General features: G+C 62.8%; 55 protein-coding genes and 2 tRNA genes (1 of these 57 cut by a window edge). 31 read left to right on the forward strand and 26 right to left on the reverse strand.

The genetic code is table 11. The annotated features are described in order from the left end of the window. The 3 genes from AQ12_RS18010 to AQ12_RS18020 all read right to left on the reverse strand — a co-directional run. Positions 1–1,486 (reverse strand): hypothetical protein (locus AQ12_RS18010; protein ID WP_202967515.1); only part of this gene is annotated, 1,486 nt, incomplete at its 3' end. A gap of 304 nt (positions 1,487–1,790) precedes the next feature. Then, positions 1,791–3,167: an HlyD family type I secretion periplasmic adaptor subunit gene (locus AQ12_RS18015; protein ID WP_048441348.1), complete on the reverse strand. Its 1,377-nt coding sequence runs from the start codon at positions 3,165–3,167 to the stop codon at positions 1,791–1,793. Beyond that, positions 3,164–5,356: a type I secretion system permease/ATPase gene (locus tag AQ12_RS18020; RefSeq protein ID WP_082151676.1), complete on the reverse strand. Its 2,193-nt coding sequence runs from the start codon at positions 5,354–5,356 to the stop codon at positions 3,164–3,166. Before AQ12_RS18020 ends, AQ12_RS18015 begins: the two co-directional genes overlap by 4 nt. Positions 5,357–5,643: 287 nt before the next feature. Between AQ12_RS18020 and AQ12_RS18025 the strand changes: the two genes are divergently transcribed. Further along, complete coding sequence (locus AQ12_RS18025; RefSeq protein WP_238587760.1) at positions 5,644–6,552, forward strand: NAD(P)-dependent oxidoreductase; 909 nt, start codon at positions 5,644–5,646, stop codon at positions 6,550–6,552. A gap of 10 nt (positions 6,553–6,562) precedes the next feature. Here AQ12_RS18025 and AQ12_RS18030 read toward each other — a convergent pair whose 3' ends face one another. Next, the gene (locus AQ12_RS18030; protein WP_048441350.1) at positions 6,563–7,468 is read right to left on the reverse strand and encodes a LysR substrate-binding domain-containing protein; all 906 of its coding nucleotides are present in this window, start codon (positions 7,466–7,468) and stop codon (positions 6,563–6,565) included. A 138-nt stretch (positions 7,469–7,606) separates the two neighbouring features. Here AQ12_RS18030 and AQ12_RS18035 point away from each other — a divergent pair, with 138 nt between their 5' ends. From AQ12_RS18035 to AQ12_RS18070, 8 genes are all read left to right on the forward strand, one after another. Then, positions 7,607–8,266, forward strand: a complete 660-nt coding sequence (locus AQ12_RS18035; RefSeq protein WP_048441351.1) for a substrate-binding domain-containing protein — start codon at positions 7,607–7,609, stop codon at positions 8,264–8,266. 25 nt (positions 8,267–8,291) lie between these two features. Then, the gene (locus tag AQ12_RS18040; protein ID WP_048441352.1) at positions 8,292–9,320 is read left to right on the forward strand and encodes an amidohydrolase family protein; all 1,029 of its coding nucleotides are present in this window, start codon (positions 8,292–8,294) and stop codon (positions 9,318–9,320) included. 11 nt (positions 9,321–9,331) lie between these two features. After that, positions 9,332–10,015, forward strand: coding sequence for a 4-carboxy-4-hydroxy-2-oxoadipate aldolase/oxaloacetate decarboxylase (ligK, locus tag AQ12_RS18045; protein ID WP_048441353.1), 684 nt, complete (start codon positions 9,332–9,334; stop codon positions 10,013–10,015). A gap of 161 nt (positions 10,016–10,176) precedes the next feature. Next, positions 10,177–11,082: an amidohydrolase family protein gene (locus AQ12_RS18050; RefSeq protein ID WP_048441354.1), complete on the forward strand. Its 906-nt coding sequence runs from the start codon at positions 10,177–10,179 to the stop codon at positions 11,080–11,082. An 18-nt stretch (positions 11,083–11,100) separates the two neighbouring features. Beyond that, entirely contained in the window at positions 11,101–11,541 is a 441-nt protein-coding gene (ligA, locus tag AQ12_RS18055) for a protocatechuate 4,5-dioxygenase subunit alpha (protein WP_048441355.1), read from the forward strand. A gap of 2 nt (positions 11,542–11,543) precedes the next feature. Next, positions 11,544–12,401, forward strand: coding sequence for a class III extradiol dioxygenase subunit beta (locus AQ12_RS18060; protein ID WP_048441356.1), 858 nt, complete (start codon positions 11,544–11,546; stop codon positions 12,399–12,401). Then, positions 12,398–13,360 (forward strand): Gfo/Idh/MocA family oxidoreductase, encoded by a 963-nt coding sequence (locus tag AQ12_RS18065; RefSeq protein WP_048441357.1) that lies wholly within the window; start codon positions 12,398–12,400, stop codon positions 13,358–13,360. Before AQ12_RS18060 ends, AQ12_RS18065 begins: the two co-directional genes overlap by 4 nt. A 39-nt stretch (positions 13,361–13,399) precedes the next feature. Next, the gene (locus AQ12_RS18070; RefSeq protein ID WP_048441358.1) at positions 13,400–14,416 is read left to right on the forward strand and encodes an aldo/keto reductase; all 1,017 of its coding nucleotides are present in this window, start codon (positions 13,400–13,402) and stop codon (positions 14,414–14,416) included. Here AQ12_RS18070 and AQ12_RS18075 read toward each other — a convergent pair whose 3' ends face one another. The 3 genes from AQ12_RS18075 to AQ12_RS18085 form a co-directional block, all read right to left on the reverse strand. Beyond that, positions 14,417–16,210: a hypothetical protein gene (locus AQ12_RS18075; RefSeq protein WP_048441359.1), complete on the reverse strand. Its 1,794-nt coding sequence runs from the start codon at positions 16,208–16,210 to the stop codon at positions 14,417–14,419. A 33-nt stretch (positions 16,211–16,243) separates the two neighbouring features. After that, positions 16,244–16,873: a hypothetical protein gene (locus AQ12_RS18080; protein ID WP_048441360.1), complete on the reverse strand. Its 630-nt coding sequence runs from the start codon at positions 16,871–16,873 to the stop codon at positions 16,244–16,246. A gap of 139 nt (positions 16,874–17,012) precedes the next feature. After that, positions 17,013–18,284: a D-amino acid dehydrogenase gene (locus tag AQ12_RS18085; protein WP_048441361.1), complete on the reverse strand. Its 1,272-nt coding sequence runs from the start codon at positions 18,282–18,284 to the stop codon at positions 17,013–17,015. Positions 18,285–18,455: 171 nt separating this feature from the next. Here AQ12_RS18085 and AQ12_RS18090 point away from each other — a divergent pair, with 171 nt between their 5' ends. Continuing rightward, a complete protein-coding gene (locus AQ12_RS18090; RefSeq protein ID WP_053076792.1) occupies positions 18,456–18,980 on the forward strand; it encodes a hypothetical protein in 525 nt (174 codons plus the stop codon). Positions 18,981–18,992: 12 nt separating this feature from the next. On the opposite strand, the gene AQ12_RS18095 is transcribed toward AQ12_RS18090, so the two are convergent. Genes AQ12_RS18095 through AQ12_RS18110 form a run of 4 tightly spaced genes read right to left on the reverse strand, consistent with a single transcriptional unit; the run spans position 18,993 to position 22,129 of the window. Further along, complete coding sequence (locus AQ12_RS18095; protein WP_053076793.1) at positions 18,993–20,258, reverse strand: type II toxin-antitoxin system HipA family toxin; 1,266 nt, start codon at positions 20,256–20,258, stop codon at positions 18,993–18,995. Then, positions 20,258–20,536, reverse strand: coding sequence for a helix-turn-helix domain-containing protein (locus AQ12_RS18100; RefSeq protein WP_048441362.1), 279 nt, complete (start codon positions 20,534–20,536; stop codon positions 20,258–20,260). Before AQ12_RS18100 ends, AQ12_RS18095 begins: the two co-directional genes overlap by 1 nt. A 45-nt stretch (positions 20,537–20,581) precedes the next feature. Next, positions 20,582–21,418 (reverse strand): class III extradiol ring-cleavage dioxygenase, encoded by an 837-nt coding sequence (locus AQ12_RS18105; RefSeq protein ID WP_048441363.1) that lies wholly within the window; start codon positions 21,416–21,418, stop codon positions 20,582–20,584. 12 nt (positions 21,419–21,430) lie between these two features. Then, positions 21,431–22,129 carry an NADPH-dependent F420 reductase gene (locus tag AQ12_RS18110; protein ID WP_152682849.1) on the reverse strand — a complete coding sequence of 233 codons (699 nt, stop codon included), beginning with the start codon at positions 22,127–22,129 and terminating at the stop codon, positions 21,431–21,433. A 67-nt stretch (positions 22,130–22,196) separates the two neighbouring features. On the opposite strand from AQ12_RS18110, the gene AQ12_RS18115 reads away from it, so the two are divergent. Next, on the forward strand, positions 22,197–23,102 hold the full coding sequence (locus AQ12_RS18115; RefSeq protein ID WP_048441365.1) for a LysR family transcriptional regulator: 906 nt from the start codon (positions 22,197–22,199) through the stop codon (positions 23,100–23,102). Positions 23,103–23,169: 67 nt separating this feature from the next. Further along, the gene (locus AQ12_RS18120) at positions 23,170–23,622 is read left to right on the forward strand and encodes a hypothetical protein (RefSeq protein WP_048441366.1); all 453 of its coding nucleotides are present in this window, start codon (positions 23,170–23,172) and stop codon (positions 23,620–23,622) included. A gap of 6 nt (positions 23,623–23,628) precedes the next feature. Here the strand turns inward: AQ12_RS18120 and pcaF are convergent, their stop codons facing one another. From pcaF to AQ12_RS18160, 8 genes are all read right to left on the reverse strand, one after another. Beyond that, positions 23,629–24,834, reverse strand: coding sequence for a 3-oxoadipyl-CoA thiolase (gene pcaF / locus AQ12_RS18125; RefSeq protein ID WP_048441367.1), 1,206 nt, complete (start codon positions 24,832–24,834; stop codon positions 23,629–23,631). Further along, a complete protein-coding gene (locus AQ12_RS18130; protein ID WP_082151677.1) occupies positions 24,824–26,134 on the reverse strand; it encodes a 3-hydroxyacyl-CoA dehydrogenase in 1,311 nt (436 codons plus the stop codon). The genes pcaF and AQ12_RS18130 overlap by 11 nt, the downstream gene beginning before the upstream one ends. Before the next feature lie 5 nt (positions 26,135–26,139). After that, positions 26,140–26,454 carry an antibiotic biosynthesis monooxygenase gene (locus AQ12_RS18135; protein ID WP_048441368.1) on the reverse strand — a complete coding sequence of 105 codons (315 nt, stop codon included), beginning with the start codon at positions 26,452–26,454 and terminating at the stop codon, positions 26,140–26,142. Next, the gene (locus AQ12_RS18140; protein ID WP_048441369.1) at positions 26,451–27,371 is read right to left on the reverse strand and encodes an NAD-dependent epimerase/dehydratase family protein; all 921 of its coding nucleotides are present in this window, start codon (positions 27,369–27,371) and stop codon (positions 26,451–26,453) included. Before AQ12_RS18140 ends, AQ12_RS18135 begins: the two co-directional genes overlap by 4 nt. A gap of 10 nt (positions 27,372–27,381) precedes the next feature. Further along, entirely contained in the window at positions 27,382–29,256 is a 1,875-nt protein-coding gene (locus tag AQ12_RS18145) for a TRAP transporter large permease subunit (RefSeq protein ID WP_048441370.1), read from the reverse strand. 17 nt (positions 29,257–29,273) lie between these two features. After that, positions 29,274–30,281, reverse strand: coding sequence for a TRAP transporter substrate-binding protein (locus AQ12_RS18150; protein ID WP_048441371.1), 1,008 nt, complete (start codon positions 30,279–30,281; stop codon positions 29,274–29,276). A gap of 69 nt (positions 30,282–30,350) precedes the next feature. After that, the gene (locus tag AQ12_RS18155) at positions 30,351–31,121 is read right to left on the reverse strand and encodes an SDR family NAD(P)-dependent oxidoreductase (protein ID WP_048441372.1); all 771 of its coding nucleotides are present in this window, start codon (positions 31,119–31,121) and stop codon (positions 30,351–30,353) included. A 4-nt stretch (positions 31,122–31,125) separates the two neighbouring features. Continuing rightward, positions 31,126–31,545, reverse strand: coding sequence for a VOC family protein (locus AQ12_RS18160; protein ID WP_048441373.1), 420 nt, complete (start codon positions 31,543–31,545; stop codon positions 31,126–31,128). Between the two features lie 168 nt (positions 31,546–31,713). On the opposite strand from AQ12_RS18160, the gene AQ12_RS18165 reads away from it, so the two are divergent. Both AQ12_RS18165 and AQ12_RS18170 read left to right on the forward strand, forming a co-directional pair. Further along, entirely contained in the window at positions 31,714–32,571 is an 858-nt protein-coding gene (locus AQ12_RS18165) for a hypothetical protein (protein WP_202967516.1), read from the forward strand. After that, complete coding sequence (locus AQ12_RS18170; RefSeq protein ID WP_048441374.1) at positions 32,568–33,767, forward strand: CaiB/BaiF CoA-transferase family protein; 1,200 nt, start codon at positions 32,568–32,570, stop codon at positions 33,765–33,767. Before AQ12_RS18165 ends, AQ12_RS18170 begins: the two co-directional genes overlap by 4 nt. Here AQ12_RS18170 and AQ12_RS18175 read toward each other — a convergent pair. From AQ12_RS18175 to hrcA, 3 genes are all read right to left on the reverse strand, one after another. Further along, positions 33,764–34,582, reverse strand: coding sequence for an IclR family transcriptional regulator (locus AQ12_RS18175; protein ID WP_048441375.1), 819 nt, complete (start codon positions 34,580–34,582; stop codon positions 33,764–33,766). The genes AQ12_RS18170 and AQ12_RS18175 overlap by 4 nt on opposite strands. Positions 34,583–34,664: 82 nt before the next feature. After that, positions 34,665–34,741 (reverse strand) — tRNA-Ile (locus tag AQ12_RS18180). A gap of 23 nt (positions 34,742–34,764) precedes the next feature. Then, complete coding sequence (gene hrcA / locus AQ12_RS18185; protein ID WP_048441376.1) at positions 34,765–35,766, reverse strand: heat-inducible transcriptional repressor HrcA; 1,002 nt, start codon at positions 35,764–35,766, stop codon at positions 34,765–34,767. Between the two features lie 70 nt (positions 35,767–35,836). On the opposite strand from hrcA, the gene AQ12_RS18190 reads away from it, so the two are divergent. Genes AQ12_RS18190 through rapZ form a run of 3 tightly spaced genes read left to right on the forward strand, consistent with a single transcriptional unit; the run spans position 35,837 to position 39,279 of the window. Continuing rightward, complete coding sequence (locus AQ12_RS18190; RefSeq protein ID WP_048441377.1) at positions 35,837–36,730, forward strand: NAD kinase; 894 nt, start codon at positions 35,837–35,839, stop codon at positions 36,728–36,730. Position 36,731: 1 nt separating this feature from the next. Then, positions 36,732–38,381 (forward strand): DNA repair protein RecN, encoded by a 1,650-nt coding sequence (recN, locus tag AQ12_RS18195; RefSeq protein ID WP_048441378.1) that lies wholly within the window; start codon positions 36,732–36,734, stop codon positions 38,379–38,381. 13 nt (positions 38,382–38,394) lie between these two features. Further along, the gene (gene rapZ / locus AQ12_RS18200) at positions 38,395–39,279 is read left to right on the forward strand and encodes an RNase adapter RapZ (RefSeq protein ID WP_048441379.1); all 885 of its coding nucleotides are present in this window, start codon (positions 38,395–38,397) and stop codon (positions 39,277–39,279) included. Between the two features lie 14 nt (positions 39,280–39,293). On the opposite strand, the gene mutY is transcribed toward rapZ, so the two are convergent. The 3 genes from mutY to mutM are packed head-to-tail and all read right to left on the reverse strand — an operon-like array spanning position 39,294 to position 43,162. Then, positions 39,294–40,331, reverse strand: a complete 1,038-nt coding sequence (gene mutY / locus AQ12_RS18205) for an A/G-specific adenine glycosylase (RefSeq protein ID WP_048441380.1) — start codon at positions 40,329–40,331, stop codon at positions 39,294–39,296. After that, a complete protein-coding gene (locus tag AQ12_RS18210; RefSeq protein WP_048441381.1) occupies positions 40,328–42,292 on the reverse strand; it encodes a dynamin family protein in 1,965 nt (654 codons plus the stop codon). Before AQ12_RS18210 ends, mutY begins: the two co-directional genes overlap by 4 nt. Positions 42,293–42,346: 54 nt before the next feature. Then, a complete protein-coding gene (gene mutM, locus AQ12_RS18215; RefSeq protein WP_048441382.1) occupies positions 42,347–43,162 on the reverse strand; it encodes a bifunctional DNA-formamidopyrimidine glycosylase/DNA-(apurinic or apyrimidinic site) lyase in 816 nt (271 codons plus the stop codon). 56 nt (positions 43,163–43,218) lie between these two features. Between mutM and AQ12_RS18220 the strand changes: the two genes are divergently transcribed. From AQ12_RS18220 to AQ12_RS18255, 8 genes are all read left to right on the forward strand, one after another. After that, positions 43,219–44,967: a tetratricopeptide repeat protein gene (locus tag AQ12_RS18220; RefSeq protein WP_048441383.1), complete on the forward strand. Its 1,749-nt coding sequence runs from the start codon at positions 43,219–43,221 to the stop codon at positions 44,965–44,967. After that, the gene (locus AQ12_RS18225) at positions 44,964–45,464 is read left to right on the forward strand and encodes a lipoprotein insertase outer membrane protein LolB (RefSeq protein WP_048441384.1); all 501 of its coding nucleotides are present in this window, start codon (positions 44,964–44,966) and stop codon (positions 45,462–45,464) included. Before AQ12_RS18220 ends, AQ12_RS18225 begins: the two co-directional genes overlap by 4 nt. 7 nt (positions 45,465–45,471) lie before the next feature. After that, a complete protein-coding gene (gene ispE, locus AQ12_RS18230; protein ID WP_048441385.1) occupies positions 45,472–46,317 on the forward strand; it encodes a 4-(cytidine 5'-diphospho)-2-C-methyl-D-erythritol kinase in 846 nt (281 codons plus the stop codon). Positions 46,318–46,352: 35 nt separating this feature from the next. After that, positions 46,353–46,429, forward strand: a tRNA-Gln gene (locus AQ12_RS18235). A gap of 101 nt (positions 46,430–46,530) precedes the next feature. Then, the gene (locus AQ12_RS18240; protein WP_048441386.1) at positions 46,531–47,508 is read left to right on the forward strand and encodes a ribose-phosphate pyrophosphokinase; all 978 of its coding nucleotides are present in this window, start codon (positions 46,531–46,533) and stop codon (positions 47,506–47,508) included. A 95-nt stretch (positions 47,509–47,603) separates the two neighbouring features. After that, positions 47,604–48,308: a 50S ribosomal protein L25/general stress protein Ctc gene (locus tag AQ12_RS18245; RefSeq protein ID WP_048441387.1), complete on the forward strand. Its 705-nt coding sequence runs from the start codon at positions 47,604–47,606 to the stop codon at positions 48,306–48,308. 81 nt (positions 48,309–48,389) lie between these two features. Then, a complete protein-coding gene (pth, locus tag AQ12_RS18250) occupies positions 48,390–48,998 on the forward strand; it encodes an aminoacyl-tRNA hydrolase (RefSeq protein ID WP_048441388.1) in 609 nt (202 codons plus the stop codon). 32 nt (positions 48,999–49,030) lie between these two features. Next, on the forward strand, positions 49,031–49,423 hold the full coding sequence (locus tag AQ12_RS18255) for a hypothetical protein (protein WP_152682850.1): 393 nt from the start codon (positions 49,031–49,033) through the stop codon (positions 49,421–49,423). A gap of 4 nt (positions 49,424–49,427) precedes the next feature. Here the strand turns inward: AQ12_RS18255 and AQ12_RS18260 are convergent, their stop codons facing one another. Beyond that, positions 49,428–49,691 carry a YfhL family 4Fe-4S dicluster ferredoxin gene (locus AQ12_RS18260; protein WP_048441390.1) on the reverse strand — a complete coding sequence of 88 codons (264 nt, stop codon included), beginning with the start codon at positions 49,689–49,691 and terminating at the stop codon, positions 49,428–49,430. A gap of 59 nt (positions 49,692–49,750) precedes the next feature. On the opposite strand from AQ12_RS18260, the gene AQ12_RS18265 reads away from it, so the two are divergent. The 6 genes from AQ12_RS18265 to AQ12_RS18290 all read left to right on the forward strand — a co-directional run. Continuing rightward, complete coding sequence (locus AQ12_RS18265; protein ID WP_048441391.1) at positions 49,751–50,701, forward strand: ABC transporter permease; 951 nt, start codon at positions 49,751–49,753, stop codon at positions 50,699–50,701. After that, positions 50,698–51,573 (forward strand): ABC transporter permease, encoded by an 876-nt coding sequence (locus AQ12_RS18270; RefSeq protein ID WP_048441392.1) that lies wholly within the window; start codon positions 50,698–50,700, stop codon positions 51,571–51,573. The genes AQ12_RS18265 and AQ12_RS18270 overlap by 4 nt, the downstream gene beginning before the upstream one ends. Next, positions 51,574–52,566 (forward strand): ABC transporter ATP-binding protein, encoded by a 993-nt coding sequence (locus AQ12_RS18275; protein ID WP_048441393.1) that lies wholly within the window; start codon positions 51,574–51,576, stop codon positions 52,564–52,566. Further along, a complete protein-coding gene (locus AQ12_RS18280; RefSeq protein WP_048441394.1) occupies positions 52,563–53,381 on the forward strand; it encodes an ATP-binding cassette domain-containing protein in 819 nt (272 codons plus the stop codon). Before AQ12_RS18275 ends, AQ12_RS18280 begins: the two co-directional genes overlap by 4 nt. A 79-nt stretch (positions 53,382–53,460) precedes the next feature. Next, entirely contained in the window at positions 53,461–54,954 is a 1,494-nt protein-coding gene (locus tag AQ12_RS18285) for an ABC transporter substrate-binding protein (RefSeq protein WP_048441395.1), read from the forward strand. A gap of 24 nt (positions 54,955–54,978) precedes the next feature. Further along, positions 54,979–56,305 carry the 5' portion of an amidase gene (locus tag AQ12_RS18290; protein ID WP_048441396.1) on the forward strand. 110 nt of this gene lie beyond the right edge of the window, so only the first 1,327 of its 1,437 coding nucleotides appear in the window; its start codon is at positions 54,979–54,981; the stop codon falls past the right edge of the window.

Genomic DNA, 56,305 nt, shown 5'->3' on the forward strand with positions numbered 1-56,305 from the left:
TCGTCAGCGTCACCGAGTGCACCAACGTGCCGCCTTCGGTCACCTGGTCGCTCGTGATGGATGCGATTGCGGGGGTCCCATCGTTCTCGACGATGGTTCCAACAGCCGACACGCCGCCGACCGAAACGTCGACCGTTTCGTTGCCTTCGAACACGGTGTCGTTCGAGGTCGGATAGCTGACCGTGAAACTGGTGACGCCGGCAGGCACCACAACCACGCCGCCCGCAAGCGTGACCCCGTTGCTGAACACCGGGGCGCCGAAGTCGTTGGCCTGCGCGGTGTTGCCGCCCAGCGTAAACGCGTAGGTTCCAGCCGAAGTGGACGCGTTGGTCAGCGTCACCGTGTGAACCAGAGTGCCACCTTCGACCACCTGGTCGCTGGTGATCGCCGCGATGCGTGAGACATCGTCTTCGACGATGGTGCCGACTGCCGAAACCCCGCCGACAGTCAAGCCAACCGTTTCGTCGCCTTCTGCGATGCTGTCGTTAGTGGTCGGATAGCTGACAGTGAAACTGGTGACGCCTGCAGGCACGGTGAGCACACCGCCCAGAAGCACCACGCCGTTGCTGAAGACCGGTGTGCCGAAGTCATCGCTTCCGGCCGTATCGCCAGCCAGGCCAAAAGCAAAGGTCGTTGCGGTCGCCGACGCACCGGACAGCGTGACCGTGTGGACAAGACTGCCGCCTTCGGGTATCTGGGCATCGGTGATGCCCTGCACCGTCGGCGCCGGTGGGGGGGAAGGAGGAGGCGGCGGCGGTGGCGCCGGATCGTTGTCGACAATCGTTCCGATGCTCGTCTTGCCATCCAGGCTAATGACGATCGTCTCGTCGCCCTCGTATGCCGTGTCGTCGGTCGTAGGAACGGTGATGGTGAAACTGGTGACGCCGACTGGAACAGTCAGGATGCCGTTGTCCAGCGTCACGCCATCGCTGAAGGTGGGCGTGCCGAAGTCGGTGCTCGTTGCCGAATCGCCGGTCAACGTGAACGGAAACAGCGCCGAAAGCGTCGGTGCCCGATCAAGCGTCACCGTATGAATCAGGTTGCCGCCTTCGGTTGTGCTGGAGCCTGTCAGCGTCGCGACATGGGGTGGCACCGGCACCGGATCGCCCGGCCCGCCCGACGGTGGCGAGGTCGGGACCGGCGGCGCCGTCGGAATCGGAGCTGCCGTCGGCAGGGGCATCATGATCGGCGGCGCAAACGGCAAGTCGATGCGGGGCACCAGCTGGTCAAAGCCCAGGTTCTGGTTCAGCGGCTCCAGCAGTTCGTCGATGCGCTGGAGCAGCACGAAACTGTTGCCGTCGTCGAATCCTTCGTTCTCTAGCGGCCTGCGCTCTTCGCCGCCGCCGTTGCCGTTGCCACCGGCGTTGTCCACCCGCGCCGGGTCGGTGCTCTCGGATACACGCCCAAGAAGTCCTGAACGCCTGCCGTCTTCAAAGAGGTTGTCGAAAAGCGCCGAATCCAGGCGCACTTCTTCCCTCGATCGCATCAACAATTTGGAGCCGTGATCAAACGAAAGTTCGACCCTCGCGCCCTCCATTGTTACAAGTAGCTCACCTTCAAAGACCGGGTCGCCGAATTTCAGGCGACGCCTCGCGCCGTTTGCGCCTTGCGCAAACGCCACGCCTTGTACAAGGACGACAGTTCCAACAATGTTGCCAGCAGTGGCCATAAAAAATAGGGGATGCCCGCCAAACGGCGACCGGCCCAGTGTATCTATCTGTAACTAATTGTGAAATACGACTTTTGTTTTAGTTCAAGGTAACAAAAGCCGCGCGCGTTAATTACTGCCTTCAGCGCTCCGTAAATGCCTCATGCCGGGCTTTTAGCACCGGCTTGAGCAGGTACGAAAGAATGCTTTTCTTGCCTGTCAGGATGCTGACCTCGGCCACCATTCCTGAAATGATGGGCATGTTCAGCCCCAGTTGCGACTTCTCGGTCCGCAACCGCACCATGTAGAACACATTGCCGCGTTCGTCCGCCACCGAGTCGGCTCCGATCAGCTCGACCTTGGCATCCAGCCCGCCATAAACAGAAAAATCGTAGGCGGTGAATTTCACGATTGCCTTGTCGCCTGGCCTCAGAAACGCAATGTCCTTGGCCATGACCCTGGCGTCCAGGAGCAATGCCTCTTCATAGGGGACGATTTCGACAACGTCCTTGCCCGGTTGCACCACGCCGCCGACAGTCTTGACGAGCAGGCGTTTCACGGTCCCCTTCACCGGCGCCTTCATCGACGACTTGGCCACCTTGTCGGCAAGGCCCGCGCTGCCGGCAGAACTCACGTTGAGCTTGGCGGTCGTCTCGGAAAGCTCCTTGCGCGCTTCACTGCGAAAGCTGAGCGTGACTTCCTGGATCTTGCGGCTGGCTTCGCCTATGGCCGACTGCGCCTTGAAGATCTGCGCACCGGCCACGTCGCGCTCACCCTTGTAGCGGCTCGCATCACGCTCCAGCCGCAGGATGTCCACCTCCGACACGGCCCCCGACGCGATCAGGGGTCGGGTGTACGCAAGCTCTTTGGCCGTCAGGTCGTAGGCCTGCGAAGCCTGGGCCTGCCGGACTTTGGCCTCGGCCAGTTCCTGCTGCTTTTGCGCCAGCTGCTGCTCGGCAATCGAGGTCTGGCTGCGAACCGCCGAGCGCGCCGCCTCGAACGAATTGCGCTCGCCTTCCGCGGTGCGCGGCGACTCGGCAACCACTTCGGGAGGCGGCACGAAATCAGTCCCTTCGGCCAGCGCTTTCAGGCGGGCTGCACGGGCCAGCAGCGCGAGGTACTGCGCGCGGTTTTCCTGAAGGGACGAATCGAATCGCGTGGGGTCGATGTTGAGCAGGACCTGGCCCGCCTCCACCAGCTGTCCCTCTTTGACCAGGATCTCCGAGACGACGCCACCGTCCAGGCTTTGCAACACCTGCAGCTGGGTGGACGAAACCACCCGGCCGTCACCCTTGGTGACTTCATCCACGCGTGTCAGCGCGGCCCATAGCAATGCCACGACCAGGATGACCCAGAACGCCTTGAGCACCAGCCGCGCGCGCGCCGGCTCCTGCTCGATCATGAGGGTGTGGGCATCGGCGACGAACGCGCCGGAGCCCGGCGCTGGCGCAGGCGTGCCGCGACCGGCCATGCGCGAAATCGAGTCGCGCAGGATCGCGACAAAGCCCTCTGGCTTCATGACGCTTTCCCCACGCGGCCGGCTTTGAGGTCGTCCAGCACTTTCTCGCGCGGGCCGTCTGCCACGATCCGGCCTTCATCGAGCACGATGATCCGGTCTGCAATCTCGAGCAGGCTGTTGCGGTGGGTCACCACCAGCACGGTGCGATGCTGCGCAAAGTGGCGCAGGCGCTCCTTGAACTGGGCTTCGGAGCTGAAATCCATCGAACCTGTCGGCTCGTCAAGCAGCAGGACGGGCGGGTCGAGCAAGGCGGCCCGCGCAATCGCAACGCCCTGGCGCTGCCCGCCGGACAGCGATTCACCCCGCTCACCCACCACCATGTCGAAGCCCTGCGGATGCTTGTCCGCGAGCGCCGTGAGTCCGCCAACGTCGGCCGCCGCGACGATCGCCGCGTCTTCGGCAAGCGGCACCGAGATGCGGATGTTGTCGCGCAATGTGCCGTAAAAAAGCATGGCGTCCTGCTCGACATAGCCGATGCTGCGGCGAAGCTCCATCGGGTCGAGTTGCCGCAGGTCGACGCCGTCGATGGTCACCGCGCCTTTGGTGGGTGTGTACAGGCCCAGGATCAGGCGCTGCAGCGTTGTCTTGCCCGAGCCGACGCGGCCGATGACCACGACCTTCTCGCCGGCCCCGATGCGAAACGACACATCCCGCAGCGCCTCTTCGGTGCGGCCCGGATAACTGAAATGCACGTTCTGGAAAACGATGTCGCCCTTGAGGTCGGTGCGATGCAGGAACGAACTCCCCTCGGGCCGCTCACCCTCCTTGGCCATCGTCGTTTCAAGGTGCTCCAGCGCCGTGCGGGCGTTCTCGTACTGCATCATCAGCGCCACGAGCTGCCCGAGCGGCTGCATCGCGCGACCGCTGAGCATGGTGCAGGCAATCAGGCCGCCCATCGTGAGGTGCCCCTCGTGAATCAGATAGACGCCGGCCACGATGGTCGAAACGTTCACAAGCTGGATCAGCGTGCTCACACCATTGACCACGCTCGAAGACAGCAGCCGCAGCCGCGATGTGACCTCGGCCAGGAAAGCGGCCGTGCTCTCCAGCTTGGTCTGCATCACGCGCTCGGCGCCGTGTGCCTTGATGGTCTCCATGGCGGTGAGCGACTCCACCAGCGTCGAATTGCGCATCGCCGACGCCCGGAAGGTCGACTCCGACAGCGCCTTCATGCGCTTTTGGACGCTGTAGCTGTACATCAGCACCAGCGCCAGGCCGATCAGCGGAATGAACACCAGCGGCCACGAAATCCATGCGATGACGACCAGGAACAAGATGGCGAACGGCAGGTCGATGACGGCCGTGACAGTGGCCGAGGCCACGAAGTCGCGCAGCGATTCAAACGAGCGAAGCGTGGCAGCGTAAGCACCCACCGAAGGCGGGCGGTCGGACAGCTTCATGCCCAGCACACGCTCCATGATCAGGGCCGACAGCCGCAGGTCGATGCGGGCGCCCGCCAGATCAACAAAGTAGCCGCGCATCAGGCGCATCGTGTAGTCGATACCGAGCACGACAGCCAGCCCCAGGGCGAGCATCCAGAGCGTCTCGACAGCGAAGTTGGGCACAACGCGGTCATAGATGTTCATCGAAAACAGCGGGAATGCCAGGGCGAAGATATTGATGAGAAGCGCCGCAGCCAGCACGTCGCGATACAGCGGCAGCTGGTCCTGGAACGCGCCCCAGAACCAGTGGCGCTTGGCGTGTGCGAGGGCAGGCGTGCGCGCGTCGAAGCGGAATTTCGGGTGTACAAAGATTGCGATTCCGACGTAACGGGCGTCAAGCTCGGTGCGAGGCAGCGTCACCGTGCCCTGCCCGGTCTCTGGCAGCAGCACTTGCGCAGAGCCGTCTTCGAGCCACCCCAGCAGCACGCAGGCCGTGTCGCCCTGCAGCAGCAGGACTGCGGGCAACAATGTCTTTTCGATCTTGTCCAGGGGACGGCGCGCAACCTTGGCCGCAAGACCGACCCGCGTGGCGGCGCGAACAAACAGGCTGGGCGTCATGCCTGCATCGGTCAGCGGCAACCCGGCGGACAATCCTGCACGGGTCTCAGGTCGTCCGTGAATACGCGAAAGCTCGACCAGGCAGTCGAGCAAGGGGTCGATCTGCAGGTTCTCGTCGCTCATGCCGGTGGCAAGCCGGCCCCAGCTGCGAGCCGGGGTGATCTGGAACGGAACTTTGATGTCACCCATTTACGTTTGCTGTTCAGCGAAGCTGCCGACGGCCTATCCTTGTAACAAAATGATACGCGAAGGGGAAAGATTGCTGCCTGGGTTCGGGGTAGCCCGTCGGCCCATCCGCTCTTACGCACAATCGCAGAGTCTGGATTCAATCCGCGCAAACTGGTCAGGCGCCAAGCTGTAAAAGATTGTGCAGGCGGATTCCTACGGAGGGCTTAGAAGTTTACCTACACGCTCATAACGGATTTTGAGCGTGTGTTAATTCACATGCTTTTGATGGGAGAGATGCGATGCAAGTAGTGCAAAGACCACAAATTGGACGGATCGGCCTGGTCGGTTATGGCGAAGTCGGCAAGATTTTCGGAGCCGGCCTCAAGGGCAAGCCGGGCGTGGACGGGGTTGCTGCCTGGGATCTCAAGTTTGTTGCCGCGGCTACCCGCGATGCGGAAACGGCACATGCGGCCGCAACCGGAATCGAAGCGATGGACTCGATGCAGGCCCTGTGCGAGCGCAGCGATCTGGTGATTTCGGCGGTCACTGCGTCCAACACATTCTCGGTAGCAGAACAAGCAGCCCGGTACATGCGACCCGGCGCCGTCTTCCTGGACTTGAACTCAGCCTCGCCGGGCACCAAGCAAAGGGCCGCCGGGCAGATCGATTCACGGGGCGCGCACTATGTAGAGGCGGGTGTCATGACCTCGATCCCGCCGTATGGCATCAAGGTTCCGATGCTCCTGGGCGGCGCCCGCGCCGCGGGACTCGCCGACCAGTTGCGCGACTGGGGCATGGACGCCAAGGCCGTCTCGGACCAGTTGGGCGTGGCATCGGCGATCAAGATGTGCCGCAGCATCATGATCAAGGGACTGGAGGCACTGGTGATCGAGAGCTACTCGACAGCCCGGCAATACGGCGTCGAAGACCATGTACTGCCGACGCTGGCCGAAACCTTTCCGTCCATCGACTGGCAAAAGCAGGGCGCGTACTTTTTCAGCCGCGTCGTTCAGCACGGCAAACGGCGTGCCGAGGAAATGCGCGAAGCGGCCAACACCGTCCAGGAGGCGGGCTTCGAGCCTTTCATGGGCCGCGCCATCGCAGACAAGCAGCAATGGGTCGCCGACCAGGCTGCGGCGGGTGTGTTCGAGGGGCTGGCTAAAGACGCGCGCTGGCAGGACTACGCCGATCTGTTGCTGGCCGCGCGCAAGGACTGACCCGGCACGCTCAGGCGGGAGACAGCAGTTTGACGGCCAGCGCCTGGATCAACTCCAGCATGGCCTTTTGCGTCAACGTCGCGGGGCGCTGGGAACTCATGGCCATCACCAGCTTGCTATGCAGCGCCGGTGCGGTGATGGGTCGGCAGACAAAGGCCTCTGGCCGCCCGGACGTCGCGACCGCATTGCGCGACAGCACGGCCGAACCTGCGCCGTCCTCGACCAGGTCCAGGATGGCGGGCACGCCGTCGATTTCAAGTGCCACCTGCGGACGACATCCCAGCGCCGCCATCTCGCCTTCCACCTGCATACGGATCGCATTGGGCCTGCTGGGAATGATGAGCGGAATCTGGGCGACATCCCGCAAGGCGACTGGCCTGGCTTTTTGCGCAGCGCCGAGGGTGCTGCGCTGCACGAGAAACAGCGGTTCTTCCAGCAATGGCGTGAGCTCGATGCCCGGCGCGGCGGTGGCGTTGTACAGCAAGGCGATGTCCAGGCGCCCGGTCATCAGCGCTTCCAGGCTCGCGGTGGACAGCGCTTCCGAAATCGAGATCGACGCCTCGGGCATGCGCTTGCTGAACTCGCGAACCAGCGGCACGGCCATCAACTTGGCCACACTGGGCGGCAGCCCGATCGCGACGCGGCCGGCGAGCGCGCCGCGCACCCGGCCGAGCTCTTCGCGCGCACGCTCGACCTGGTGAAGAATGCCGCGCCCGTGCTCCAGCAGGAGCTTGCCCGCCTCCGTCGGCGTGGCGCCACGCCCGTTACGGGTCAGCAGGCTCTGGCGCAACTCGACTTCGAGCAGGCGCACCTGCCGGCTCAGCGCGGGCTGCGCGATGTCCAGCGCGATGGCCGCACGGGTGAAGCTGCCCAGCTCGGCGACGCGCACGAAATACTCGAGTTGGCGTAAATCCATCGCCCTAGTCTAATGACATACCAACCGCGCGGATATACCCGTCTGATCTAACTGATAGCGGCAGCTTCGGGTTGCGTTGCGCGATGGGCCACGCAAAATCGCCCTATGCCAAAACCGCCGCTCCAGGGAATTTCATCTATGGCCACGCGAGGCGTGCTCGCGCAATTGCTCGCCGCGTGGCAGGACCAGTCCGGCCAGCCCGTCATGATGGAATCGGTCGGCGGCGTCGATGCGGCCAAACGGGTGCAGGCTGGCGAGGCGATGGACCTTGTCGTCCTGGCATCCGATGCCATCGACAAGCTGGTGAATGCTGGCAGCGTTGTCGCGGGGAGTCGGGTTGACCTGGTGCATTCCGGCGTCGCCGTTGCCGTCCGCGCTGGGCAGCCGCATCCCGATATCTCCAGCGAACAGGGCGTGCGGGACGCGGTGTTGAAGGCCACGTCCATTGGTTACTCCACCGGCCCCAGCGGCACCGCGCTCTTGAAGCTGTTTGACGGCTGGGGCATTGCCGCCGATATCGCGCCGCGACTCGTGCAGGCACCTGCGGGCGTGCCGGTGGGCGCCCTCGTTGCCAAAGGCGAGGTCGAACTGGGCTTTCAACAGCTCAGCGAGCTGATGCACCGGCCGGGCATTGATGTGGTCGGCCCGCTGCCGCCCGAGATACAGATCACCACCACTTTTTCTGCTGGCGTCTGCGCGGCTTCGACGCGCGCAGGCGAAGTGCGCGCGCTGCTCGCCTTCCTGGCATCGCCTCAATCGGCGCAAGCCAAGCAAAGCCACGGCATGGACCCGGCCTGAATTTTTTTCCGAGGAGACAAACCCAATGATCATCGACTGCCACGGCCACTACACGACCGCGCCCAAAGCGCTGGAGGACTGGCGCAACCGGCAAATCGCCGGCATCAAGGACCCGTCGGTCGCGCCGAAAGTGTCCGAGCTGAAAATCAGCGACGACGAACTGCGTGAGTCGATCCAGAGCAACCAGCTGCGCCTCATGAAAGAGCGCGGCAGCGACCTCACGCTGTTTTCGCCGCGCGCGAGTTTCATGGCGCACCACATCGGCGACTTCAATGTGTCGTCCACCTGGGCTGCGATCTGCAACGAGCTTTGCTATCGCGTGAGCCAGCTCTTTCCCGAACACTTCGTGCCGGTGGCGATGCTGCCGCAGTCGCCCGGCGTCGATCCGAAGACCTGCATTCCCGAACTGGAAAAGTGCGTGAAGGAATACGGCAATGTCGGCATCAACCTGAACCCCGATCCGGCCGGCGGCCACTGGACATCGCCACCGCTGACCGACCGCCACTGGTACCCCATCTACGAAAAGATGGTGGAGTACGACCTGCCCGCCATGATCCACGTGAGCACGAGCTGCAACCCGGCTTTCCACACGACCGGCGCGCACTACCTCAACGCGGACACGACCGCGTTCATGCAGTGCATACAGGGCGACCTGTTCAAGGACTTCCCGACCCTGCGCTTTTTGATTCCGCATGGCGGCGGCGCAGTGCCTTATCACTGGGGGCGCTTCCGTGGTCTCGCGCAAGAGATGAAGAAACCTCTGCTGTCCGAACACCTGCTCAACAACATCTTCTTTGACACCTGCGTGTATCACCAGCCCGGCATCGACCTGCTCAACACGGTGATCCCGGTCAAGAACGTGTTGTTCGCCTCCGAGATGATTGGCGCGGTGCGCGGCATCGACCCGGAGACCGGCAACTACTACGACGACACCAAGCGCTACATCGAGGCTTCGACGATTCTGAGCGCGCAAGAAAAGCAGCAGATCTATGAAGCGAACGCGCGGCGAGTGTTCTCGCGCCTGGATACACAACTCAAGGCCCGGGGCCTTTAAGGAGACGCGACATGTACGAACTCGGCGTGGTTTACAGAAACATCCAGCGTGCGGACCGCGAAGCGGCCGATGCACTGGCGAAACTCGGCTCGGCAACCGTCCACGAAGCGATGGGGCGCGTGGGCCTGATGAAGCCGTACATGCGGCCTATCTATGCCGGCGCGCAAGTGTCGGGAACGGCCGTCACGGTGCTGCTGCAACCGGGCGACAACTGGATGCTGCATGTGGCAGCCGAACAGATCCAGCCGGGTGACATCGTGGTTGCTGCCTGCACCACCGACAACACCGATGGCTTCTTTGGTGACCTGCTGGCCACCAGCTTCCAGGCGCGCGGTGCTCGCGCATTGGTCATCGAAGCAGGTTGCCGTGACGTGAAGACGCTGACCGAGATGAACTTTCCGGTGTGGACCAAGGCGATCAGCTCCAAGGGCACGGTGAAGGCCACGCTAGGCTCGGTAAACATTCCGCTCGTGTGCGCGGGTGCGCTGGTGCATCCCGGGGATGTGATCGTTGCGGATGATGACGGCGTGGTGGTGGTGCCGGCGAAGCTCGCGCGCAAGACGCTGGACGCCGCGAATGCGCGCGAAGCCAATGAAGGCGAGAAGCGGGCGAAGCTGGCGTCGGGTGTGCTGGGGCTGGACATGTACAGCATGCGCGGGCCGCTGGAGAAGGCGGGATTGAAATACATCGACTGAGAGACTGTTGTCATTGCGGACTTGATCCGCAATCCACCGCGAAGCGGCGACTGCGCCTGATCAAGCATGGATTGCGGATCAAGTCCGCAATGACAGCCAAGGCAAGTCCGCGCTGACAGCCGCAAGTTCCACATGACAGCCCATACAGATCCACAAAACAAATGACCTTCGAAAAAACCCCCGGCTGGCTCGACTGGTACAGCGGCCCCAGCAAACCGCAGTTCAAGCTACCCCCCGGCAGCGTGGACGCCCACTGCCACGTCTTCGGCCCCGGCGCGCAATTCCCCTTTGCCCCCGAGCGCAAGTACACGCCGTGCGATGCGAGCAAGGACCAACTCTTCGCCCTGCGCGACCACCTGGGCTTCGAGCGCAACGTGATCGTGCAGGCGACCTGCCACGGCGCGGACAACAGCGCCTTGCTCGACGCCCTCGCGCACTCCAACGACAAGGCCAGAGGCGTTGTCACCGTCAAGCGCAGCGTCACCGACGAGCAACTCCAGTCCATGCACGCAGCCGGCGTGCGAGGCGTCCGCTTCAACTTCGTCAAACGCCTGGTGGACTTCACACCCAAGGACGAACTGATGGAGATCGCGTCGCGCATCGCCCCGCTGGGCTGGCATGTGGTGATCTATTTCGAAGCGGTCGACCTGCCCGAGCTGTGGGACTTTTTCACTGCCCTGCCCACCACCATCGTCGTCGATCACATGGGCCGCCCCGATGTGACCCAGCCCGTCGATGGCCCCGAGTTCGAACTCTTTGTGCGGTTCATGCGCGAGTACCCCAACGTGTGGTCCAAGGTGAGCTGCCCCGAGCGCCTGAGCGTCTCGGGCCCGCCTGCGCTGAACGGCGAGCGCAATGCCTATCAGGACGTGATTCCATTCGCGCGGCGCATCGTCGATACCTTCCCCGATCGCGTGCTGTGGGGCACCGACTGGCCGCACCCCAACCTGAAGAACCACATGCCCGATGACGGCCTGCTGGTGGACTTCATTCCCCACATCGCCACCACAGCCGAAAAGCAGCGCAAGATGCTCGTGGACAACCCGATGCGCCTGTACTGGGCCTGACTTGCAGGAGAACACACCATGCCTTTGGACAAACCCTATCTCGACGTGCCCGGCACGACGATCTTCGATGCCGAGCAATCCAGGCGCGGCTACCACCTCAACCAGTTCTGCATGTCGCTGATGAAGGCAGACAACCGCGAACGCTTCAAGGCGAACGAGCGCGCCTACCTCGACGAGTGGGCGATGACCGAAGCGCAAAAGAAGGCCGTGCTCGCGCGAGACCTGAACGCCTGCATCGGCCTGGGCGGCAACATCTACTTCCTGGCCAAGATCGGCGCGACAGACGGCAAGAGCTTCCAGCAGATGGCGGGCAGCATGACCGGCATGACCGAAGAGGAATACCGCAACATGATGGTCGCCGGCGGCCGAAGCGCCGAGGGCAATCGCCGCATCGGCGAAGACGGCTCCGCACAAGCCCATCGCCAGCCGCAGGGCAGCTCAAAATCGAAGGGAGCCTAGAAATGGCAAGAATCACCGCCAGCGTTTACACGTCGCACGTCCCCGCCATCGGCGCGGCGCTCGACACGGGCAAGTCCGGCGAGCCGTACTGGCAAAAGGTGTTTGGGGGTTACGACTTCTCCAAGCAGTGGGCCAAAGACAACAAGCCTGACGTCATCTTCCTCGTCTACAACGACCATGCCACCGCATTCAGCCTGGACATGATCCCGACTTTTGCCATCGGTACGGCCGCGCAATACCAGCCTGCCGATGAAGGCTGGGGACCGCGACCCGTGCCGACGGTGATCGGCCACCCGGAGCTGTCGGCGCATATTGCGCAGTCGGTGATCCAGCAGGACTTCGACCTGACCATCATCAACAAGATGGATGTGGATCACGGACTCACCGTGCCGCTTTCGCTGATGTACGGACAGCCCGCCGCATGGCCCTGCCCGGTCATCCCGTTTGCAGTGAACGTGGTGCAGTACCCGGTGCCATCGGGCAGGCGCTGCCTGAACCTGGGCAAGGCGATCCGAAAGGCCGTGGAGAGCTACGACGAAGACCTCAACGTCCACATCTGGGGCACGGGCGGCATGAGTCATCAGCTGCAGGGTCCGCGTGCGGGTCTCATCAACAAGGAATTCGACAACGCCTTTCTCGACCGCCTGATCGCGGACCCCGAAGGCCAGGCCGCCGTGCCGCATATCGACTATGTGCGCGAAGCCGGCAGTGAAGGCATCGAGCTGGTGATGTGGCTCATTGCGCGTGGCGCGATGAGCGACCTTGCGGGCGGTCCACCACCCAGGGTCGCGCATCGGTTCTATCATGTGCCCGCCTCCAACACGGCAGTCGGCCACCTCATCCTGGAAGAACAGCAATGACGATCAAAGTAGCACTCGCCGGCGCAGGCGCGTTCGGCATCAAGCACATCGAAGGCATCCGGAATATCGAAGGCGTTGAAGTCGTCTCAGTCATTGGCCGTGAGCTGGACAAGACACGCGAGGTCGCGCAGAAGTTCGGCATCGGGCATGTGACGACCGAGCTTTCGCAGAGCCTGGCGCTCAAGGAAGTCGATGCGGTGATTCTCTGCACGCCCACGCAGATGCACGCCGCGCAAGCGATCGAGTGCATGAAGGCAGGCAAGCATGTGCAGGTGGAGATTCCGCTGGCCGACAGCTTGAAAGACGCGCAGGAAGTGGTTGCGCTGCAAAAACAGACCGGGCTGGTTGCGATGTGCGGCCATACGCGGCGCTTCAATCCGAGCCACCAGTTCGTGCACAAGAAGATTGCAGCCGGTGAGTTCAACATCCAGCAGATGGATGTGCAAACCTACTTCTTTCGACGCACCAACATGAACGCGCTGGGCCAACCGCGCAGCTGGACCGACCACCTGCTGTGGCACCACGCCGCGCACACGGTTGATCTCTTTGCCTACCAGTGCGGCAGTCCCATCGTCAAAGCCAACGCGGTGCAGGGACCGATACATCCGGTGCTCGGCATCGCGATGGACATGAGCATCCAGCTGCAGGCGGCCAATGGCGCGATCTGCACACTGTCGCTCAGCTTCAACAACGAAGGGCCCCTGGGCACATTCTTCCGCTACATCGGCGACACCGCGACCTACATCGCGCGCTACGACGACCTGACGCAATCGACCAAGGACGGCAAGGAAGACAAGATCGACGTGTCCAGGGTCGATGTGTCGATGAACGGCATCGAACTGCAGGACCGCGAATTCTTCGCTGCGATCAAGGACAAGCGCGAGCCCAATTCGAGCGTGGCGCAGGTGCTGCCGTGCTACGAAGTGCTGCACAAGCTCGAACAGCAACTTGCGCAGTAGTCTCCGCAGTCATCCCCGCAACAACGCAGCATCAATCCCATGCAAACACGCAAGCTCGGCCCCTTCGAAGTCACGGCCATCGGCCTGGGCTGCATGAACCTCAGTCACGCGTACGGCACAGCGCCGCCGCCGGAGCAAGGCGAGCGTGTGTTGCTGGCCGCGCTCGATGCGGGCGTGACCTTGTTCGACACGGCAGCGCTCTATGGATTCGGCGCGAACGAAACGCTGGTGGGCCGGGTGATGAAACCGCATCGCCGCAAATTCACGCTTGCGAGCAAAGGCGGCATGGCCGGTGTGACGGGCGATGACGGCGTGGTTCGCCGCGTGATCGACGGCAGGCCGCAGACGATCCGCACCAATTGCGAAGACAGCCTGCGCCGCCTGCAGACCGATGTGATCGACCTGTACTACCTGCACCGCTGGGACAAGCAGGTGCCGATCGAGGACAGCGTCGGTGCGATGAGCGACCTGGTGCGCGCGGGCAAGGTGCAGGCGATCGGCTTGTCTGAAGTTTCGGCCGCGACCTTGCGCAAGGCGCATGCGGTGCATCCGATCGCTGCCGTGCAAACCGAGTATTCACTGTGGACGCGCAACCCCGAAATCGCCGTGCTCGATGCGTGCCGTGAACTGGGGGCTGCGTTCGTGGCGTTCAGCCCCGTGGCACGCGGCTTCCTGGCCGATGCGCTGCACGACGTGGCGACGCTGGAAGCCAGGGACATTCGCAAGGGCATGCCTCGATTTGCGCCTGAGACCTATGCTGCGAATCTCAAGCTGCTACCTGCGTTCAAGGCGCTGGCACAAGAGGCTTCCTGCACACCGGCACAGCTCGCGATTGCCTGGCTGCTGCACAAGGCGCCGCACATCATCCCGATTCCAGGGACGACGAGCGTGGCGCATTTGCACGAAGACCTGGGAGCCGCGCAAATAAAAATCGACGCGAGCCTGATGGCGCGCGTCGATTCGCTGATCAATGAAAAGACCGTCACCGGCCCGCGCTACAACGCGCAGTCGGCCGGGGAGGTGGATACCGAGGAGTTTGCGAACTCCCGCGGTTGATCAGCCGATCGGCAGGTAGTCGAAGATGTCGAGGTCTTGCCCGGCACCGACGATATTCACCATTTCGACGATGACGGGCACCATGATGTACTGCGCCAGCATGGCGTCGCTCACCAGCGGCGGCGCAGGATCAGCCATCACGTCAAGGATCAGGTCCACATACAGCTCGTACGTTCCTGCATCACCCGATTCAAGCCCCACCTGATTGGCCAGGACGAAGTTGGAAAGTTGCACCGCTTCACCCTGGTCGATAGACGTGAAGATGTGCAGATAGGTACCGTAGAACAGCGATTCAACCGTAGCAACCGTTGCCGGCAAAGTGCCCAGATGCGAGAAGCCGAGTTCATCGGGGGTCCAGACGCCATCGCCGCCGCCATCCACGCTGTCCGGCGTGAACGTTGCCAGATAGGCGGCCTCCCCGGTCACCTTGATAACCTCGGCCTTGAGCGATGCGTTGGACAGCACACCGGTGCGATTGTTCAGCTGCAACAGCTGAACCAGTTCCATCATGTTGTCCGAGAAGATGCCGTCGTCTGCGGGCGGCGGGGTGTCGTCGTTATCCAGCACCGTACCCGTTGCAGACAGTGTTCCCAGGTTGAAGGTGAAGGTTTCGGCAGTGTCTTCATCGGTGCTGTCATCCACAGTCGCCACGCGAACATGGAACGACTGAACGCCAGCCGGCACAACCACATTCCCGCCCTGGATGGTGACGCCGTTGGTAGCAGTCAAAGCGCCCAGGTCGCCCTGAGCAGCGGTTCCCATTGCGAGACTGAACGGCAGGCTGGTGGGAATGGTCCCTGCGGCACTGAGGAACACCGGAAACTCCAGCAATGCACCTTCCGTCGCGCTGGCGGCACCCAGCGTCTGTACCGTCGGAGGAACGACAACCGGTTCATCATCGTCCAGAACCGTGCCGGTTGCCGACATCGTTCCCAGGTTGAGGGTGAACGTCTCGGAAGGCGCTTCATCGGCGGTGTCATTGACGGTCGCCACGCGAACATGGAACGACTGCACGCCTGCCGGCACCACCACGTTGGCACCCTGGATCGTCACGCCGTTGGTCGCGGTCACAGCGCCCAGGTCGGCTTCAGCAGCCGTCCCCATCACCAGGGTGAATGGCAGACTGGTAGGCGTGTCCGACGTCTTGCTCAGGAACACCGGAAACTCCACAAGCCCGCCTTCGGTCGCGCTCGCATTGCCCAGCTCCTGCACGACAGGCGGCAGGACAACCGGCTCGTCGTTGTCGGTGATGATGCCGCTGGCAAAGACACCGCCGATGTACATGCTGTAGCCCTCGTTGGGCTCATCGGACGAGTCGTTGGCAGAGTTGAGCGTGAAGGTGAACGAGTTCACGCCGGCAGGAACCAGGATGCTCGTGAAGCTCGCGAGCTGAACGCCGTTGGACAGCGAGAAACCGGAGAAATCCGAAATCGCAGCCGAGCCCAGCATGATGTTGAGCGAATACTCGGTTTGCTCGGTGGTCGCGCCAGACAGCGTGACGGTGTGCTGCAGGGCGGTGCCTTCCATGACGTTGGCGTCGCTGACCGACACCACGATGGGAGCAGGGTCGAGCACAGTGCTGTCAACGCCATAAAGGCCGAAGAACGCGCGTACCTGCAGTGGCGTGTAAGGCGCACCCGGATAGCCGGCGATCTCGCCGATCATCTCGTTGGTGATCCCGCCCATCGCAAAGACGGAGACGATGAATGCAGGGTCGGTCTGGGCGAGCAGCCAGGCGTTGGCCTGCTCCATGGTGATTCCGAATTCAGCTAGCTTTTGTGCGGCAGAGGCCATTTCGTTTCTCCGGTGTTGAAGGGTGACTGAGGGTTAGTTGAGCAAGGACCAGAAGTGGTCGTCCTGGGAATCTGCGGACGGACGGGCCGCCAGAGCGTCGTTGTCGATGATGGTCGAAATGCCGACGTAGCCGCCCACCGAGACATTCAAAGTCTCATCCGGCTCGTCTATCGCGTCGTTGACCGTGATCAAACTGATCGTGAATGTGGACACGCCCACTGGCACATCGATGGCGCCGTCGCCAAGGCTGACGCCATTGCTGAACATCACGTCGATCCAGTCCGCATCCCCTGCCGTTACAGCGTCGATCGAAAACGGGATCGACACTGAATCGCTGGCGCCGTCAGGCGAGACAACCGGGCCCGACAAGGTCACGGTGTGAACGATGTTGAATCCCTCAGTGGCCGACGCACTGGTGACTGATTGCACGAGGGAATCGAGGATGCTGCTGTCAACACCATGAAGCGCAAAAAACGCCTGCACCTGGGCACCTCCATAGGGCGTTTGCGGATACGCGGCGATCTCGCCAATCATCGCGTTGGTGAAGCCCCCGAGCTGGAATATCGAGACCACATAAGCCGGATCAGTCTGCGCCCACAGCCACTCGCGCGCGTCGGCAATCTGGATGCCGAAATCAAGAAGCCTCTGGGCTGCGGTAGCCATGAGCGAAGTCCTTCAAGGGGGTTTGCGGGTTGAAACTGCAACTGCCACGCGCAGCATTTCGTTACAGTCTAACGAAGGAAAGCGAAATTGGAATCCCCTTTATGCGGGGGTCAACTATCTGGCCCACGTCGCAACAATTTCACGCAGGCCTGTATCTTTCGGCCGACAAACCCTCGGTGTCGATTTCGGGTTTTCCCCCAGGCATTCCCTCATCCATCCAGTCCGCGAGCAGCTTGCCGCTGCCGGCAGCCATGGTCCATCCAAGCGTTCCGTGACCCGTGGATAGCCAGAGCCTGTCCAGGTGCGTCGGGCCGATCACCGGTGTGCCATCGGGCGTCATGGGACGCAGCCCGCACCAGAAACTGGCTTTACCCACATCGCCTGCACGAGGAAACAGGTCGGTGACGACATGGTTCAGCGTATCGCGGCGCGGCTCGCGCAGGTTGAGGCTGTAGCCGGCCAGCTCAGCAGTACCGCCCACCCGGATGCGGTCGCCCAGGCGCGTGACAGCGACTTTATGCGTCTCGTCCATGATGGTGGACTCGGGTGCACAGGCCGCGTCGTCGACCGGCAAGGTGATGGAGTAGCCCTTGACGGGATAGACCGGAATATCCACGCCCACCGGACGCAGCAGCAGCGGCGAATAGCTGCCAAGCGCCACAACGTACCGATCGGCCTGCAACAAACCGGTGTCGGTTTCAACGCCGGTGATTGCCGAGCCCTCCTTGCGAAGCGAGCTGATCGTCACGCCCCACTTGAATTGAACCCCGAGGGCCTCGGCCATCTTCGCGAGCTTCTGGGTGAAGATGAAGCAGTCGCCCGTTTCATCGCCCGGCAGCCGCAGTGCGCCGACGAACTTCTCCTTGACCAGTGCGAGCGCCGGCTCGTATTGCAGGTAACCGCCCTGGTCCAGCAGTTGCCACGGCACGCCGTACTGCTGCAGGATTTCGATGTCCTTGGCGGTGCCGTCAAGCTGCTTTTGGGTGCGAAACAGTTGCAGCGTGCCCTGGCTGCGCTCGTCATACGCAATGCCGGTCTCAGCGCGCAGGTTGCGCAGGCAGTCGCGGCTGTATTCGGCGAGCCGGACCATGCGCGCCTTGTTGACCTTGTATCGCGCCTCGGTGCAGTTGCGCAGCATCGCCAGGCCCCAACGCCACATCGCCCAATCGAGCATTGGCCAGATCACCAGCGGGCTGTGATGCATCAGCATCCACTTGATGGCCTTGGCCGGCACACCCGGCCCGGCCCACGGCGCCGAATAGCCCGGCGACACCTCGCCCGCGTTGGCGAAGCTGGTTTCGAGCGCGGGGCCGGATTGACGGTCAATCACCGTCACCTCGTGGCCGGCACGTGCGAGGTAATACGCGGCTGTCGTGCCGATGACGCCGCTGCCCAGAACCAGAATCTTCATTCGCGCGAGGCTACCAGCGAACCCGCACGACGAAAAGCCAGTGCGCACGTCGTAGGACAACGCGAAGCCGGCCGGGACGGGCTGCCGCCATAAGACGTAGGTACTTGACCCCGGTCATTCAAAGAGGGGGTCGATGTGACCGAAAATCTGGTGGTACGACTGCCATAGCCCATGTCCATCCTGAAATCACTTTTTGCCCGCAAGTCCGAGGCAACCAACAGCGCGTCCGATCTGGACGATTCGGGCCGGACGCGTCCGCAGAAGATGAATCTGGACGAGCGCATGGCCTACCGCCGCGAGATGCTTTTCGAGGCGATCCGACACGGCATGGACAGCTTCGACATCGCGCCGCACTGCTACCGGTTTCGCGTCACGCCCATCGACAAGCGCGGGCACGCCTACGCGGTCATGATCACCCTGGCTCGGGAGTTTCTGGATGACCCGCGTGCAGCAACCGCCAACCTGCAGCAAATCGGCAAGGCCATTGCCAAACTGGCTGGATCGGGCGGGCTGATCGAGGTCAGTGGCGTGTACTGGAACGTGCACGAACGGGCCGATGGATTCGGCGCGCGCCACGGTGGTTCGTCGCTGAGCGAGCCGGGCAGCACGCGCCCGCCGGTCGGCGTCCAGGAGCGCACGGTTGAAAAGCGCACTTACGCAACCGACATTGCGCCATTGCCGCGGGACGATCGGTAGGGTCGCTGCGTGCTACGGGTTCTGGAGGACTGAGCCAGAGACCCAGTCGCCCATCGCGTACACGCGCTGATCACGAAGTCCTTGCACGCCCTGCGACCAGGCCACCAGCATGCGCTTGCCAATGTCGTCAAAGCCAGCGTGATCGACCATCGCGCGGCGCACGAGCGGGGCGACATCTGCCACCGCATCACAGATGGCTTGCACCATCAGCAACTGCTCCCTGGGCTGGATGCCCAGGTGAGAGGTCATGAATGTCAGCAAGGTCTTGCCCGGCGTCCATGTCTTCTTGCCCATGAAGCCGATTGCAGGCGGGTTGTGTTGCAGGCCTTCGTACACATTGGTTGTGAGCATGTCGTAGACCGGCGACAGGTGCACATCGGCGCGGCTGGTGTAGAGCAATGCCAGATTCTTGGCGTGGCAGTCGGCATTGCGTAGCGCGTAGCCAAGCAACAGTGTCATTGCGAGTTGCCGCTGTGTCTCCAGGCGTCGCGCGCCCGGCACGTGATCACGAACGGCTTTGGCTATCCGCTCCCATGTCGTGTCGTATTTCGCAGCCGGCCGCAAACCCAGAAGGCTGCAAAAATCTTCCATGCCCCAATGGGCCTGGCCGTTATCGTCAACGTCAAAACGATGGACTACCAGTGCCTGCCCATCATCCGAAACCTCGGTGCGTGCCGTGGGCAACACGCGGCTTGCGACCTTCATGCACAGGTGCTCGTTCAAGGCAATGAATGGAAGTCGCGCGCTGGAGCCTTTGATGATGTGGCGGCGCGTGATGATGCTGGCCTTTTTGTGGGTAGCCAATTGCATCACCGCTTCCGCCTGCGCATCCAGGAACTTGGGCACCACGCCCGAGACACCACTGGCGGCGTGCTCACGCACCAGAGCCGCAAAAGCGGCTTCGGAGTTGTCGCCTTTGATGAGGGACGCGATTTCAAACAACTGGGGGGGCTCGTTCAACTCGGCGCCCGGGGCCGCCACTTGGACGCGGCCCACCATGTTGCGCCCGATCACCGAAAGCAAGGCGATCGGACTGGCGCCGACGTGCGGGCCGAACTGCTCCTGCAGTACCTGAAGCAGGTAGCCTTCCGGCAGGTTCATCTGCAACACCGGCGGCAGCTGGTCGTCCCACACATAGCTTTCGCTGCGCACGGGCATGGTGAGCGACACGAAGTCGTCAGCAGCGACGCGGGGGTGATAGGTGAGCACGCTCTTGAAGTCGCCCGATTGCTCCAGCGTTGCCACTTCGCGGCCCAGGACGTAGACAGCCAGTTGCATCAGGACTTGTCCTGTGGTGCTGCACCCGATTGCGCGCGCTCGCGGCGCAGTTCATCGAGATTGCCGCTTTGCCCCTGCGCGACCACCTCAAGTTCAGAATCGAGCACCGCCAGCACGGCGAGCAATTTCCGCGAGCCGAATTCAGCCGCCCGTCCACGCTCGAATCGCGAGAGGGATTCCGCCGTGATGCCTGCGCGCGCGGCCACATCGCCTTGCTTCAAATGGAGCAATTTGCGGCGTGCGGCGACGGCTTCGCCAAGTTCCCGAATGGTTTGCAATTGATATTTACGTCAAAATATTGGACATAAGTTCAAATTATTGATTTAAATATCAATTTTTGCAACTGCGGCCGGCGCGTTCTCCTCAAGTTGCAACTCCACGCTTTGGCCGAACACATACGACTCCATCGCAAGCACGCCATGACGGATTCCGCCATCGAGCACTGAAGCCGGTGTGGGCCGGGTAGCCGCACCCGCCGCTACCAGCAACGGCAGGAAGTGCTCCGTCGTCGGATGGGCGCGTGCTGCATGCGGTGCGCGCTGCATTGTCTGCACGAGCTGCCCGGTGTCACCTGCGAGCACGGCTTGCCGAACCCACTTCGAGAACTCGCGCGCATACGCGGCTTCGTGCGCGTCGCCCATCCGGAACTCGTACAGGTTATGCGTGAGGCTGCCTGAACCGATGATCAGCACCCCCTCTTGAGCAAGCGGCGCGAGCGCGCGTCCAAGCTCGAACGCCGCGCCTTCGTCGGTGTCGGAAGGGATGGAGACCTGCAGCACCGGAACATCCGCTTGCGGATACATATGCACGAGTGGAACCCACGCCCCGTGGTCCAGGCCCCGATGCAAATCCAGTTCGGCGGGGATGCCGCTTGACTGCAGCAATTCAACCGCGCGCACCGCAACTTCAGGCGCACCTGGCGCGGGGTAATCGATGGCGTACAGCTCGCGCGGGAAGCCGCCAAAGTCGTGGATGGTTTCCGGGCGCTCGCTCGCTGTGACCTGCACGCGGCGAGTCATCCAGTGAGGAGAGACAACCAGAACTGCCCTGGGCTTTTCCAGGCTGCGACCCAGGGCGCGCAGTTGCGCCCCGGCCAGCCCCGGCTCGATGGCAAACGTCGGCGCCCCATGCGAGACAAAGATTGACGGCAGCGCGGTCATTGGTGATTCCTTTCAGTTCTGATGAACCCACGTCGGCGCGATGCTTGTTCCCTGGCCGGCGCCGTAACCGAAATACACGTTCAGACCGCCCAGCGGCTCGAGATAGCGCGCGTTCTTCAGGGCGCCCGCATCCACCACCACGAAGCCCATGCTGTCGGCCAGCACGCGCGCCGTCTGCTTGGCGCGCTCGCTGTCACTCGCAAGGAAGACCGTGACTTTCTGGCCGCCAAGATCCGAACCTGCGCCGAGCACTTGCGCGAAGACCGTGTTGAAACCTTTCACGACTTCTGCGCCGGGAACTGCCTTGGCGATTTCTTCTGCGGCGGAGGTGGTGTGACCCAGGGTCAAGCCCATGTAATCGGGTGTCAGCGGATTGCTGATGTCGATCACCACCTTGCCTGCGAGGTCACCAACGCCCAGTAGCGCGTTGGCAGATTCGCCGTAGGGCGTCGCCACAACGATTGCGTCGACGTCTTTGGCGGCACCGGCAGCGGGAGCCGCTTTTGCTCCGAATTGCTGCGCGACCGCCTGAGCCTTTTCCTGCTCGCGTGCTGTGACCGTGACCTGGTGGCCTGCTGCCGTGAGTTGCTTGACGAAGCCGGAGCCCATGTTGCCGGCGCCAATAACGAGAACCTTCATTTGCCTGTCCTTTCGGGAGTGTTGACCCCACGTCTGCAGGGCATGAAGGTACTTTATTGCGCCGTATTCCATAGATAAATAGCCATATCAGAGACGCATTGTTCCTAAAATCAGTCCAATTGATAAAAGGACAGCGGTCATGGACAAATTCCAGGAAATGCGGGTGTTCACAGCGGTGGCTGATTCGGGCAGCTTCGTCTCAGCCGCCGACAGCCTGGCCATGTCGAAAGCCGCCGTATCGCGCTTTGTTTCCGAACTTGAACAGCGTCTGGGCGTGCGCCTCATGCACCGCACGACGCGCAAGCTCTCGCTGACGCCGGAAGGCGAGGTTTTCCTCGCACGATGCCGCGAGATCCTCGCCAGCATCGAAGCGTCGGAGGCAGAAATCACGACACACAGTGACAGGGCCAGCGGCCTTCTCAAAGTCAGTGTGCCTGTCAGTTTTGGCGTCAAGCATCTGGCTCCCCTGTGGAGCGAATTTCTCGAACTGCACCCGCGGGTCTCCCTGGATGTGCAACTGGCGGACCGGGTCATCGATCTCGTCGACGAAGGCTTCGACCTGGCAGTGCGAATCGCGCGCCTGCCCGATTCGTCGCTGGTGTCGCGCCAGCTTGCCTCGACGCGGCTGGTGCTGTGCGCGTCTCCTGCCTATCTTGCGCGCCGAGGCTCGCCACTTCACCCTTCAGAGCTGGCCCAACACGAGGTGGTCGCGTACAGCCTGCTGGCCATCGGAGATCAATGGCAGTTCGCAGGGCCTGACGGCCCCGTGACGGTCAAGGTCAAACCTCGCGTGTGGACGAACAACGGCGACACCTGTATCGGCGCCGCCGTGGGCGGCACGGGGCTCGTGCTTCAACCGACGTTCCTGCTTGCGCAAGAGCTCGCGACCGGGCAGCTCGTCGAGGTGCTGCCCGAGTACAGGTCCATAGAGCTGGGCATCTACGCGATCTACCCGACACGCAAGTTCGTGCTTCCGAAGGTGCGCGCGCTACTGGATTTTTTGTCCGCGAAACTTGCCGACGCGCACTGGCAAAGGCTGGGGTAGTGTGCAGCGAGAATGGCGCTTTGAAAGGAATCCCCATGCCCACAGTCGTGCTGGAGAGGTGACCCGCATGCAGGCCCGGCTCATCATCGATGGCTCATACCGACTGGCGCGCTTGCACGAGGGCGCCTGGGTTGACCTTGCTGTTCTTGCTGGCGGCGCGCGCGCCGTCTTGCCGGGAGGTCGTCCGGTCGATCAGGCGGCGCTGGAAGCTGCCATCGAACATGCCGAAGACTGGTTGATGCCGCACGCCGGTGAACTTCGCGGCGCCGATCTGGAAGTGATCGATGCGGCTGGTGACCTCGACGCCGGTTTGCAGGACGTGTTCTCGAGCGACAGTCGGCAGTGGGACTCCGCGCAGCTGGAAACGCTATTTCTACAGCTGGATTTCATGACCGCAAGACCGCATCTGGCAGCGCGCCTGGAAGCCCACAGGGACACGGTGGCCGCCCTCGTGCTGCTGCGTGAGCTTGCGCACCACGCGAAGCTGGAGCGAGTCTGGCTGCGCGACAAGCTCACTTAGAGACGCTCACACACGTTCGAGAATGACAGCGATGCCCTGTCCCACCCCGATGCACATGGTGCAAAGCGCATAACGACCACCAGTGCGTTGAAGCTGATTCACTGCAGTGATTGCCAATCGCGCACCCGAGGCGCCCAACGGGTGGCCCAATGCAATTGCCCCACCGTTTGGATTAACTCGCGGGTCATCGTCCATCAGCCCCAGTGCCCGAAGCACGGCGAGCCCCTGTGCAGCGAATGCTTCGTTGAGCTCTATCACCTCGAGGTCTTCAAGACGCAAGCCCGTGAGCGCGAGGACCTTCTGCGTAGCCGGTGCCGGCCCCATACCCATGATCCGGGGAGGCACCCCAGCGGTAGCCATTCCAACCACTCGGGCCCGGGGGTTCAGGCCATTCCTCGCGGCCGTGGCTTCGTCGGCGAGGATCAGCGCGCACGCGCCGTCGTTCACGCCGCTCGCATTACCCGCGGTGACGGTCCCCTCGGGCCGGACGACGCCTTTGAGTTTCGCAAGCGCTTCCAGTGACGTCTCACGCGGGTGCTCATCTTTGGTGACGACAATCGCATCGCCCTTTTTCTGCGGAATGAAGACAGGCGTGATCTCGCCATCGAAGAACCCGGCTTTCTGCGCCGCGACCGCCTTCAGCTGTGAGGCGAGCGCCATGCGGTCTTGTGCCTCGCGCTCGATGCCGTGGTCGGTGGCAACGTTCTCCGCCGTCTCCGGCATGGAGTCAACACCATGCATCTGTCGCATCAGCTGGTTGACGAAGCGCCAACCGATGGTGGTGTCGTACACAGCGCTGTTGCGTGAGAAAGCATTCTCTGCCTTGGGCATCACGAACGGTGCGCGGCTCATGCTCTCGACACCGCCAGCAATCATCAGCGAGGCCTCGCCTGCCTTGATTGCACGGGCCGCGGTGCCCAGGGCGTCAAGCCCCGATCCGCAAAGCCGATTGACTGTCGAACCGGGCACTGCGACTGGCAAGCCGGCAAGCAGCGCAGACATGCGCGCGACATTGCGATTGTCTTCACCGCTCTGGTTCGCACATCCGTAGATCACGTCGGTGATCGATTCCCAGTCCACTGACTGATTGCGCGCCATCAGGGCCCTCAATGGCACCGCGCCGAGATCGTCCGCTCGAACAGACGACAAGGCCCCACCGTATCGACCGAATGGGGTCCTCAGCGCATCGCAGATAAAGGCTTCACGAGTCATTTCTGTCTTTCAATAGGAGCGCAATGTCGCCGCTGACAAAGCCGTGCCCGACATGCCGCGCCAGTCCGGCAAGACCTTGCGAAATCTGGTCTGCCGACAGTTGGCGCGCCCAGTACACAGGGCCGCCGCGTCCGCGCGGAAAGCCATAGCCCTGCGTCATCACGACATCGATGTCACCAGGACGGGCTGCGACGCCCTCAGCCATCAGGAGCGCGGCTTCATTGACCATGGCGAACAGCGCGCGATCACAAATCTCAGCCGGCGTTAGATGGCGGCGCGTGATCCCCCTGGCGGCGCTGCTACGCGCAATCACTTCACGAACAATCGGATCAGTGGACTGCTCGCGCTTGCCATCGGGGTACGCGTAATAGCCGGCTGCGCTCTTGCGGCCCAGCCGACCGAGTTCACACAGTTCATCGAGGATGCCAACATAACGCTCGCGGGCGTCACGTGTCGCCGCTTGTGCCTTGCGCATTCGCCATGCAATGTCCAGGCCGGACAAGTCAGCCACGGCAAACGGTCCCATCGCGAAGCCGAAGTCTGTCAGCGCTGAATCGACGTCTTCTGGCCACGCGCCATCCTCCAGCATGAACTCGCACTGACGTCGGTACGCGTTGTATATCCGATTGCCGATGAATCCGAATGCATTGCCAGTCAGCACCGGTGACTTTCCTATGGCGACACCGAAGGCCATTCCCGTCGCCAGGACGTCTGCCGATGTCGCCTTGCCCTGCACGACCTCCAGCAACTTCATGACGTGTGCCGGACTGAAGAAGTGCAAGCCCAACACATCCTGCGGTCGTGACGTTGCCGAGGCGATCGCATCGACGTCGAGATAGGACGTGTTGGTCGCGAGAACGGCATGGGCACGCGCGTGTTCGTCGATGCGCCGGAAGACCTGCTGCTTGACCGCCAGGTCTTCAAAGACCGCTTCGATGACCAGGTCGGCGCGTGCAAGTTCGGCCCAGTCGGTGGTGAAAGACAGTCGCGCGATTGCCTTGCCCGCCGAGGTTGCGTCGAGTTTGCCCGCAGCGACCCGGCCCCGAAAATGATCGGTGATCCGCGCCACGCCTTTGGCAAGCGCTGCCTCGTCCTGCTCCAGCAAGATCAAGTCAAATTCCGCAGTGAGTGCAGCAATGGCGATGCCCGACCCCATGGTCCCTGCACCGATGATCGCCACCGTGCCGACCGCGCGTGGCGCGACACGCAGCCGCAAGGGCGGCACGACGGCTTCACGCTGGGCCTGCGCCAGATACTCAAGGACATCAGGTACCTGACCGATGTGCGAGGGTTCTGTCATGGCTCTCAACTGCCCGACCGGCTCATCGCGGCCATCTGCTCGAAGTGCTCGACGAACGGCGGCTTCTCAAAGAACGGGCCGACGATCGCACGCCACTGCGCATGGGCAGCGGACTCGCGGAACCCAACCGTATGAGCCTCCAGCGTCTCCCACTCGATCAGCAATACATAACGCCCCGGCGACTCCACGCACCTCTGGACTGTGTAGCTCCTGAAGCCCGGAGCTTTCGCGAGCACGGTGTCCAATCCACGGCGGACGGCCTCTTCGAACGCTGCTTCGCTGCCTGGTTTGATGCGAATGTCGGCAATCTCAAGAATCATCTCTCTTGTTCCTCGGGTGCAAGTTTCATTTCGTCGCGGATCCACGCGACTGCGGACTCGTGACGGGGGTTCCATTCCAGTTCGCGTCTGGCGCGCACTGCCCGCACGCGACTGTTGCTGCCAAACGTGTAGTACGCCTTGGCCTCGCCCCACTGCGCCGCCGCGTCTTCTGCCGGCCACGATTGGACCGGACCCAGACCCAGCCGGAACGCAATGGCCTGGCCGATCTCAGCGAAGGATGACTCCCCGTTCTCCGCAAAAAAGAAAGCTCCTGCGGGCGCCCGATCAAGGGCGGCCAAATACAGTTGCGCCAGATCCGCGATGTGAACGGTTGACCATCGGTTCGAGCCGTTGCCGACCACACGCGCGACGCCCGACGCACGCGCCTGCCGCACGAGAAACGGGATCTGGATGCTGTCGCGCTGCAGTCCATCGCCCTCGCCATAGATCAGCGAAGGGCAGATCACGACCGAACGCACGTTCTGATCGGCAGCGGCCAGGATCGAGAGGTTGAGTCGATGCCGCGCAGCCTTCAGGGGCTCCACGGCGAACGGCGTTTCTTCGTCGAATACCTGGTCCGAGACGCGCAGTCCTCTCGCATCGTCGCCAATCACGCTCGAGCCGCTTGTGTGGATGAATGCCTTGCCGCTACCGGCAAGCGCTTGAATCATTGCAAGCGCAGAAGTTGCGTGGTCGGCACTCGCGGTGTTCATCGTGGCATCCGCTTCACGCACGTGGCGCGCGAGAAGCTCGAGATCGTCCAGGTCACCCAGCACGGGAACGATGCCCTGGCCTTGCACGAGCCTGGCCTTCACCGGGTCCCGCACCAGACCGCTGACGCGATGCCCCTGCGCAATCAGGCGCGCGGCCACTGTCCCGCCGATGTATCCGCCTGCGCCAGTCAAGAACACGTGCATAGGAAACCCATCAAAGTGCGAAAGTCGAGATAGCGGGAACGGCTGCAATGATGACCACCCCGATGAGCAGTGCCGCGATGTACGGCCATATTGCGCGCATCACTTCATCCGGCTTGCCTTCTCCTATTCGACAGGCCACATAAAAGCCCACACCCACTGGCGGAAGCATCAGGCCGATGTTCATGGCAGAGACCACAACCATGGCGTACTGGATGTCATGAATGCCGAGCTTCTTTGCTATGGGGAACATGATGGGTGCGAGCAGGAGAATTGCAGGAAGCCCCTCCAGCAGGCAACCCAACACAACGAACACCACAATCGAAACTGCCATGAAGGCGATGGGTCCGCCGGGCAGGCTCGTCAGGAAGTTGGACAGCGTGTGGACGACACCGCTTTGCGTGATGGCCCATGCCATGGCAGCGGCGGTGCCAAGAATCATCAGGACAGCACCACTGAGCGCAGCCGTCTCCACCAGCATCGAGTAGAGCCGCCGCAGTGATATCCCGCCATACAGGACATGTCCCACGATCAGCGCATAGAGCACGGCGATGGTCGAGACCTCGGTCGCCGTTGCGACGCCTTCGCCGACAGCACTGCGGATCACGAAGGGCAGCGCCAGGGCAGGCGACGCGATGACGAAGAGACGACCGATGGTCTTCCAGGGCGCGCGACGAACGCTGGAAGTGTCTTCGTTGCGAGCCTTCCAGCGCGCGACTGCAACCAGGGTCAGCAGCAGCACCATGGCGACGATGAATCCGCTTTGGAACAACCCCGCGATGGAGAGCCCCGCTACAGAGCCAAGCACGATGAGCACGATACTGGGCGGCACGGTATCGGCCATGGCGGCGCCCGTTCCGAGCAGTGCAACCATCTCGGAGCGTCGATTCCCACGGCGGGTCATCTCGGGAAACAGCGCCGGCGCCACCGTGGCCATGTCGGACACTTTGGACCCCGAGATCCCCGAAACGATAAACAGGGACCCCAGCAAAACGTAGGACATCCCCGCCTTGATGTGCCCGATCAGCGATGCGAGGACATCGACGATCACCTTGCCCATGCCGGTGGAGTCGAGAATGCAGCCCAGAAGGACAAACACAGGAACCGAAACCAACACCAGATTGGACATGCCCTCGTCCATACGGCTCACAACAATCCCCAGGGGAATCGTCGTCGCGAATGCCAGGTAGCTCATGACGCCGAGCCCGAAGCAGAATGCGATAGGTACACCGGCAACGAGAAGCACTGCGACCAGGACCACGAGGAACACGACAAGGGCGCCGCCTTTCAACGCGGTGAACATCGGGGTGCCGGCATAAAAGGCCAGCGCCACTGCCCCGACGACGGCGATGGCAGCAGCGAGACGGCCCAACGGAATGGTTCGCAATGCGTGCAGAACCACCACCGCGAGCATGAGGATCGCGCCAGCCGCGATTGCCGCGACCCGGAAGGTGTTCGGAATGTGCAGGCTCTGCATTTCGATCACCCACTCCTCTTTGGCGTGATCGATTGCAGGGCCGATCAATGTCGCCATGAAGACTGCCACCGCCACGATGGCGACAGCATTGACGAAATCGTGTGCACGCGGGGGCAGCCGTTCAACAAAGGTCGATAGCCGCAAATGCTCGTTGCGGTACATCGCAATCGCGGCCCCGATCATGGCCACCCATATAAACGCCATGGACACGGTCTCATCGACCCAGTCGATCGGCTTGCCGAATACATAGCGGGATACGACGCCGCCAAGCAGCAGGACAACGATGCCGGCGATCAACGCCGCCGCGATGACCTCCACCGGGATCATCCAGGCGGACCGCGCCTTGGGGTCGATGAGCGCAGCGCCCACCTCCGTTACGGGAACAGCTTCAGCCTGGAGATCCTGGTTCATGGTCGCTCTCCTTGCGATCAGGCCAGCTTGCCGGAATACTTCTCGACCAGTGCCCAGGTTTCGTCGCCGAACTTGCCCTTCCACTCCTTGTAGGCGCCGGCCTTCTGCAATGCGTCGCGGAACGGAACCGGATTGACCGTGTTGAAGACCATGCCGCGCTTGGTGAGGCTGTCTTGCAGGGTCGTATTGAGGGCGGCCATCGCTGTGCGAGTCTTGACTGCGTGAGCCTCGAACGCACGTGTAGCCACCTGGCGAAGGTTCTCCGGCACGGCAGCCCAGGACTTCGGGTTGGCGGCGATCCAGAAGCATTCCCACGAATGGTTGCTCAGCGAACAATACTTCTGCACTTCATAAAAGCGCTGCGCTTCGATGATGGCAAGGCTGTTTTCCTGGCCGTCCACAACCTTGGTCTGCAGTGCCGTGTAGGCCTCGCCAATTCCGATCGTTGTCGGCGACGCGCCCAGGGCCTTGAAGGTCTGTTGCAGCACCGGAGTAGCAGGCACGCGCAGCTTTACTCCGCTCAGGTCTTGTACGGCGTTGATCGGCTTGGTGCTCATCGTGATCTGGCGAAAGCCATGGTCCCAGACCTTGCCCACCGGAACCAGGTTGACCTTGGTGAAGCCGGCACGCACGTGTGCACCGAGGTCTCCGTCCATCGCGCGGAACGCGGTCGGCAGGTCAGCGAACACGAAAGGCGTCACGGCAACGGCCGCGCTCGGGATCAGCGTGGCGAACACACCCCCGGCGGTGGACATCATGTCGATGGCTCCCGAGCGAACCTGCGAAATCATGTCGGTGTCACTGCCCAGCTGGCTGTTGGGGAACACTTCAATCGCAAGCTGCCCGTTCGTTTCCTTCAGGATGTCCGCGCACGCGGCCTGCAAGCCGACCACGGTCGGGTGCGACTGCGCCAGCGAAATGCCCAGCTTCATGGTGATCTTGTTCTGTGCGAGGGCAAGTCCGGGCAGGGACGCTGCGGCTGCGGTGCCTGCAATTGCCTTGAGGGCGGTACGACGATGCATCATGGTTGTCTCCAGGATTGGCCGGTATGGCCGTTGGTTTGAAAAAAGGTCGCGCTTTTCGCGCGATCGGGTTCAGTGAATGTGGCTTCCGCCGTTGACATCGATCGTGGCTCCGGTCACGAAGCCACCGAGTTCGGATGCGAGAAACAGGCAGGCTCCTGCTGCTTCGCGCGGCAGGCCGGCGCGCTGCAATGGCACTGCAGCGACGATTTCCCTGAGCCTGTTTTCGGGCAATCCGTCCAGCATGGACGTTTCGATCATGGCCGGGCAGACGATGTTGGCTCTGATGCCCTTCGGCCCGAACTCGCGAGCGATCGTTCGCGTAAGCCCGATGACGCCGCCTTTGGATGCCGCGTAGTGCGCGCCACCAACGAGTCCTCCGCCGCGCTGCGCTGCGGAAGATGACAGGTTGACGATAGAGCCGCAGCCGCGAGCCACGAGCACAGGAAGCACGGCCTGGCAGAGGTTGAACGTCCCCTTGAGGTTCACGGTCAGGATGCGCTCGTACTCATCTTCCTCGATCGACAGCATGGGCGTGCCCCGCACGATTCCAGCGCTGTTGACGAGGCAGTCGATAGCCCCATGGCGCGTGACGATTTCATCGACAGCGCGCTTGCAATCGTCGAGCTTGCTGATGTCGCAGGAAATTCCAACCACGTCCGCTTCAGGGCCTGCAGTCGCAGCGACTGCGGCTTTCAGCCCGGCAACGATGTCGTCGTTGATCGCGATGTCGAGCATCACGACCCTGGCGCCATGCTCCGCGAAGAGTTGAGCCGTCGCGTAGCCGATGCCGCGCGGCGAGCCCGCCCCAGCAATCACGCAAACCTTGTCCTTGAGCAGCATGGCTTCAGCAATTGGGCTGGTGGATCTCGACCACGTTGCCGTCCGGATCCTGCAGGAAGACCTGGTGCCAGCCAGCGATCGCCCACTTGCCGTAGTCGGAGTAGCGGATGCCGAGCTCGTCGCACTTGCGCATGAAACCCTTGATGTCGTCCGTGCGGAAGCAAAAGTGTCCTCGCGACATGGGGTTGACGAACTGCTTCATCTTGAAGCCTGTGTTCAGGTCGCGCTCAGCCCAGTGGAACTCGATGGCGCCGTCGGTCAGGAAGTCAACCTTCCCGTTGTAGCCGGTGCGGTCGCTGCTCGCATCGACACGCGTGTGCTCTTCGTCTTTGATGGTGCCGAGATCGAACAGCGTTTGATAGAACTTGGTGAGCCTGGGCAACTGGTCCGTGCACAGGTTCATGTGATGAAACTTGAAATTCATGGGTGAAGTCTCCGGTTGGGTTTCAGACAGGGCAGACGATATTTCAATTTCATATGTGCAGTCAAGATTGCATTAATGAAATCTTATCAGGGGAAACCCTATGCTTATTAGGCGTTTTGCCGTATACCCTGCCATGCTTGTTTGATCAATGATTTATTGTTTTTACTAATGAACCAACTTATCGTCGAAGACATGCCGCCTGGAGTCCCGGCCACGTTCGAGCGGGAGGAGACTTGCAGCGTTTCTGCCGTGCGCCGGGTCGCCGCGATGCTTGATCTCGACCCTGAGGGCGTGACCCGGGGTGACGCCCTGCCGCGCGGCTGGCATTTCATCCTGCTGGGCGCCGACACGCGTCGATCTGCCCTTCGGGCCGACGGCTTCCCGGGGCTGGGCGTGCCGATGCCTGACCTGGGACTGCCCCGGCTCCTTCTGGGAGGCCGCACGGCGAATTACCTCAAGGACATCCCGATCGGTGCCAGCCTCACGCGCCACAGCTCGATGGAAAGCCTGAAGCGAAAGACGACGGCCGCAGGACCCATGGCAATCGCAACCATCTCCCACTCGCTACGGCTTGAAGGTGACGACGAACCCGCGCTGCACGAGACGCAGACGTACCTGCTGCTGCCGGCCCGCCAGGGAGCGGCTGCGGACGACGTCACCGGTCGATCGGATGTGATCACTGCTGCACGAACCGAGACGGTCGTGCCGGACGAGACCTTGCTCTTTCAATACTCGGCATTGGGATTCAACTCGCACAAGATCCACATCGACAGGTCGCATGCGCGCCAGGTCGAGGGCTTCCCCGGGCTGGTCGTCAATGGCGGCCTCGCAACGCTGCTGCTCACCGAATTCCTGCGCCGCGACTTGGGGCTGGTGCCCCGTGCCATCCGCGTGCGGCACGTTGCGCCGCTTTACTGCGGCCGCCCGATCACGATGACCGCCGACCCCGAAGGCCCGACCTGGCACCTGAAGGCCTATGACCACAGAAACGTACTTGCCATCGACATGGAGGTTGAAATCCAATGAGCTTCGAACCCTTGAAAGGCGTGCGCATCCTTGACCTCACGAGTGTCGTGGTCGGCCCGGTTTGCACCTGGCGCCTGGGCCAGTACGGCGCAGAAATCGTGAAGGTGGAAAGTCCCGAGGGCGACCTGATGCGGGGCCTGGGCGGACTGTCTCCAACGGGCCAGCATTCCGGCGCTTACCTGCACCTCAATCGCGGCAAGCGCAACATTTGCCTCGACCTGAAAAAACCAGGCGCACGTGCGGTGATGGAGCGTCTCGTGGATTCCGCCGATGTGATCGTCGCCAACATGCGTCCGCAAGCGCTCGAACGCCTGGGCCTGGACGCAAAGACCGTTCGAGCCCGCTACCCCAAGAAGGTGTATTGCCTCATCACGGGCTACGGCACGGACGGCCCGTACGCAGGCCTGCCGACATACGACAGCGTTGTGCAGGGCGCAACAGGCATGGCGGGTCTGGCGCTGCGCCGTGATGGCGCACCTGCCTACGTGCCCATGCTGATCTGCGATCACGTAGCGGGTGAAATCGCCGCCGGCGCAATCCTGGCGGCCATCGTCCAGAGCAAGACCAACGGCAACGGATGCAGCATAGAGGTGCCGATGTTCGAGACGATGGCAGCCTTCGTGTTGCAGGAGCACCTCGCGCAACAAAGCTTCGACCCGCCCGTCGGCCCACCCGGCGACCTGCGCCTTCTGAGCCCCTACAACAAGCCCGTGCAGACTTCCGATGGGTGGATTTCATTCACCATCAACACCGACCCGCAGGTTCGCGCCTTCCTCAAGGTCACCGGTCGCGATGACCTGCTCGAGGACCCTCGATTCAACAGCGTGGCGGCGCGCGCGCGCAACGTGAAGGAATGGTTCGAGTTGCGCGGCGCGCCGCTCACGCACAGGTCCACCGCACAGTGGCTGTCAGTGCTTCGGGCTGCAGACATCGCCGTCCAGCCCTGCAACACGCTGGAGACCCTGCCTCACGACGAGCACTTGCAAGCCGTGGGCCTGCTCAGCCCGGAAGATCATCCGACGGAAGGAAAGACGCTCGCGATCCGGTCGACGATACGTTTTGATGACGCCTTCCCTGACCGCAGGACGCCATCGCAGCCACGCGGCTGGGAAACCGCGGCGGTTCTTGCAGAAGCTGGCTACAGTGACAAGGAAGTCGAGCAACTCCTCGCCGAAGGAGCCGCCTTCGTCCGCTAGCGCTTGCCGCGTGTTGCAGCGGCGCCTCCGACGCGTTGGGACAAGTCACGGGCCGCCAGGCCCAACGCCTGCGTCACTTCCGGAATCGACTTGCGTTGCGTCTGGTCCATGCGCTCCGAGTAAGGCACCGTCAACGACGCCAGTGCATTGCCACGCGTGTCCAGGATAGGGAATGCAACGGCATAGAGCCCGCGCACCTGCACACTGGGAATGGACTCGAAGCCGGTCGTGCGGATGGTATCGAGCAAGGTGTGGATTTGCGGATTCTGCTGCTCAGGACGGCGCTCAAGGGCCTCCTCGATCCGCAGCATTCTGGTTTCATCGTCCTGGAAGGCGAGCAGCACGCGGCCCGAGGCCGAAATCAGGACATCCAGTTCAGAGCCTGCCCGCACGCTGAATCCCATGCCGCTTGGCGTGTCGATCTTCGCCAACACGACCTGCCTGCCCTGCGAGTAGACGGTGAGATGGCAAGACTGGTCCAACTCCTTGGCGAGTCGCTGCATGATGGGCATGGCCTCCATCAGCAGGCGATGCGTCGGCGGGTTGATATGGGACAGCTCGAACAGCTTGGTCGTCACCGTGTAAGAGCTGTCATCGACCTGGGCCACATAGCCTCGATCGACCAGGCAGGTGAGCATGCGATAGATCTCACCAACGCTGCGTCCCAGGCGTTGGGCAACTTCCTTTTGCGGCAGCGGCTGTTCACTTCGGCAAAGCATTTCCAGGATGTCCAGCCCCTTCTCCAGCGCAGGAGCCGAATAGGCACGTCGCTCCGCATCGGCGACTTTGGCGGTTTCGGAAATGTCTTCTTTCATGCGCGAATGATACGCCCTTGAATTATCAGTTTCACTAACGAAACGTAAGCTGTCGAGCGCTGGACAGCAATTGTCGGGCGTTTGGTAGGGCGTGTTGGACTTGAACCAACGACCAAAGGATTATGAGTCCTCTGCTCTAACCAACTGAGCTAACGCCCCACGCAACTTGTGATTGTAAGAGGCTAGGGCTTGTGGCTCAGCGCATTGCTCACCAGCTTGCTGGTGATGTCCACGATCTGGATCATGCGTTCGTACGGCATGCGGGTCGGGCCGATCACGCCGAGCGTGCCCACCACCTTGCCATCGACCTCGTAAGGCGCGCTCACGATCGAGAGTTCCTCGAACGGCACGACCTGGCTTTCACCGCCGATGTAGATGCGAACGCCCTCGGCCTGCGCCGAGATGTCGAGCAGCCGCATGATCTGCGTCTTCTGCTCGAACAGGTCGAACGCGCGACGCAGGTGCGTCATGTCGCTCGAAAAATCGCTCACCGACAGCAGGTTGCGTTCGCCCGAAATCACCACGTCGTCTTCTTCGTTCAGCGCCTCTGAACTGGCCTGTACCGCCGTCTGCATCAGCGTGCCGATTTCGCCGCGCAGCTGATCGACTTCGCCCTTGATGCGTTCGCGCACCTGCTCGATCGCCATGCCCGCGTAGTTGGTGTTCAGGAAGTTTGCCGCCTCGATCAGTTGCGCCTGGGTGTAGTCCACTTCGGTGAACACCACCCGGTTTTGCACGTCACCTTCAGGCGACACGATGATGACCAGGTAGCGCTTGTCCGACAGACGCAAAAATTCGATGTGCCGGAACACCGAAGTGCGTCGCGGCGCTTTGACCACGCCCACGAACTGCGATAGGTTCGACAGGATCGCAGCAGCATTCGCAATGACTTTTTGCGGCTGGTCCGCAGCCAGGCTGGGCGTGGCGAGCTGTTCGCGCTGCGCGGTCAGCATGGTGTCCACAAACAGGCGATAGCCGCGCGCCGTCGGGATGCGGCCGGCCGACGTGTGAGGGCTGGCGATCAGGCCGAGTTCCTCCAGGTCGGACATCACGTTGCGGATGGTCGCCGGCGAAAGCTCGAGCCCCGATGCGCGCGAGAGCGTGCGCGAGCCCACGGGCGTGCCGTCGGCGATATAGCGTTCGACCAGCGCTTTCAACAACAACTTGGCACGGTCATCTAGCATGATGTGGGGTCTTTTGATTCATTCTAGCCAGCAGCCTGCCAACGCCATTTTTTAATGATGTAATTTGCTCGTGAAATCCCACTTTTCCCAGGTCGCCATCGTCGGCAAATACAACGCCCCGGTCACCGGCGCGGCCGGCGTACAGACCCGCGAGGCACTCGAAGAAATTGCGCACTTCCTGGCCTCGCAAGGCTGCGAGGTGGTCTTCGAGCACGACACGGCCCACGGCTCTGGCATCACCGGCTACCCTGCCCTGGATTTGCCTGCCATCGGCGCGCGCTGCGACCTGGTGCTGGTGGTCGGCGGCGACGGAACCATGCTGGGCGTGGGTCGGCAGCTGGCGCGCTTTGGTGTGCCGCTGATCGGCATCAACCAGGGGCGGCTGGGCTTCATCACCGATATTCCGCTGGAGCTTTTTCGCAACGCGCTCACCCCGATGCTCCATGGTGAGTTCGAGGAAGACCACCGCAGCCTCATGCACGCGCGCGTGATGCGCGACGGGCATTGCGTGTTCGATGCGCTCGCGATGAACGATGTGGTCGTGAACCGGGGCGCCACGTCCGGCATGGTGGAGTTGCGGGTCGAGGTTGACGGCCACTTTGTTGCGAACCAGCGTGCCGACGGCCTGATCGTCGCATCGCCGACCGGCTCGACCGCCTATGCGCTGTCTGCCGGCGGACCGCTTCTGCATCCTTCCACACCAGGATGGGTGCTGGTTCCCATCGCGCCTCACACCCTCTCCAACCGGCCTATCGTGCTGCCCGACGCATCGGAGATCGCCATCGAACTCGTGTCCGGCCGCGATGCCAGCGCGAACTTCGACATGCAGTCGCTGGCGTCGCTGCTGCGCGGCGATCGCATCACCGTGCGGCGTTCGCAGCACCGGGTGCGATTCCTGCATCCACGCGGCTGGACCTATTTCGACACCCTTCGCAAGAAACTCCACTGGAACGAAGGCCACTGACATGGCATTGAAGCGTATTGCCCTTCGCGATTTCGTCATCGTGCGTGAACTGGAGCTGGACCTGTCGGGCGGCTTCAGCGTGCTCACCGGCGAGACCGGAGCCGGCAAGTCGATCCTGATCGATGCGCTCCAGCTGGCGCTGGGTTCGCGCGCCGAGGCAACCGTGGTGCGTGAAGGCGCGGCGCGGGCCGAAATCACGGCGGAATTCGACCTTCCTGCGTCGCTCGTTGCCTGGCTCGAAGAGGCCGGGTTCGACTCGCAAGACAGCCTGCTGGTCAGGCGCAGCATCGACGCGCAGGGCAAGAGCCGTGCGTGGATCAATGGCAGTGCGGCAACCGCCACCCAGCTGCGCGAAGTCGCCGACCAGCTGGTGGATATTCACGGCCAGCACGCATGGCAAAGCCTGACACGGCCCGATGCGGTGCGCGGCCTGCTTGATGGCTATGCCGCCATTTCCACGCAAGCGCTGCAGCAATCGTGGCAGCGTTGGCGCGCTGCACAGAAAACCCTGGCCGAGGCGCGCGAAGCGCAGGATTCGCTTCAGCGCGAACGTGAACGCCTTGCATGGCAGATCGGTGAAGTCGACAAGCTCGCCCCGGGTGCGAGCGAATGGGACGAGCTCAACGCGAGCCATACGCGGCTTGCGAATGCGCAGGCGTTGCTCGAGGCGGCGCAGGGCAGCCTCGGCTTGCTCGAAGGCGAAGAAGGCGGCGCGACACGCAGCTTGTCGCAGGCCGCTTCGCTGCTGCAGGCGCAGGAGCATGTCGAGCCCGCTTTCCGTGAGTTGGCGCAGGTGCTGGCCTCCAGTCTTGCGCAGGCCGAAGATGCTGCGCACTCGCTCAATGCTTACCTGCGCAAGACCGAACTCGATCCCGAGCGCCTTGCAGAACTCGATGAGCGCATGTCGCTCTGGTTGACACTTTCGCGCCGCTACAAACGGACACCCGCGGAGCTTCCCGGCCTTCTGGCATCGTGGAAAGAAGAGCTGGCGCGACTTGACGCTGCAGCCGATCTGGCGGCGCTGGAAGCCGTCGAGAAGAAGGAGTCCGATGCGTACCTGACGCAGGCTCGGCTCGTGTCCAAGGCGCGAACGCGGGCTGCGCCTCAGTTGGCCAAGGCCGTGACCCTTGCCATGCAAGGCCTGGGCATGCAGGGCGGTCGCTTCGAAGTCGCGCTGGAGCCAGCGCCCCAGCCCACGATGGCCGGCCTGGAAGAGGTCGCGTTCCTGGTGGCAGGACACGCGGGCAGCACCCCGCGTCCGGTGGGCAAGGTCGCATCGGGTGGCGAGCTGTCGCGCATTGCGCTGGCCATTGCGGTAACGACGTCCCGCCTGGGCACGGCGCAGACTTTGATCTTCGACGAAGTGGATGCGGGTGTCGGCGGCGCGGTTGCGGAAACAGTCGGCAGGCTGATGAAGCAGCTGGGCCGCGACAGGCAGGTGCTGGCTGTGACTCACCTGCCGCAGGTCGCGGCCTGTGCAGACCACCATCTGGTGGTCGCGAAGCAAAGCGATGCGGCCGGGCCTTCGAGCAAGGTCGCGCCCGTGCAGGGTGAGCATCGGGTCGCCGAAGTCGCACGGATGCTGGGCGGCGAACGCTTGTCCGGCACCAGCCTGGCGCACGCCAAGGAAATGCTTTCGGGCAGCGAATAGGCAGATCAGGTTCATGGCACTTGAAGTCATCCTCATCACCGGCATGTCCGGCTCCGGCAAGTCGGTCGCCTTGCGGGCACTGGAAGATGCTGGCTACTACTGCGTGGACAACCTGCCGCCCGAGTTGCTGGTGCCTTTCATCGAGCTCGAGCAGCAGATCAAGGCCGAGCGGGTGGCTATTGCGATGGACGTGCGCAGCGCAACGTCGCTGCCGATGGTGCCGTTGCAATTGCGCGAACTCAGCGCCAGGGGCGTGAAGATACGGCCGCTGTTTCTGGATGCGACCACAGACACACTGGTGCGGCGCTTTTCCGAGACGCGCCGGCGTCATCCGCTTTCCAGCAACCGCCCTGTGACCGGCGGCGAACTGGCCCATGACCAGCAGCACGCACTGGTGGACGCCATCGAACTCGAACGCGAACTGCTGTCCGACCTGCGAGAGCATGCCCACGTCATCGACACCAGCGTGATCCGCTCATCGCAGTTGCAGGCGCATGTGAAGTCGTTGCTCGCAGCGCCGCTGAGCCAGCTCACCCTGGTCTTTGAGTCGTTTGCCTTCAAGCGCGGCATTCCGGTGGATGCCGACTATGTGTTCGACGTGCGCATGCTTCCCAATCCGCACTACGAGCCGGCGCTGCGCGAGCTGACCGGGCGAGACGAGCCGGTGGTCGAGTTCCTCAAGCGTCATCCCGATGTCGATGTGATGTACAGCCACATCGAAAGCTTTTTGAATCACTGGCTGGAGCCGCTCGCGCGCGATCACCGCAGCTATGTCACGGTCGCGATTGGTTGCACCGGCGGCCAGCATCGCTCGGTGTACCTGGTGGAGCGGCTGTGTGCGGAATTTGCGTCGCAATGGGTCACGCTCAAACGCCATCGCGAACTCGACGCGGTCTAGCCTGTCGATTCGGATCAGCTGCCTGCGAGCAGTTTGCGCACGGGCGCGGGCAGGCCCAGTTTGGGCCACTCGGTTGATGAGAACCATGCGCCTTCCCTGCGCTCGAGTCCCGCCGCTGGAAACTGTCCACTCACCGGGTGCAGGTACAGGTCTTTGTGGGTGAGTACGTGCATGAATGGCGTGCCGTCCTGCAGCGGTTCATCGCTCCCATCGGTGGCCTCCAGCGCCTCACGCGACTCGAAGACCGGCAGGCAGTAAAGCCCCGCCCATATCCCGGAATCAGGACGCTTCTCCAGCCAGATGTAGCCCTGGCCCGATCGGGCGAGCAACAGCCAAAGCGATTGCGATGTGCGCTTGAGCTTGCGCGTTTTCACCGGATACTTTTCTGGCGCACCGAGTTTGAACGCCGCACACTGATCGTGCACAGGGCAGATCAGGCAACTCGGGTTGCGCACGAGGCACACAGTTGCGCCAAGGTCCATCAAGCCCTGGGTATAGCGCGGCATCGTGTCCTGCAGGTTCCTCTTGGGTAACAGGGCCTGCGCATGGGTCCAAAGCTTTTCCTGGTTGGCAGAAGACGCAAGGTCGTCATCGAAAGCGAGCACGCGCGCCAACACGCGCTTCACGTTGCCGTCGAGAATCGCGATGGGTTCACTAAAGCAGAATGACGCAACCGCTGCGGCAGTCGAGCGGCCGATGCCCGGCAGGCTCTGCAACTGTGCAGCGCTGCGCGGAAACTCACCCCCGTGCAATGCGACGACGTCCTGTGCGCAGCGGTGCAGGTTGCGGGCGCGGCTGTAATAGCCAAGACCGCTCCACAACCCGAACACGTCGTCGATGCTCGCCTGGGCAAGTGCCGCGACATCGGGAAAGCGCTCGAGAAACCGTTCGTAGTAGCCCAGCACCGTCGCGACCTGCGTCTGCTGCAGCATCACTTCGGAAAGCCACACCCGGTAGGGGTCGCGGGTCTGCTGCCAGGGCAAGCCGCTGCGGCCATGGGTCTTTTGCCAGCGCACGACGCGGCCGGCAAAACCATGAGGCAACGATGTCATGCGGACTGGAGGGCAGCCGAGTCGTTGGCCGCGCCTTCAGCGGCGGGAATGGTGACCAGGTGGTCGGTGAGCTCAGTGAGCTTCGCGTCGAGTTCGTCGATCACAACGCCCTGCGCTTCGATCTCCGCAATGCGGTCGTCCAGCCCGGTCGCGGCCTGCTGGATGCGCTCGATGGCTTCGATACGGCGGCCGAAATTGCGGCGGCGTTCGCGAAGCTGCGCATCGAGTTGCGCGGCTGCGGATTTGTTCCACAACTCCACCTCACCGAGCGCTGACTCGTACACCACCCGCAGACGCGTGGCCAGTGCACGCACCAGGCGGTCGGCGAACTCGGGCTGCGCGAGCCGGAATGTGTTGCCCACGCCGAGGTACTGCATGTGGCTGCGCTCGACCAGGTCCAGGTCGCGTTCGTAACGCGCGAGGTCGGGTTCACGCGGCGCCTGCAGCGAGAAACCATATTCGGCATTGAGCTGGCGGAACGTGCCCGTGAGCATCGACTGGATTTCGCCACTGGTGCTTTGCGCCGTTTGCAGCCCCTTGCGCAAGCGCTCGAAGGTGGACGAGTACGCCTTCTTGACGCCAAGCTTGATGCCGGGTTGACGCAACGCCGTCGTGAGCTCTGCCATCTCGCTCTTGAGGGTGCTGGTGCCTAGCAGCGTGAACACATCACGCAGCAGCTTGAGGTGAACCGAACGCACTGCGTGAATACGGGCACCGCTCACATCGAAATCGACCTGCTCCTGCTCGATGCGCGAGCGCATGTGCTTGATGACCGAGGTGTTCTTGCCGCGCAGGCCTTTGAGCTCCTGCATCTGCTCGGCAAGGTCGCGGCGGCGGATGTTGATCGCACGTCCGGCTTCGACGCGCAAGTCGCCGATACCTGCCGCGACGGCCGAGCGAAGGATCTTGCGCCGCTGCCCCATCACGCCATGGCTCAGGGCACGCTCCAGGCTCGGCAGGTTGCTCGCTTCCAGCAGCTGCGCATCGTCATTGACCTTGGCGACCAGGCCCTTTTGTGCAGAGACCGGAATGACCTGGTCACGCGGCAACCCGAGGATTTCAGCGGAAACCGAACGCTGACGCTCGATCTGCGCCTGCACCTGCACCGGGGTGCTGAGCGAATCCCACATCGTGTCGATCTTGTTGAGAACCACCAGCCTCGAATCGACGTTCTCGGTCTCGGTAATCAGGTGTTCGCGCCAGATGGAGAGATCGGATTTGGTGACGCCCGTATCCGCCGCAAGGATGAACACAACCGCATGCGCCTGCGGAATCAGGTTCACCGTCAGTTCGGGCTCGGCGCCGATGGCATTGAGGCCTGGCGTGTCGAGGATGACCAGCCCCTGCTTGAGCAGCGGGTGTGCGATGTTGATGAGTGCATGACGCCAGCGGGGAACCTCGACCTCGCCCTGGGCGTTGAGCATCGGGTTGTCGTTGGGGGAGTCGTCGTGCCAGAAGCCCAGCGCCTTCGCTTCATCTTTGGAAACATGGCGCACCTCCGCGACTTTCTCGAAGGCCTTGGCCAACTGCGCGGGGTCGTTCACGTCCAGGTCGATGCGTGTCCATTTCTCGGGCACGGCGCGCCATTCCATCAGGGCTTGCGGCTGCAGGCGCGTTTCGATGGGCAGCAGTCGCAGGCACGGCGGCACGTCGCTGTCGTAGCCCAGCTCCGTCGGGCACATGGTGGTGCGGCCGGCGCTGGCGGGCATGATGCGGCGCTTGTAGCCGGCAAAGAAGATGGCGTTGATCAGCTCCGACTTGCCGCGCGAGAACTCGGCGACGAAAGCCACCATGACCTTGTCCGAACGCATCTGCGTTTCAAGACGGCGCAAGCGCTCCTCGACGGCCGCATCCAGCAGCTCATGATCCTTGAGCCACTCGGAGAGCAGTTTCAGGCGTAACGCGAATTCTCGCCGCCAGGCGCCATGCTGGTCGAATTGATCGTTGAAGGAACCGCCCAAACATGCCCCCGGAAAGTGAATTTTGAATATAGCACCCTGCTGCGCGCGCGGCCTTCAGGATTTCTGGCAGATGGGACAGAAGTAGGTCGCGCGCTGCCCCTGGCGAATGCACCGGATCGTCGTGCCACACACCCGGCAGGGCTCGCCCGCACGGTCATACACCATCGCTTCCAGCTGGAAATACCCCGCTTGCCCATCGGCATTTGAAAAATCGCGCAAGGTGCTGCCGCCTTTTTCCACTGCGCGGGCAAGCACGTCGCGCACCGCCTGCCAGAGCCTGGCCGCTCGCGGCTTCGTGATGCGCGATGCCTTGATCGTGGGACGGATGCGAGCCAGAAAGAGTGCTTCGGACGCATAGATGTTGCCAACGCCCACCACGATGTCGCCCGCAAGCAGCACCTGCTTGATGGCAGCGTTGCGAGCCTTGAGCGCAGCGTGGAATCCGGCGGCATCGAAGTCATCGGTCAGGGGCTCGACGCCCAGCCGGCCCAGCAGCTTGACCGCCTCGGGCGAATCCACGCGTTGTGCAAAGACGACTGCGCCAAACCGCCTCGGATCGTTCAGCCGCAGTACGCCTTTGGTGGTCATGAGGTCGAAATGGTCGTGCGTGCCGGCATCGGGCTGTGCAGGCGCAAAGCTCAGGCTGCCGGACATGCCCAGGTGAACCAGCAAGACGCCAGAGTCGAGGTCCAGCAACAAATACTTGCCGCGCCTGCGAACCGCCAGGACGGTGCGACCGACAAGCTCATCAGGAACAATTCCGATCGGCCAGCGCAAGGGCTTGCCCATGCGAACGGCTTCGATCCGGGCCCCTGCAATACGGTCGGCGAAGCTGCGCCGGGTGACTTCGACTTCTGGCAGTTCGGGCATTGGGGTCGCTTTGGCTTGGAGGCGCTCGAAACAAGGCCTTGGATTATTATGGTTCGATGAAGCGATTTCACTTTGCCAGCGCAGTGCTGCTGCTGGCGTTGGCCCAAGGCCAGGCCCTCCATGCCCAGCCGGCGCCAAAGGCCGACAGTGCGCACGAATCGGTCGACGTCACGCCCACCGCGCTGGACGCGCAGCTCTTCTACCAGCTGCTCCTGGGCGAACTGAACGCCAGGGGCACCGAGCCCGGCGCGGGATATTCGCTGATCCTGGATGCGGCTCGCAAGACGAACGACCCGACGCTTTACCAGCGCGCGGTAGAAGTCGCGATCCAGTCGCGATCGGGCGAAGCGGCATTGCAGGCCGCGCGCGCCTGGAAGCAGGCTTTTCCCCAGTCGCGTGAGGCCAATCGCTCGGTGCTGCAAATCCTGCTGGTGCTCAATCGGGTGGCCGAAAGTGGCGAGCTTCTGAAGGGCGAGCTGGCACTGACGCACGCCAAGGATCGCAGCGGCGTCCTCGCGCTGATACCCCGCCTGTACGCCCGCGTGACAGACAAGAAGCTTGCCGCCGCCGTGGTGGAGCAGGCACTGGCAGACGCGCTGGCCGATCCGGCAACAGGCGCTGCGGCATGGACATCGGTGGGACGTTTGCGCCTGGCCGCAGGCGACAGCAATGGCGCCATTGAAGCCGTGCGCCGTGCGCAGCAGGTCAACCCGTTCGCGGAAGGCCCGGCCTTGCTCGCACTGGAACTGATGGATCCCAAACAGCCGCAGGCCGAGGTGCTGGTCAAGCGCTACATGGAAGGCAAGCCGCTGGCTGAATTGCGGATGGGCTATGCGCGGGCGCTGCTCGATACGCAGCGCTATCCCGAGGCGTCACAACAGCTGAGAGTGGTCACCGCCGAAAAGCCCGACTATCCAGAAGCGTGGCTGGTGCAGGGCACGCTGCAACTGCAGGACAACCAGGTTGCGGCCGCCGAGACGTCGATCAAGCGTTATGTCGATCTCGCACTGGCCCAGCGTGGAGGCGAAGAGCGCAGCCGGGGCCTCGCACAGGCGTATCTGTCGCTGTCTCGCATCGCCGAACGGCGCAAGGATTACGCACTGGCGGCGGCCTGGCTCGACAAGATCGAGAACCCGCAGGATCTGGTCGCCGCGCAACACCGCCGCGCCTCCATCCTTGCCCGGCAGGGAAAGATGGATGAAGCGCGCAAGCTGCTGCGGTCCTTGCCTGACCGCAGCCCCGAAGATGCCCGCATGAAGATGATGGCCGAGGTCCAGCTCCTGCGCGAGAACAAGCAATACAAGGCCGCCTATCAGGTCATGTCGCAGGCCATTGCCAAGGAGCCCTTCGATGCAGACCTCGTCTATGACCAGGCCATGCTTGCCGAAAAGACCGGGGACCTGGCCGAAATGGAGCGATTGCTGCGCCAGGTGATTGCTGCAAAACCCGAGTACCACCATGCCTACAACGCACTGGGCTACTCGCTGGCCGAACGCAATGTGCGCCTGACTGAAGCCAAGGCACTGATCCAGAAGGCGTTGTCGTTTGCGCCCGACGACCCGTTCATCACCGATAGCCTGGCCTGGGTTGAATTCCGTATGGGCAACAAGGCCGAGGCCCTGCGCATCCTGGACGGCGCGTACAAGGCTCGCCCTGACGCGGACATCGCAGCGCACCTGGGTGAAGTTCTCTGGAGCATGGGCCAGCGCGAGCGGGCACAGGCGATCTGGCGCGAGGGCCTGCTGATGAACAGTGAAAACGAAACGCTTCTGGAAACGCTGAAGCGCCTGCGGGTCAAGCCGTGAGCCTGGCGCTGACAGGCAGGGTGTGGCTGCACCTGGCCGCGGTGCTGGCGGCGGCTCTGCTGGCCGGCTGTGCAAGTCCTGCGCGCTCGACCGCTGAGCCAGGACAAAGCTGGGCCGGCCGCCTGGCGCTGCAGGTGACCGACCGACCGTCCGAGTCGTTTTCTGCCGGGTTCGAGTTGCGCGGACATTCGGACGCAGGCGAATTGAAGCTCGATTCGCCTCTGGTCGGGACGCTGGGCGTGCTGAGTTGGCGACCCGGCTCCGCCACGCTGCGCTCGGCAGGGCAGGTACGGCAATTCGAATCGATCGACGCGTTGGTCACTCACGTCACCGGCTCACCCATGCCCGTCGCGGCGCTCTTCGACTGGCTGCGGGGCATCGATTCACAGGTGCCGGGGTGGCGCGCCGACCTCTCGCAAGTTGCGCAAGGCCGCGTGATCGCCAGGCGCATCGAGCCAACGCCGCAGGCTGAGTTGCGCGTGGTGTTCGAGCGCTAGCTGCGAGATGAAAGCGCTCTACGACATCGCAGCGCCTGCCAAGCTGAACCTGTTTCTTCACGTGACGGGGCGCAGGCCTGACGGAATGCACCTGCTGCAGTCGGCGTTCATGCTGATCGACTGGCGCGACACACTCCATTTCGAGTTACGCGCCGATGGCGCCCTGAGCCGCGAGGACCTGCTGGAGCCCTTGCCCGCAGACGACCTGACGCTGCGAGCAGCCCGGGCGTTGCAGACGGCGGCTGGATCGACGCAAGGCGCGCACATCAGCATCGAAAAGCGGGTTCCGGCGCAGGCCGGCATGGGGGGAGGGTCGTCCGATGCGGCCTCGTGCCTGCTGGCGCTGAACCGTCTTTGGGGATTGAATCTGACGATGGCGCAATTGCAAAAGATCGGCCTTGCACTGGGTGCGGACGTGCCGTTCTTCCTCTCCGGCCACCATGCCTGGGCCCAGGGCGTGGGGGAGGAGTTGACCCCGATCGGCCTGCCTCACGCGCGGTTTCTGGTGGTCAAACCACCCCAGGGACTGGAGACCGCAAGAATCTTCGCGCATGCCGATCTGAAACTCGACAGCACCGCTGCTATAATTTCAGGCTTTGCTGCAAACCCGTACGGTTTTGGTACCAACGATTTGCAGCCGGTAGCGCAGAGACTCTGCCCAGGCGTCGACGAAGCCCTCCAATGGCTGGCTTCGCAAGGTCTTCAGGGTCGTATGACAGGTTCCGGTAGCGCAGTTTTTGCGCTGCTACCCCCGGGCAAGGCGCCAGGCGCCGCGCCCCCAGGTTGGAACGTGAGGGAATGCGTGAATTTGGAGGCTCATCCTCTGGTGGGATGGGCACCCAGCGACGATTGATCGGTGGGCGGCTGGTTTCAGCCGTCAACCCGTGTAGGGGAGTCGCCAAGTTGGTAAAGGCACTGGATTTTGATTCCAGCATGCGAGGGTTCGAGTCCTTCCTCCCCTGCCAGTTTTTTGTGGAAATGCCAGAGCATCTGGCATCCTGTTGAAATGCCAGAGCATCTGGCATTGTTTTTAAAACTCGCTGGCGCTTAACTCCGGATAAATAACATGCAGGTCGTTCCGCATCCTGATTTCATGGTGTTTACCGGCAACGCCAATCCGGCGCTTGCCGCTGAGATTGCCAGCCACCTCGGTATTTCACTCGGTGCAGCCAGCGTTGGCCGCTTTTCCGATGGTGAAGTCACGGTCGAGATCAACACCAATGTACGGGCGCGCGATGTGTTCGTTGTGCAATCGACTTGCGCACCGACCAATGAAAACCTGATGGAACTGCTGATCATGGTCGATGCGCTCAAGCGTGCGTCGGCCGAGCGGATCAGCGCGGTGATCCCCTACTTTGGTTACGCACGGCAAGACCGGCGACCGCGCTCATCGAGAGTTCCGATTTCGGCAAAAGTGGTGGCCAACCTGCTGCAGACCGTTGGCGTCTCGCGGGTCCTCACGATGGACCTGCACGCTGACCAAATCCAGGGCTTCTTCGACATCCCCGTGGACAACATCTACGCGTCGCCAGTGCTCCTGTCCGATGTGCGAAAGCAAAACTACGAAGACCTGATCGTTGTGTCGCCAGACGTGGGCGGTGTGGTCCGCGCGCGTGCCCTTGCCAAGCAACTGGACACCGACCTGGCCATCATCGACAAGCGCCGCCCCCGGGCGAACGTGAGCGAAGTCATGCACGTCATCGGAGAGATCGACGGCCGCAACTGCGTGATCATGGACGACATGATCGACACCGCCGGAACGCTGGTAAAGGCAGCCGAGGTGCTGAAGGCGCGTGGCGCCAAGAAGGTTTACGCGTATTGCACCCACCCGATCTTCTCGGGTCCAGCCATCGAACGAATCGCCAATGGCGATGCCCTCGATGAAGTGGTGGTGACCAACACCATTCCCCTGTCGCAAGAGGGCCTGGGCTGCAAGAAGATTCGCCAGCTCACGGTGGCGCCTTTGATCGCAGAGACGATCCAGCGCATTGCCAAGGGCGAATCGGTAATGAGTTTGTTCTCGGACCAGGAAAACCTCTTTTAAAGAGGCGAACCGGCCTGAGGCTTTAGTGGCCCCTTCCGGGGGCTTTTTTGAAACGGGATCCACTGGTCGCGGTGGATTCTTACCAGGAGTCAGTTATGAAATTCGTCGCTTTTGAGCGCGCCAAGCAGGGTACGGGTGCGAGCCGCCGTCTCCGCAATACCGGCAGGACGCCCGGCATCGTCTACGGTGGTGAAGGCCAGCCGCAACTGATCGAACTCGATCACAACGCCCTGTGGCACGCCCTGAAGAAGGAAGCCTTCCACTCCACCATCCTCGACATGGAAATGGACAGCAAGGAATCCAAGGTTCTGCTGCGCGACGTGCAGGTGCACCCGTACAAACAGCAAATCCTGCACATCGACTTCCAGCGCGTGGACGCCAGGACCAAGCTGCACATGAAGGTGCCGCTTCACTTTGTGAAGTCCGAAGAGTCGCAAGCCGTGAAGTTCGACCATTGCGTCGTCAACCACGTCATGTCCGAGCTCGACGTCTCCTGCCTGCCCAAGGACCTGCCCGAGTTCATCGAGGTGGACCTGTCCGGCATGAAAAAGGGTATGTCCCTGCACCTGGCCGACATCTCGCTGCCCAAGGGCGTCACTGCCGTGACGCGCGGCAAGCCAAACCCGGTGATCGTCTCTGTGGTGTCGATCGGCGGCGAAGAGCCTGCTGAAGCCGGCGCAGAAGGCGCCGCACCTGCAGCTGATGCCAAGGCACCGGCCAAGGACGCAAAGGCTGCCGGCAAGGATGCGAAGGCGCCTGCCGCCAAGGCACCGGCTGCCAAGCCTGCTGCCAAGAAGTAACTTCTTCACAGCATCGCACTGCCAAACGGCCCACTTCGGTGGGCCGTTTGCATTTGTGCCTCCACTGATAATCGGCAAATCATGATCAAGCTGTTTGTTGGCCTGGGCAATCCCGGCCCTGAATACGAAGCCACTCGCCACAACGCCGGCTTCTGGTGGGTCGATGCGCTCGCCCGGGAGCTGAAGGTGTCGCTCGTGCTCGACAAGGCGTATCACGGTGTCGTCGCGCGAACGACCTTGCATGGCCAGACGATCTGGCTGCTCGAGCCGCGCACGTTCATGAACCTCTCGGGCAAGTCGGTTTCTGCGCTCGCCCGGTTCTTCAAGATCCAGCCCGAGGAAATCCTCGTCGCGCACGATGAACTCGACGTTGTACCCGGGCAAGCCAAGCTCAAGTTCGGAGGTAGCCACGCCGGGCACAACGGTCTGCGCGACATCCACGCGCAACTGGGCACCGGTGACTACTGGCGCCTTCGGCTGGGCATCGGGCATCCCGGTGTGAAGGCCGAGGTCATCAACTGGGTTCTGAAAAAACCCGCTCCCGACCAGCGTGAACTGATCGAGGAGTGCGTGGAGCGCACGCTCAAGGCTGTGCCGGCCATGCTGGCGGGAGAGATGGAAAAGGCGACGCTGCTGGTTCACACCAGCAAGCCGCCGCGCCCCAAGCCGCCACGGCCCGACGGCGTCTAGCAAAACAACGGGAGAGAAAAATGAAAAGATTGTTGGCCGCGCTCGCGGCAGCTGCGGCATGCGCGCCAGTTTCGGCGCAGACGATTTACCGATGTGGCGATGCCTATAGCCAGACGCCGTGCGCTGGTGCCACGGTCCTTCAGACGAGCCAGCATCCGGTCTCGCCGCGCGATGTGCAGGCGACCCGAGCGGCATCGCTGCGTGACGCCAGGCTGGCCGACGCCATGGAAAAGGATCGCATGATGGCTGAGTCCAGACCCGCATCCCTGAATATCCTGCCTGTCGGCAAGCGACTATCCGATGCAAGCTCTTCAGAGAAAAAGGTGGTGATGTCCAAGCCGGACAAACTGCACGTCTTTACCGCCCACGCACCCGCAAAACCCGGGGAAAAGACAAAACCGAAGAAAAAGAAAAAAGCCGGCTAGCCGCTCAGGTCGGCTGCTGCGCCTGCGCCGTCAGCCGCTGGTATTTCTGCCAGAGCGTTTCGCGGCTTTCGATGTGTTCCGGATGGATCGGGATGCAGGCCACAGGACAGACCTGCACGCACTGCGGCTCGTCAAAGTGGCCGACGCATTCGGTGCACTTGGCGGGGTCGATCTCGTAGATTTCCGGCCCGAGAAAAATCGCCTGGTTGGGGCATTCCGGTTCGCACACATCGCAATTGATGCATTCGTCGGTAATCATCAGAGCCACGAACCAGGTCCTCCACGCAAGGGAGCAGTCCCCGCAGTTCTGGCATTATCGACGGCTTCATGAGTGTCTTCCTGTTCAAGCGCCTCATCACCCTGATCGCGACGCTGATAGGCGCATCGGTCGTCGTATTCCTCGTGTTGGAGATCCTGCCGGGCAACGCGGCGCAGATCCTCATGGGACCCGATGCCTCGCCGGACGCCGTCCAGGCGCTGGCCGTCAAGCTGGGCATCGACCGCCCCCCGATGGAGCGCTACTGGAACTGGGTGACCGGCATGCTGGTCGGCGACCTGGGCACCAGCTACGCATACAGTACCCCGGTCTCCGAACTCGTGGTCGAGCGACTCGCCCTCACGGTTCCACTGGCCCTCATGGCGATGGCCTTGACGGCAGTCATAGCGCTCGCTGCCGGCGTTTACGCCGCATCCCGCCACAACAAGCTCGGCGATGTGGGCGTGATGGGGCTTTCGCAGATCGGCATTGCGATTCCCAATTTCTGGTTCGCCATCTTGCTGATCCTGCTGTTCTCGGTGCACCTGAAATGGTTCTCGGCAGGCGGCTTCAATGGCTGGAGCGAAGGCATCTGGCAAGGCTTCAAGTCGCTGATGCTGCCCGCACTGTCGCTGGCGGTCGTCCAGTCCGCGATCCTGGCCCGCATCACCCGCTCTGCCGTGCTGGAGGTGCTTCGTGAAGACTTCGTACGCACGGCACGCGCCAAGGGCGTCTCGCAACGCGCAGCGCTCTGGGGTCACGTCCTGCGCAACGCGCTGATCCCCGTCATCACGGTGATGGGGCTGCAATTTGCAGAACTGCTCGCGGGCACGATCGTCGTGGAGAGCGTGTTCTACCTGCCGGGGCTCGGTCGCCTGATCTTCCAGTCGATTTCCAATCGCGACCTGATCGTGGTGCGCAACTGCGTGATGCTGCTGGCTGCAATGGTGGTGATCGTGAATTTCATCGTGGACATCCTGTATGCGGTGATCGACCCGCGCGTGAAGGCCAGCGATATATGAGCTCGCTACCCGTGGCCATCGCGCCGCCGCTTGCCGCACCCGGATTCTGGAAGCGCGCGTTCGCGCACCGCAGCTTCACGCTGGGCGCTGTCCTGAGCACATTGCTGGTGCTGGCTGCGGCGCTGTCCCTGGTGTGGACACCCCACTCGCCGTATGACGTGGAGATGGCCCTGAAGCTCCAGCCACCCGGCAAGGGTTTTCTGCTGGGGACCGATCCTTATGGCCGCGACATCGTCTCACTGCTGCTCGTCGGCGCGCGCGCGTCCATCGTCGTGGGCGTGATCGCGGTGAGCATCGGGCTCATCATCGGCACCGCATTCGGTTTGCTGGCTGCAGCTCGCCGCGGATGGGTCGAAGAACTCATCATGCGGCTGGCCGACTTCGGCTTCGCGTTCCCGGCCATCCTGTCGGCAATCATGCTGACTGCGGTGTTCGGACCCGGCATGGTCAACGCCATCATCGCGATCGGCATCTACAACATTCCGACCTTCGCCCGCATCACCCGCGCATCGGCCAATGCCGTGTGGGGACGCGAATTCGTCCTTGCGGCGCGCGCCTGCGGCAAGGGGGCGTTCAGCATCACGATCGAGCACGTGCTGCCCAACATCCTGTCGGTGCTGATCGTGCAGGCAACCATCCGGTTTGCAATCGCGATCCTGGCCGAGGCCGCCCTGTCCTACCTGGGCCTGGGCACGCAGCCGCCCCAACCTTCATGGGGTCGCATGCTGAGCGAGGCACAGACCCTCTTGTTCCAGGCGCCGATGCTCGCGGTGTATCCCGGCGTCGCGATTGCATTGGCAGTGCTGGGGCTCAACATGCTCGGCGATGGCCTGCGCGATCTGTTCGATCCCCGCCTGGCGAGAAAACGCTAGATGACCACACTGCTCGAAGTCCGCAACCTGAGCGTCAAGCTGCAAACCCATCGCGGCCCGGCGTACGCCGTGCGCGACATCAGCTTCACGCTCGATCGCGGCGACACACTCGGGCTTGTCGGCGAATCGGGATGCGGCAAGTCGATCACCGTGATGGCACTCATGGGGCTGTTACCGGAAAACGCCGAGCTCACCGGAAGCATTCGTTTTGACGGCCAGGAACTCATCGGCCTGGGCGATGAGGCGCTCTGCCAGATTCGCGGCAACCGCATCGGCATGATCTTCCAGGAGCCGATGACTGCGCTCAACCCTGTGCACACGATCGGCAGGCAAGTCGCAGAGCCGCTGCGCCTGCATCGCGGCATGTCATCTGCAGATGCGCGCAAGCAGGCCATCACGCTGCTCGATCGCGTCGGCATTCCCGATGCGGCCCGGCGCATCGACGCCTACCCGCACCAGTTCTCCGGCGGCCAGCGTCAGCGCATCACCATTGCGATGGCGCTGGCCTGCGGGCCTGATCTGCTGATCGCGGACGAGCCGACCACCGCGCTGGACGTGACGATACAGCGGCAGATCCTGGACCTCATCAGCGATCTGGTTCAAGAACGCAACATGGCACTGATGTTGATCTCTCACGACCTGGGCGTGATCGCGCAGAACGTGGCGCGGATGATGGTGATGTATGGCGGCAGCGTGGTGGAAAGCGGCGCAACAGAAAGTGTTTTTGCCAATCGTGTGCATCCTTACACGCTGGGACTTTTTGCGGCTCGGCCCGGGCTGCACTCACAAAAAGGCAAGCGGCTGATGACGATTGCAGGGACTGTGCCTGAGCTGGTCGATCTGCCTGCCGGCTGTCCGTTTGCGGGGCGTTGTTCGTTCACGATTCCCGAGTGTCACGTCGTTGTGCCGCCAGCGGTTGACGTGGGGCAAGGCCATGTGGCGAGATGCATCAGGCTGGATGAGGTTGCGCGCGGGCAAGAGGAGGCGGCATGAGCGAACCATTGCTGCGCGTGGAGAACCTCGTCAGGCACTACGCGATGCCGCGCGAAAAACTGTTCGGACCGCCACCCGTCGTGCAAGCGCTCAACGGCGTGAGCTTCACCATCGAGGCGGGCCGCAGCCTGGGCATCGTCGGAGAATCGGGCTCGGGCAAATCGACGCTCGCGCGCCTGGTCATGGCGCTGGACAAACCCACCGCCGGACAGGTCTGGCTGATGGGTCGCGACCTGCACGCGCTGCCTCGCGAAGAACTGCGTGCCGCGCGACGCGATTTCCAGATGGTGTTCCAGGACCCGTACGGCTCGCTCGATCCGCGCCAGACGATAGAGCGCATCGTGGCCGAACCGCTCGCCGCGCAGGGCGCGACACGCGCAGAACAACACAAGCAAACCGCAGATGTGCTGGCTTCGGTGGGCCTGCGCACCAGCGACCTGCGCAAATATCCGCACGAGTTCTCAGGCGGACAGCGGCAACGCATCGCCATCGCGCGCGCGCTCATCACGCGCCCCCGCCTGATCGTCGCCGATGAGCCGGTCAGCGCGCTCGATGTGTCCGTCCAGGCGCAGGTGCTCAACCTGATGCAGGACCTGCAAACCGAGTTCGGCATCACCTACATGCTGATCTCGCATGACCTGGCCGTCGTTCACCATTTATGCGATGACGTCGCGGTGCTCTGGCAGGGCCGCATCGTGGAACAGGGCCCGCCGGAGCGGCTCTTCACCGCCGCCGAACACCCCTACACTCGCGCGCTGCTGGAAGCCGTTCCGCAGGCCGAGCCGAAGGCACGGCAACGTGTTGCCACGGCATAAGCAAATCCCGCTTGCCACGTTCGCGCAAACTCGGGGATGATGTATTTTTAGTTTCTTTCTCTCGCTGGAGTTCTAGACCATGTTGAACCGCCGTACCGTCCTCGCTACCGCCGCACTGGCCACCGGGTCCCTGTCGTTGCCGCAGGCCCTGGCCCAAGGCAAGAAAGACTCCATCGTGCTCGCAATGGCACTGGAGCCCAGCCCCGGCCTCGATCCCACCGGCGGCGCTGCGTCGTCGATCTCCGAAGTCACGCTCTACAACATCTACGAGACCCTTACCAAGGTCAACTCCGACGGCACGGTCACCCCGCTGCTTGCCGAGAGCTGGGAAGTCTCGCCCGACCTCAAGACGTATACCTTCAAGCTGCGCAAGGGCGTCAAGTTCCACAACGGCGAGCCCTTCAATGCGCAGGCCGTGAAGTTCTCGTTCGACCGCGCTGGCGGCGAAAAGAGCACCAACAAGGACAAGCGCACGTTCGCCAACCTTCGCACGCAGGTAGTCGACGACAGCACCGTGGTCCTCCTGACTTCAGAGATCGATCCCGACTTTCCGTTCCTGCTCGGTCAGGGCACCGCGATCATCGTCGAGCCCAAGAGCGTCGACACCAACGCCACCAAGCCCAACGGCACCGGCCCCTATCGCCTTGAAAACTGGGTCAAGGGCTCGTCGATCGTGCTGGCGAAGTGGGACGGCTATCGCAATGCCAATGCGGTCAAGCTGAAGAAGGCGACCTTCCGCTTCATTCCCGACCCGGCTGCGCAGATGGCCGCATTGCTTGCAGGCGACGTCGATGCGTTCCAGCGTGTCACGGCGCGCGGCATCCAGCAGTTCCAGAGCAACCCGAAGTTCCAGGTGGTCGTCAGCGGCTCGCGTGCCAAGACCATCCTGGCCATCAACAACAAGAAGAAACCGCTCGACGACGTGCGCGTTCGCCGCGCCATTGCGATGGCCATTGACCGCAAGGCCGTGATCCAGGGTGCGGCCGACGGCTTCGGCGCGCCGATTGGCAGCCACTACGTTCCGGGCGGCTTTGGCTACGTGGACACCACCGGCATCAATGCCTACAACCCCGACAAGGCCAGGGCGCTGCTGAAAGAAGCCGGCATCAACGGCCCGCTCGAACTCACCATCACCCTGCCACCGCCACCCTATGCGCGACAGGGCGGCGAAGTCATCGCTTCGCAGCTGTCCAAGGTCGGCATCACCGCCAAACTGCAAAACGTCGAATGGGCGCAGTGGCTGTCCAACACCTACGGCGGCGGCCACAACTACGACATGACGATCATTTCGCACGTCGAGCCGTTCGACCTGGGCAACTTTGCCAAGCCCGACTACTACTGGGGCTACAAGTCCACGAAGTTCGACGACCTGTACAACAAGATCAAGACCACTGCCCGACCCGCCGATCGCGCCAAGCTGCTGGGCGATGCGCAGCGCCTGCTGGCCGAAGACAGCGTGCACGCGTTCCTCTACCAGCCGCAGTGGGTCACGATTGCGAACAAGGGCGTCAAGGGCCTGTGGAAAGACATGCCGATCTTTGTGAACGACCTGTCCGCGCTGTCCTGGTCCTGATTTCGCGCGCTCCAGGAAGTACCGATGTCGCAGCAGTACACGCAGGCCTTGCATGAGCTTTCAGCCGCAGACCTGATCGCCGGATATCGCCGGCGCGATTTTTCGCCGGTGGAGGTGACGCAATCGGTGCTCGGACACATCGAGCGCTGGGAGCATCACATCCACGCGCTGTACCTGTTGCGCCCCGAGCTTGCGCTGGAGCAGGCGCGGGCGAGCGAAGCCCGCTGGCAGGCAGGCACGCAGTTGGGTTTGCTCGATGGCGTGCCCGTCACGATCAAGGACAACATCGCGACCCGGGGCGACCCGACGCCGCTGGGCACGGCTGCTGTGGACCTGGTCCCTGCCGCGGCTGACGCGCCGCCTGCGGCACGCGTGCGGGAATCCGGAGGCGTCATCATCGCCAAGACGACCATGCCCGACTACGGCATGCTGTCTTCGGGCCTCTCCAGCTTCCACAAGCTGGCGCGCAATCCGTGGGACTTGCGCTGCACACCTGGCGGGTCCAGCGCGGGCGCCAGCGCGGCAGCAGCGGCTGGCTACGGGCCGTTGCACATCGGTACCGACATCGGCGGCTCACTTCGATTGCCCGCCGGCTGGTGCGGCATCTTCACGCTCAAGCCCAGCCTGGGCCGCATTCCCATCGACCCGCCCTACATGGGCCGCGCAGCCGGTCCCATGACGCGCTCTGTTGCCGATTCCGCGTGGTTCATGCAGGTGCTCTCGCAGCCCGACGCGCGCGACAGCATGAACCTGCCATACCAGGACATTGCCTGGTCCGATTTCGACCAGGGTGCCGAAAAACTCAAGGGGCTGCGCATCGGCCTGCTGCTCGAAGCGGGCTGCGGACTCACGGTAGAACCCGAAGTGCGGGCCGCTGTCGAGCACGCTGCGCGCCTGTTCGAGCGAGCGGGTGCCGTCGTCGCGCCGATGAAGCCGTTCATGTCGCAGGCGATGCTCGATGGCATGGACCATTTCTGGCGCATGCGTTCGCACATCGACATGAACGCCTTGCCCGCACACAAGAAGGCCGCTGTCCTGCCCTACATCCAGCACTGGGGCGACAGCGCCGTCGGCATGAGCGGCGAAGCGGTGTTCAAGGCGTTCAGCCAGTTCCATGCCACGCGCGTCGCGACGGTCACCGCCTGCAACGCGTTCGATTACGTGATCTCCCCGACCTCGCCCGTACCCGCGTTTGCCGCCGAACTGCCGTCGCCGACCAACGATCCGCTGCGTCCGCTGGAGCACATCGGCTTCACGGTGCCGTTCAACATGTCGGAGCAGCCTGCGTCATCGATCAATTGCGGCTACACCCGCAGCGGCCTGCCCATCGGCTTGCAGATCGCAGGCAAGC

Source organism: Caenimonas sp. SL110, assembly GCF_001044395.1.
In the GTDB taxonomy this organism is placed as follows: Bacteria; Pseudomonadota; Gammaproteobacteria; order Burkholderiales; family Burkholderiaceae_C; genus Ramlibacter.

Excerpts from the sequence above, each read along its gene's own strand:
- AQ12_RS18015 (WP_048441348.1), bottom strand. The coding sequence starts at position 3,167 with ATGAAGCCAGAGGGCTTTGTCGCGATCCTGCGCGACTCGATTTCGCGC.
- AQ12_RS18020 (WP_082151676.1), bottom strand. The coding sequence starts at position 5,356 with ATGGGTGACATCAAAGTTCCGTTCCAGATCACCCCGGCTCGCAGCTGG.
- AQ12_RS18030 (WP_048441350.1), bottom strand. The coding sequence starts at position 7,468 with ATGGATTTACGCCAACTCGAGTATTTCGTGCGCGTCGCCGAGCTGGGC.
- AQ12_RS18035 (WP_048441351.1), top strand. The coding sequence starts at position 7,607 with ATGGCCACGCGAGGCGTGCTCGCGCAATTGCTCGCCGCGTGGCAGGAC.
- AQ12_RS18040 (WP_048441352.1), top strand. The coding sequence starts at position 8,292 with ATGATCATCGACTGCCACGGCCACTACACGACCGCGCCCAAAGCGCTG.
- ligK (WP_048441353.1), top strand. The coding sequence starts at position 9,332 with ATGTACGAACTCGGCGTGGTTTACAGAAACATCCAGCGTGCGGACCGC.
- AQ12_RS18050 (WP_048441354.1), top strand. The coding sequence starts at position 10,177 with ATGACCTTCGAAAAAACCCCCGGCTGGCTCGACTGGTACAGCGGCCCC.
- ligA (WP_048441355.1), top strand. The coding sequence starts at position 11,101 with ATGCCTTTGGACAAACCCTATCTCGACGTGCCCGGCACGACGATCTTC.
- AQ12_RS18060 (WP_048441356.1), top strand. The coding sequence starts at position 11,544 with ATGGCAAGAATCACCGCCAGCGTTTACACGTCGCACGTCCCCGCCATC.
- AQ12_RS18065 (WP_048441357.1), top strand. The coding sequence starts at position 12,398 with ATGACGATCAAAGTAGCACTCGCCGGCGCAGGCGCGTTCGGCATCAAG.
- AQ12_RS18070 (WP_048441358.1), top strand. The coding sequence starts at position 13,400 with ATGCAAACACGCAAGCTCGGCCCCTTCGAAGTCACGGCCATCGGCCTG.
- AQ12_RS18075 (WP_048441359.1), bottom strand. The coding sequence starts at position 16,210 with ATGGCCTCTGCCGCACAAAAGCTAGCTGAATTCGGAATCACCATGGAG.
- AQ12_RS18080 (WP_048441360.1), bottom strand. The coding sequence starts at position 16,873 with ATGGCTACCGCAGCCCAGAGGCTTCTTGATTTCGGCATCCAGATTGCC.
- AQ12_RS18085 (WP_048441361.1), bottom strand. The coding sequence starts at position 18,284 with ATGAAGATTCTGGTTCTGGGCAGCGGCGTCATCGGCACGACAGCCGCG.
- AQ12_RS18090 (WP_053076792.1), top strand. The coding sequence starts at position 18,456 with ATGTCCATCCTGAAATCACTTTTTGCCCGCAAGTCCGAGGCAACCAAC.
- AQ12_RS18095 (WP_053076793.1), bottom strand. The coding sequence starts at position 20,258 with ATGCAACTGGCTGTCTACGTCCTGGGCCGCGAAGTGGCAACGCTGGAG.
- AQ12_RS18105 (WP_048441363.1), bottom strand. The coding sequence starts at position 21,418 with ATGACCGCGCTGCCGTCAATCTTTGTCTCGCATGGGGCGCCGACGTTT.
- AQ12_RS18110 (WP_152682849.1), bottom strand. The coding sequence starts at position 22,129 with ATGGAATACGGCGCAATAAAGTACCTTCATGCCCTGCAGACGTGGGGT.
- AQ12_RS18115 (WP_048441365.1), top strand. The coding sequence starts at position 22,197 with ATGGACAAATTCCAGGAAATGCGGGTGTTCACAGCGGTGGCTGATTCG.
- AQ12_RS18120 (WP_048441366.1), top strand. The coding sequence starts at position 23,170 with ATGCAGGCCCGGCTCATCATCGATGGCTCATACCGACTGGCGCGCTTG.
- pcaF (WP_048441367.1), bottom strand. The coding sequence starts at position 24,834 with ATGACTCGTGAAGCCTTTATCTGCGATGCGCTGAGGACCCCATTCGGT.
- AQ12_RS18130 (WP_082151677.1), bottom strand. The coding sequence starts at position 26,134 with ATGACAGAACCCTCGCACATCGGTCAGGTACCTGATGTCCTTGAGTAT.
- AQ12_RS18135 (WP_048441368.1), bottom strand. The coding sequence starts at position 26,454 with ATGATTCTTGAGATTGCCGACATTCGCATCAAACCAGGCAGCGAAGCA.
- AQ12_RS18140 (WP_048441369.1), bottom strand. The coding sequence starts at position 27,371 with ATGCACGTGTTCTTGACTGGCGCAGGCGGATACATCGGCGGGACAGTG.
- AQ12_RS18145 (WP_048441370.1), bottom strand. The coding sequence starts at position 29,256 with ATGAACCAGGATCTCCAGGCTGAAGCTGTTCCCGTAACGGAGGTGGGC.
- AQ12_RS18150 (WP_048441371.1), bottom strand. The coding sequence starts at position 30,281 with ATGATGCATCGTCGTACCGCCCTCAAGGCAATTGCAGGCACCGCAGCC.
- AQ12_RS18155 (WP_048441372.1), bottom strand. The coding sequence starts at position 31,121 with ATGCTGCTCAAGGACAAGGTTTGCGTGATTGCTGGGGCGGGCTCGCCG.
- AQ12_RS18160 (WP_048441373.1), bottom strand. The coding sequence starts at position 31,545 with ATGAATTTCAAGTTTCATCACATGAACCTGTGCACGGACCAGTTGCCC.
- AQ12_RS18165 (WP_202967516.1), top strand. The coding sequence starts at position 31,714 with ATGAACCAACTTATCGTCGAAGACATGCCGCCTGGAGTCCCGGCCACG.
- AQ12_RS18170 (WP_048441374.1), top strand. The coding sequence starts at position 32,568 with ATGAGCTTCGAACCCTTGAAAGGCGTGCGCATCCTTGACCTCACGAGT.
- AQ12_RS18175 (WP_048441375.1), bottom strand. The coding sequence starts at position 34,582 with ATGAAAGAAGACATTTCCGAAACCGCCAAAGTCGCCGATGCGGAGCGA.
- hrcA (WP_048441376.1), bottom strand. The coding sequence starts at position 35,766 with ATGCTAGATGACCGTGCCAAGTTGTTGTTGAAAGCGCTGGTCGAACGC.
- recN (WP_048441378.1), top strand. The coding sequence starts at position 36,732 with ATGGCATTGAAGCGTATTGCCCTTCGCGATTTCGTCATCGTGCGTGAA.
- rapZ (WP_048441379.1), top strand. The coding sequence starts at position 38,395 with ATGGCACTTGAAGTCATCCTCATCACCGGCATGTCCGGCTCCGGCAAG.
- mutY (WP_048441380.1), bottom strand. The coding sequence starts at position 40,331 with ATGACATCGTTGCCTCATGGTTTTGCCGGCCGCGTCGTGCGCTGGCAA.
- mutM (WP_048441382.1), bottom strand. The coding sequence starts at position 43,162 with ATGCCCGAACTGCCAGAAGTCGAAGTCACCCGGCGCAGCTTCGCCGAC.
- AQ12_RS18220 (WP_048441383.1), top strand. The coding sequence starts at position 43,219 with ATGAAGCGATTTCACTTTGCCAGCGCAGTGCTGCTGCTGGCGTTGGCC.
- ispE (WP_048441385.1), top strand. The coding sequence starts at position 45,472 with ATGAAAGCGCTCTACGACATCGCAGCGCCTGCCAAGCTGAACCTGTTT.
- AQ12_RS18240 (WP_048441386.1), top strand. The coding sequence starts at position 46,531 with ATGCAGGTCGTTCCGCATCCTGATTTCATGGTGTTTACCGGCAACGCC.
- AQ12_RS18245 (WP_048441387.1), top strand. The coding sequence starts at position 47,604 with ATGAAATTCGTCGCTTTTGAGCGCGCCAAGCAGGGTACGGGTGCGAGC.
- pth (WP_048441388.1), top strand. The coding sequence starts at position 48,390 with ATGATCAAGCTGTTTGTTGGCCTGGGCAATCCCGGCCCTGAATACGAA.
- AQ12_RS18265 (WP_048441391.1), top strand. The coding sequence starts at position 49,751 with ATGAGTGTCTTCCTGTTCAAGCGCCTCATCACCCTGATCGCGACGCTG.
- AQ12_RS18270 (WP_048441392.1), top strand. The coding sequence starts at position 50,698 with ATGAGCTCGCTACCCGTGGCCATCGCGCCGCCGCTTGCCGCACCCGGA.
- AQ12_RS18275 (WP_048441393.1), top strand. The coding sequence starts at position 51,574 with ATGACCACACTGCTCGAAGTCCGCAACCTGAGCGTCAAGCTGCAAACC.
- AQ12_RS18280 (WP_048441394.1), top strand. The coding sequence starts at position 52,563 with ATGAGCGAACCATTGCTGCGCGTGGAGAACCTCGTCAGGCACTACGCG.
- AQ12_RS18285 (WP_048441395.1), top strand. The coding sequence starts at position 53,461 with ATGTTGAACCGCCGTACCGTCCTCGCTACCGCCGCACTGGCCACCGGG.